Here is a 55,073-nt window from a genome sequence, read left to right as displayed (position 1 = left end):
CGTCCGGACCGAACGTCTGCCCGGGCGCCGGCTGCAGCATGCCCGCGTTGGGGTCCGGCTCGGCCAGCACGTCGTCGGCCATGGCGCAGCTGGTCGTCGACAACCCCGAACTGATCGCCGCGAAGTTCGCCTTGCCGATGGTGTAGAGCGGGTAGCGGAGCACCGCGCCCTTGGTCAGCGAGGCGACCTCGCCGACGACCATGATGGTCGCGACCACCAGCAGCGGCGTCGACGCCAGCACCCGGTTGCGCCGGTTGTCCTTGACCTCGGTGTGCCCGGCGTAGTCCATCCGGAAGTGCTGCCAGGCGGCCAGCAGGCCGGTCGCGATCGACAGCGCCAGGAACATCGACGTCACCGGGTGGCTCGCGATGACCGGCTGGATGTCGTACCACGGAACCCCGTAGTTGCCGACGTAGAACCAGCCGTTGACACCGGAGGTCGCCACCGCCAGGACGAACAGCAGCGCGGTCACGTACAGGGTCAGGTTGCGGCGGTTGTGCAGGCCGATGCGGGCCAGGGCGAACGCGGCCACCGCGCCCAGCGCGCCGGCCAGCCCGGCGAACGCACCGAACTGGACCGCCCACTTGGTAGGCGTGAACGTCAGCAGCAGCAGGCCGAAGGCGGTGGTGCCGATCAACCGCCAGGCCGGCCCGCTGGCCACGCCGGGGATCCGGCCGCGGCGCAGCAGGGTGACCAGCATCCCGAACATGCACAGCAGCAGCACCAGCACGGCGAATCGCCGGGCCATCGATCCGTCGGGGTTGGATTCCACCGTGAGGAAGTAGTAGCGCAGCCAATCCTGGTACCAGGCGATAGTCGGGCCGACCTTGTACTTGATGCGGGCCGACTCGCCGACCGTGGCCAGCGTCTGACTGCGGAAGACCACCACGAGGATCAGGGACGCCGAGGCGGCCAGCACGGCCAGCGGCGCGAGCAGGCCGTCGCTCGGCCGGCGGCGCCGGATCGTCTGGGCGACCGCGCGTGCCCCGGTCAGCAGCGCGGCGACCGCGATCAGGCCCTGCGGTGCCAGCGTCGCGCTGAGCAGCGCCACGATGATGGCCACCGCCGCCGGGGCCAACCGCCGCGGCGCGATCGCGCGTTCCACCAGCATCCAGGTGACCAGCACGCCGAGGGCGATCAGCGGTTCGGGCCGCAGTCCGTTGTTGAAGGGCAACCACGCCGCCACGAACACCGCGCCCGCGGTGAAGACCGCTACCCGGTTGGCCGCCAGGCCGCCGCGGCCCGGTCCGAGCCGGCGCAGCACCCAGTGGCTGATGATCAGCCAGCACCCGATCGCGGCCAGCGTGGCGGGCAGCCGCATCCACACGCCGGCCGTGCTCACCGAGGCCATCTTGGCCAGCAGGCTCAGATACCAGTCGAAGGGCGCGTCCGTGGCGCCGAAGTAGCGGTAGTAGTCGGCGATGTAACCGGCGCCGGGGGCGACGCGGGCGATGCTCAGGTTGTAGCCGTCGTCCGACGAGGTGGCGCCGATGACGTGCCACACCAGCAGCGTCGCGATGACGCCGGCGTCGGCGATCCACGTCGCGATGCCCACCCGGCGCCAGTTGGCTAGGTGCGTGCCCGGGCGATACCTGGAGAGCCAGGCGATCGGCGAGCGCCAGTTGAGCATCGTGCTGCCGCCCCGGCTGCGCCGGTCCAGCACCGCGAGCGCGACGATGGCCGTCAGCACGGCCAGCGCGCCCAGGACCATCACGATTTCCTTGAGGACCGTGGGCGCGGTGATGAATCGGGTGTCGATGTCGATGCGGGCCGACAACCCCGGTCCCGCGGGCACCTTCAAGTCGGTGAAGAGGCCGCCGACCTGCGGTTTCTTCTCGGGCGACAGGATGCCGGACGCACCCGGTATGCCGACGAAATCCGCGCCGGTCGCGCCGGCGTCGGCCCAGGCGTGCAGCACGCTGCAGCCCCCGGCCGCCACGGCCGAGCGTTGCGCGACCGCGGCCACGGTGTCGCGGAACGCGACGACGACGACGTCCGTGTTCGCCCGCACGAACAGCCCGTTCTTCCCGGCGTCCATGCCGCCGGGCGGCAGGGTGGAGACCACCAGCCCGCCGCTCGCGGGCAGGGTGGCGATGTCCGCGCAGGGAATGGAGATGTCCAGCGCGCGGGGCGCCCCCGACACCAGGGGCGCGGTGAGCTGGCTGACGTGCCCGTCCGTGCTGCCCTGCGGCCACAGAACCGTTGCGGTGGTCTGCCGGACCGGGAGCAGCGGAACGGACAGGCACAGCAGCAGGCCCACGATTCCCGCGATGGCGGCCACCGACCGGGGGATCCGCTGCGATCGCTCTTTACCGTCGTGGGGCACGAGGCTCGATCGTAAGCGACGCGGCTTTGTCCGATGAGGACGCGGGGCCGCGGGGGAGCAGACCTGGGGGATCGACGGCTATCCGCGGACCCGGGCCGCCAGCGTGGCGACCCCCGGACCGTCCAGGTCGGCCAGGGCGGCCGGACGCCCGGTCATGGCCAGCAGGAGTGCCTCGCCGGGGCCCGTCACTTCGGGCCCGTCGCCGTGCGTCCACTCGACGTCGGTGGCGCGCAGGCGCAATCCCCGGATCCTGCGTCCGGCGCCGAGTCGGGGATTGCCGGGCACCAGGGGAAGGATCCGCGCGAGCCGATCGGGCGGCACCTCGCGCGGCCGGTCGAGCGCGCGACGGATGTCCTGGTGATGGATGGTGCCGTCGACGAGCGCGATCATCCCGCCGAAACCCGCTGTCAATCCCCGTGGTTCGAGGTGGCTGCGCAGGAACTCCAGCAGCTGCTGCGGGGTCAGGTCCGCAAACTCGTCGACGCCCACCTGGTTCGCCCGCACGACCGCGCCTTTGGCGAACCGTTTCAGCAGGCCCAGCGCGCCCAGCTCTTCGTAGCTGATCACATGCGCGACAACGTCTTTCACGTTCCATCGGGTGCACAGGGTGGGGGCTTGCCAGTCTTGCGGTGTCAGGGTGGCCAAGAATTCCGCGAGGTCGGTCCGCTCGGCGCGGGCCATGGCCATCAGGTCGGAGCTCATCGCGCGTCACCACCGATGAACAGCTCGGCGTACCGACCGAGATACAACGGCCAACCCGCGTCGCCGTCGACGCCGTCGGCGACCGACTCCCAGCCCGGCCCGTGGCGGTCCAGATGGCGGTGTTCGAGTTCGACCCGGGTGCGCTGATCGGACTCGGCGGTGAAGCGGACGTCGACCTCACTCGTCCTGGCCGGGTCGGTTTCCAGCTGCCAGGTGGGACCGATGTCCCAGCTGAACACCACGCGGTGGGGCGGTTCGTAGACCAGGATTCGCGCCCACCGGCACACGCTGCCGTCGACGCCCCGGTCGTAAATGTGGCCGCCCACTTGGGGTTCGAACACCGTCTCGGCGATCGGGACCGCCAGCAGGTTGTGCTCGCGCGGCTTGAACGCGCCGAACCGCTCGGTGAAGACGGCGAACGCGCGCTCGATGGGGGCGTTGACGACGACGTGGTGGTTGACGTTCGGAATCCGCTGCGTCATGTTGTTCCTTCGTTCATCTCGTCGATGGTCTGCGCGTAGCCGGCCAGCGCCTGCGTCCAGAAGCGGTCGAGATCGGCGCGCAGCGCCTGCAGTCCGGCGGGATCGAGCTGATAGACCCGACGGGTTCCCGCGGCGCGGTCGCGCACCAGCCCGGCGCATTTGAGCACCTTGAGATGTTGGGACACGGCCGGTCTGCTGACCGGCAGGTCGCGGGCCAGCTCGCCGACCGCCGACGGGCCGTGGGCAAGGCGCTCCACGATGGCCCGCCGGGTCCCGTCCGCCAGCGCCAGCCACACGTCACCGCTTTGGTAAGTGACCACGAACCGTAAGTCTAGGCTTACGGATCTCGGCCTTCAAGGTCCGCGGCCGAGGGCGCCCGAAGCGCGCCTAGGTCTTGCGCAGCGGCGCCGGGTTCCACAGGCCGCTGCGCGTGGCCGTCCCCAGCAGCAGCTGGGCGGGCTGCGCGTCGGGATAGTAGGGCGTCAGTCGTTGCAGCGAGCCCCAGTCGCGCGACCAGTCGTCCTTGAGGTAGGTGGCCATCGTGGTCGCCTTCACCAGCAGCTCGGTCACCCCCAGCGGACCACCGCCGTTGTTGTCCATCACCGGCGAGTTGGCCTCGGCGCCGAAGCGGTCGGGCAGGATGCGCCAGCGCGGAGTCTCGTCGACTCCATTTTGATGGCCGAACGGTCGCTGGCAGGGGAAGGCCAGCCCGACGAGCCAATCCAGGAACACCGGGTCGGCGGAGCCCACCACGTCTTGCAGCGTGCGCAGTTGCGGAATCCTGGGCGGGGTCAGGGCGATCCAGTGCTGTGGGGCCAAGTCTTCGTCGTCGGCGACCAGCCGAATCTGGGTGGCCGAACTCGGAATCGCCGACATCGGCAGCCGCAGGTTGCGCCACGCCGGGGAGGCCCCCACGTCGGCGAATTGGAACGAACCGCCGGGGTGCCCGCCGGCCGCCTGGTCGTCGGTGGCCCACTGCACCTGGACCTCGCGGGGGTCGAAGCGCCCGGCGGCGCTCACCACCAGCAGCGGACCCGCCGCGTCGCGCGGCGGCAGTCGATACCAGCTCGACCGCAGGTGCGCGGGAATCTGGATGCCCGAGCGCCAGCTGCCGAGCACCGGTGTGCGGGCGGGGTCGAGGTTGAAGGGCAGCTGGGCCGACGAGCCGTTGATGCCCGGGGCGGGGGTGGTGCCGCCCTCGGTGCCGGCCTGGTTGCTGCCGGTCTTCTCCTCGTCGGTGACGAAGCTGCGGTCACCCGGCCGTTCCATCACCGGGTCGGCGCGCACGTCGGCGGGAATCCCGTTGGGCGTGAAGGCTTCCGACAGGCCGGCGCCAAGGGCGTCTCCCACTGAGGCGCCGACCGGCGCCAGCATTCCGGCGGCGGGGTCTTGCTCCACCAGCACGTCCTCGGCCAGCCCGCACGACTTCCCGGTCAGCGCTTGCAGATTGGAGCGACCGACCGACCACGCCGGATACTGGTCGGTCATCGCCAGCGTCAGCGAGGCCACCTCGAACACCACCAGCACCCACGTCGCAATTGCCAAGGGGGACTGGATGATTCCGGCTGCCCGCACCCCCAGCCGGGTTCTGGGCGGCCCGTTGTCCGGGGCGACGAAGTGGAACCAGGCGGCCAGCAGCAGCACCACCGCGGTCAACCCGAGCAGCGCCGTGGCGAAGGCGTAATGCCAGGCGGGGAACTCATTCGACCAGGGCACACCGAAATTCGAGACGTACCACCAGCCGTTGACGCTGGCGAACGACAAGGCCACCAGGAACAGCACCACCGCGGCGTACACGGTCCGGTTGCGCCGCGACCGCATCGCCACGGCGGTCACCGCGACGGCGGCCAGCGCGCCCAGCGGCCCGGCCAGTCCGGCGAACACCCCGAAGTGGTGGGTCCATTTGGTGGGAGTGAACATCATCGCCGCGAAGGAGATGATGGTGATGCCGACAATGCGCCGGCTCGGCCCGGCGGCGGTGCCCGGAATCTGGCCCTTGCGCAACGACATTGCGACCGTGACGCTGAGCGCGAGAACCAGCGCCAGCACGGCGAAGCGGCGGGCGACCGATCCGTCCGGGCTGGCCATGAACAGCCGCTCGTAGCGGATGTGCTCGTCGAACCAACTCAGGCTGGGCCCGACGGCCCGCTTGAGCATGCTGGCCTGGATCTCACCGGCCAGCGTCTGGTCACGGAAGATCAGGATGGCGGTGACGGTGACGGCGGCCAGCAGCGGCGCTATCAGCGGCAGCGCGCCGAACCGGGTGATCCTGCGATGCAGGATGGTCCGCAACGGCCCGATCGCGACCAGCAGCGCCCCGATCGAGGCGATGCCCGTCGGCCCGGAGAACAGGGTCAGGGCGCCGATGATGCAGGCGATCGCCACCGGCAGCAGCCGGCTGGTGGCCACGGCACGTTCCACGGAGCACCAGGTCAGAAGGATGCCCAGGGCGATGATCGGCTCGGGCCGCAGGCCGTTGTCCAGCGGAAGCCAGACGGCCAGGAACATCCCCGCGGCGGTCCAGGCCGCGGCCCGGTTCTGCTTGACGGCATGACCCAGCCGGGGCATGACCTCGCGGCTGATCACCCACCAGCACGTCAGCGCCATCACCAGGGTGGGCAGCCGCATCCAGATGCTGGTGGTGCTCACGTGGGCCCACAGCGCCAGCAGGTCGTAGTACCAGCCGAACGGCGCTTCGGGCGTGCCGAACCAGCGGTAGTAGTTGGCCATGTAGCCGGCGTGCTCGGAGACGCGGGCCATGGTCAGGATGTAACCGTCGTCGGACGTGTTGGCGCCGACGAAGTGCCACCACATCAGCACGCCGATGACCAGCGCGTCCAGCCCGCCGAGCGACCACCAGCGGGCGGGCAGGAAGCGGCGGTGCCGGGTGCCGTCGGCGGTGTCGAGTAGGTGCAGGGCCACCAGGGCGGCGGCGGTCAGCACCAGCCCCAGGACCATCGCGGCCATCTTCAGCGGGGTGGGGCTGCTGCTGTAGCGGGTGTCGATGGTCGCCGAGAAGTGCAGGCCCGACGGCGCCGGTCCGCTCAGATCGGTGAAGACGCCGACGATCTGCGGCCGGAAGTCGTAGCCGCTTTTCTCGCCGCGCAGCGGCGAGCCGGGGTGCTCGGCATTGGGTCCCTGCGTGAGTCCGACGAACTCGGCGGTGACCTTCTCGGCGTGCGCGGTGAAGGTCAACCGCTGGCAGGCCGGACTCAGCACCTCGCTCAGCGGGGCGGTCACCACCGGGACGTTGCGCACCACCAGCACCAGGTCGTTGTTGGCGCGCACGATCAGCAGTCCCCGGTCGACGGCCTTGGGTGCCTGCTTGGGCACGGTCGACAACAACACCGTCTTGCCGGCGTTGCCGGGTCCGGCCAGCCCGGCGGCGGCGTCGCACGGGACGGTGATGGTCAAATCGGTGGCGACGTAGCCGATCAGCGGGGCATCGACGCTGCCGAAGGTGCCGTTCTGTGGCCAGTTCAGTTGGGCGGTGGTCTGGTTGACCGGAAGCAGCGGGGTGGCGATCGCCAGCAGCACGCCGAGCAGTCCGGCGACGGACGCAACCAGCCGGGCGATCCGGTGATTGCCGTCCGTCTCTTTCACGGTGCTAGATGCTAGTTCTTTGGCGGTGCGGGGCCCCGTTTGAGGCGCGGTGTCGGTGCTCATCAGCGGTTACGTCCCCGGCTTGCGGATGGCCAGCACGAACGGTCCGACGCTCTGGACGGCGAAACGCGGGCTGTCGAACAGCGCCCCGCGCAGCTCGACGGTGTAGCGCCGCACGTTGGGCTGGTTGGGATAGACGTCCTCGGCCAGCCGCAGCGTGTAGTTGCCCCCGGTGCCGCGGCGCATCAGAAAAACCGTGGGCGGCGGCCAGGGGCAGGTGTCCAGGGCATGGATCAGTTCGTCGGCGGTTTTGAGGTTGGACCACTTGTTGATCTGCGCGGCCCGCAGGTCGAATTGCGCGAGCGGGTTGGCGTAGTGCGAGGTGAGCCCCTGGAAACCCCAGTACGGGTAGAAGGACAGGAAGCTGTAGTCGGCGGTCATCACGACCGTCTGATCGCGTGGCTTGCCGGTCACCTGGGTGATGGCGTGATCGATTGTGGCGTAGAACTTTTCGGCGCTGGGCGGCCGGCGGTCCCCGCGTTGCCCATGACCGTCGGTGTCGGTGTAGGCGATGGTGAGGTCAGGCCGCAGCACGTCGGGGATGTCCTGGCTGAAGGCGATGGCGGCGGCCAGGCCGACGGCCCCGGCCACCGGAAAGACCGCGCGGCCCCAACTGCGGTCTCGGCCCGCGGCGGCGAGCGCCTGCGCGAGTTCGACGAAGCCGAACGCCCCGGCGGCGACCAGCAACACGCTCAGGGTCGGCTGCAGCCGGAAGGACAACAGGGTGGTGCGCGCCAGCGTGGTGAGCATCGACAGCACCGACCACAGATAGATGGCCAGCACGCCGATGGCCAGGGCGCCCGCCCGCACCGACGAACGGGCCCGCACCACCAGCCACAGGGTGCCGAGCAGGCAGATCGCGCCCAGCAGCGAGAACTGCAGCATCGGGAACGTCAGCTCGGCGCCGTCGGCCGGCAGGTAGTGGAAGGCGCTGCCGGAGTTGCTGACCGGGCTGCGCACCGCGCGCAACGCGAACGGCAGCCAGGTGGTGCACGCGATCACGACGGCGATGCCGGCGATGACGGCCAGGCGCCGCAGCGGATCGAGGGCGGCTGCGCGGCCGCCGCCTTGGCGGTTGCGCCGCCAGCGCACGCCGGCCAGCCACAGGGCCATCAATGCCACCGCGAACGCGGTGAACCCGAACAGCAGCGTGTACCAGGTGGCCGCCCAGCCGAGGAATAGCCCGGCGCCGATCACCGCGCCCCAGCCGGCCCGAGAGGGCGCGTCCGGCCGGTCACCGGCGCGCAGACCCGACCAGGTCAGCACCAGCATCGGCGGCAACAGCACGGTGATCATCGCCGAGTAGGGCTCGGGCGAGCCGTAGGCCAGCGTCACGGCGGCCGTCGCGGTGGTGACGATCAGCGCGTACTCGAAGCGGACCATGCGCCACCACAGCACCAGCGCGACCGCGACGGCGATGGTGATCGAGGTGATGGCCCAGGGCTTGAAGATCTCCCAAGCGGGTGTGGCGCCGAGCGCGGCGGCGCGCCCGCCGATCCAGAACCAGCCCGGCGGGTAGAAGGTGGGCAGCCCGAGGTAGGTCATGTCGCGCAGCGCGGGGCTGTCGGCGAGCCGGGTCACGTACTCGGTGCGGAACTGCTGGTCGACGGAGATGCCGAACAGGTACAGCTTGGTCGCCCCCAGCGGCATGCCCAGGGTCACCACGGTGAACGCGGACACGAAAACCAGCCCACCCAATCGGGTCAACAGCCGGTCGCGGGGACGGGTGCAACGCCGCCACACCCAGCCGACGGCGACCAGCCCGGCCAGGCAGCCGACCTGGCCGACGGTGGTCAGCGCGTGGAGCTGATTGGAGGACGGAAACGCCGGCCACTGCACCCGGGAGATGGCGATCAGCGATACCACCGCGACGGCAACCGCGACGAGCGCCGCCAGGGCCATCTGGCCCAGGGTGGCCAGCGCGTTGCGCATGATCAGATGGGAAGCTTGCGGAAGATGGGACGCGGGACGTGTCGCAACACCATCATCACATAGCGGAATGCTGCTGGTGCCCAAACCAATTCCTTACCTTTGGCGGCCGCAGTCACCGCGAGGTTGGCGACGTATTCCTTGTCGACGGTGAGCGGGGCTTCCTTGACATGAGCGCTCATCCGGGTACGCACCTGACCGGGCCGGATCACCAGCACGCGAACCCCGTACTCGCGCAACGCCTCTCCGAGGCCGAGATAGAATCCGTCCAGCCCGGCCTTGGTGGAGCCGTAGACGAAGTTGGACCGCCGCACCCGCTCGCCGGCCGCCGAGCTCATCGCGATGATCTGGCCGAACCCCTGGGCGCGCATCTTCTCGCCCAGCAGCACGCCCACCGAAACCGCTGCGGTGTAGTTGATTTCGGCGGCCAGCACCGCCTTCTGCTGGTTCTGCCACAACTCTTCGGCGTCCCCGAGGATGCCGAATGCGACGATGGCCACGTCGACGTCGCCGTTGGCGAACGCCGCCTCGATCGTCTTCGGGTGGGTGTCCGGGTCGGTGGCCTCGAAGTCGATCAGCTCGACCGAGCGCGCGCCGGCGGCCTGCATCTGCGCCACCGCGGCGTCGCGGCCGGGGTCGCTGGGCATGGCGGCCAACACAATTCGTGCGTGCGCGTTCTGCAGGTAGCGTCCGCAGATGGCGAGGCCGATCTCGGAGGTACCGCCGAGCAGCAGGATGGTCTGCGGATTACCTACGGCATCGAGCACCATTTAGAGCAGCTCCAAACGTCGGGCCATGTCGGAGGCAAACACCCCCGTCGGATCCACCTTGCGGCGCACGGCGATCCATTCGTCGATGCGCGGATACATGGCGTGGAAGGTTTCGGCGGTCGTCCGGGAATCCTTGGCGGTGTAGACCCTGCCGCCGAACTCCAGCACGCGCCTGTCGAGTTCGTTGAGGAACTCGTTGATCCCCGGCTTGTTGGGGAAGTCCATGGCGACGTTCCAGCCGGCCATCGGGAAGCTCAGCGGCGCGCGGTTGCCCGGGCCGAAGAGCTTGAACACGTTGAGCGCCGAGTAGTGGCCACAGGTCTGGATCCACCGGATGATGGCCTTGAACTCGTCCATCGCATCCGGCGGAACCAGGAACTGATGCTGAGCGAAACCCCTTGGGCCGTAAGCGTTATTCCAGCCGCTGACCAGGTCGAGCATGTGATAGAACTGCGACAGGTTCTGGATCTTGCCGCTGTAGGTCCCGCCCAGCCGGTAATACACCTCGCCGATCGCCATGAACGACAGCTTGTTCATCGCGCTGACCGGAAACACGTCCGGCACCGTCAACAGCTGCGGCGCATCGAATTTCAGCGGGTTTTTGGCCAGCTTCTTCGGCAGTTGGTCCAGCTTGGCCAGGCTGCCCCGGCTGACCGCTGCGCGGCCCAGCTTCGGCGGCGGGCTGATCAGGTCGAACCACGCGCTGGAGTAGGTGTAGTTGGCCTCGCTGCCGTCGAGGTGGACGGCGACCGTCTCGTCGAGGTCCCTGGTGGCAACGCCGTCGGCGATGAAGTACGCCGTCTCCGTGGGTGTCATGGCGATGGTGGCGCGCAGCACGATCCCGGTCAGGCCGTTGCCTCCGACGGTGGCCCAGAACAGCTCGGCGTCCTCCCCGTCGGGGGTGATGGTGCGGACGGTGCCGTCGGCCATGAGCAGATCCATCGAGCGGACGTGGTTACCGAAGCTGCCCGCGCTGTGGTGGTTCTTGCCGTGGATGTCGCACGCGATCGCGCCGCCGACGGTTACCTGGCGCGTGCCCGGCAGCACCGGAACCCAGAGGCCGAAGGGCAGCGCCGCCTTCATCAACTGGTCCAGGCTGACGCCGGCCTCGACGTCGACCAGCCGGGTGTCGGCGCTGATCGAGTGGATGCGGTTGAGCCCGGTCATGTCGATCACCAGCCCGCCGCCGTTTTGGGCGTTGTCGCCATAGGAGCGGCCCAGCCCGCGGGCGATCACGCCGCGACCCTTGGCGTCGTCCGAGTCGGCCACCCGGGCGACCGCCTTGGCGATCGCTTCCGGATCGCGGGTGGACAGCACCTGAGCCACCGACGGCGCGGTGCGCCCGAAGCCCATCAACTGGGCGGGCTTGGTCACGGGATCGGTGCTCGACATCGTCAAAGAGGGTACCGCCTGCCGGTGGCGGCTCAGCGAATGCGGAAGATTACGGCCCGCTGCACGACGAAGTTGATCACCGTCGCGGTGCCCTGCGCGATCACGAACGCGATCAGCGGCGCCCACCCCCGGTAGTGCAGCAATGCCAGGCACAGGTGGTTGAGGCCGACCTGGACGGCGAACGTGATGGCGTAGAGAACCATGACCGCGACGAACCGGGCCGTACTGGGAGTCGCCTGGAAGGTCCAGCGGCGGTTGATCAGGTAGGCGGTGACGGTGCCGACGATGAAGCTGGTGGCCTTGGACAGATCGACCTGGACACCCAGGACCTTCCAGAGCAACAGGTAGAGCCCGAAGTCCACGATCCCCGCCAGGCCACCGGTGACGACGAATCGGATGACCTGCGTCGTGAGGGTCAAGTCCGGCCGCGCCGGGGAATCCTCGGACGCGGAATCGGGCAGCGGGGCAACCATCGAGGGGAGTCTAACGGGGCCGCCGGGCACTGCCCGGCAAGCGTCAGCGGGGCAGCTTGACCGAGATCAACTCGACCTGGTTCTCGCCCTGCGGCGTCGAATAGGTGACGGTGTCGCCGGGTTTGCGCCCGGCCAGGGCCTGGGCCAGCGGACTGCGCGCGGTCAACGTTTCGGCCTCCCGGCCGACCGGTGTCTCCTCAACGATCGAGATCACTTGCATCGTGACCACTTCGCCGTCGGAGAACCGCAGCGTCACCTCGGTGCCCCCGGGCAGCGTCTCCGACGCGTCGGCGTCGGACGGCCCGGCCCGCAGGCGTCGGTCCAATTCGGCGATCCGGTCGGTGAGTACCACCAATTCCTCCGCGCGCTGGATCGCCTCCGCCGCGTCACCGTGATCGCCCACCATCCCGCGGTCGTTCTTGACCTCGGCCTCCAGGCGCTCGCGCCGTTGCCGTAGCCGGTCCAGTTCCGCTTCGAGATTGTTGCGTGCGGCGTCCGCTGCCGAGGGGACCTTTTTGCTCACGTCGGTGGACCTTTCGACCGGTTGCTCAGGTGGCGTTCCAGTGTGACACCACGACGGGGCCCCCGCCACCATCTAGAACGGCGGCGGATCGTTGTTGTTGGGCGCCAAGCGCGCCGCGTCGGCGCCGATGCGCGCTTCGTTGATGCCGCGCTCCCGGCGCACCCGGTCGGCGTGATCTTGTCCCCGGGTGTGCCGCCGGACCGGCATCATGACGCCACGATCTCCGGCGGGCGGGGGCTGTGCGGCGGGTGGCGGAAGCGCACCGGTCGGGACCGACAGGGCGGGAAAGTAAAGCCCGCCAAAGGCTTTTGGTGACGTAGGTCTGCCCGGAAGGTGATGTCCATTCCACGGTGCCGTCCGGCAATTGCGTGTCGCGCCAGGCCGTCCAGAACGTCTTCAGCAGATGGTGGTATCGGCAGAGCAGCTTGAGGTCGGACGGATGCGTGGGGCCGAGCGGGAACGGGACCGTATGGTCGACATCGCAGACGTCGGCGGCAGCGTCGCAGCCGGGGAACCGGCAGGTCAGATCCCTGAACCGGATGAATTCAGCGAGCGCCGTCGAGGGTCGGTAGCCGGCTTCCGCCCGGTCCGGTGGCAGCGACAGGGGTTTGCGTTTGGCGGCACCCGCGAGGTCGCGCAGCGTCACCGCCGGCAACGGACCGAACCCGGGTAGATACCCGGGCGCGTGCGATTCGCCGTTGAGCGCGGACTGTTCGGCCACCACGTGGATCACCACGCTGGTGTTCGGCGGTCTTTGCGCCGCCGGGCAACCCGGCGCGCCGCAGCAGCAGCGCAGCACGTCGGATCCGGCGGCCAGCGCACCCAGGGCGTCGGCGCGGCGCTGGGCTTTGGTCCGGGGGTCGTCGCGGCACACCGTCGCGGCGAAGGGCTGGTGGCGGTGTGGGCGCAATTGCACGCCACCGACGGGGCGGCGTTGGACCGCAAACTCGACGCCCTTGGGCTGGTGGTGTCGATCTCGACATAACGATCCTGGGTCCGCTGGCCCGGCACACGCAGCCCGGCGGCGTCGACCCGCGCGACCCACATATCGATGCGCTCAATGAGTTTCGGGCCCGAGAGCCGCATCCATCCCGGCGCGTGCCGGGCAACCACGGCGTCCAGCCGGGCGATCAGCCCGGCGTCCTCGATGAGCTCGCTGCGAAAGACGAGTGCCGCCATCACCCGGAAGTCGATGTCGCCGCGTGCGAACACCTCGGCGTCGGGACGACCATCGAACATACATTCGACTGTAGCCGCCTTCCCGACAGCTGTCCGTCCGACGAATCCGGGCTGTGGATAACCGCCGGACTACACCCAGTACGGCACCCGGGCGCGATATTGGCGCATCGCGAAGGCGGCCAGCAGCCAGCCGACGGCCGTCAGCACCAGCACCACGGCCCAGTGCCGCAGTTCCTGATGCGAGCCCAGCAGCGGCGCGCGCACGATGTCGAGGTAGTGCAGCAGGGGGTTGAGTTCGACGATCTTCGACCAGCGCCCGGCGCCCTGCTGCCGCAGGGTGTCGTCGTTCCAGATGATCGGCGTCATGAAGAACAGCAGCTGCACGATCGAAAACAGCAGCGGCCCGATGTCGCGGTAGCGGGTGGCCAGGATGCCGAAGCACAGTGACACCCAGATGCAGTTGAGCACGATCAGCGCCAGGGCGGGAAGCACCGAAAGGTCGGCCCACGACCAGGGTTTCGGGAAGATCATCGCGATGACGACGTAGATGACGATGTTGTGCGCGAACAGGATCATCTGCCGCCACACCAGCCGGTAAACGTGCACGCTCAGCGGCGTCGGCAACTGCTTGATCAGGCCCTCGTTGGCGACGAAGACGTCGGCGCCCTCCAGGATGGCGGCGTTGATCAGGTTCCAGATGATCAGTCCCAGCGTCACATACGGCAGATGCACCGACAGTTCGAGATGAAACAGCTTGGAGTACAAGCCGCCCATCGCGACGGCGGTGGTGCCGGTCGCGATGGTGATCCAGAACGGCCCCAGCACCGAGCGCCGGTAGCGCTGCTTGATGTCCTGCCAGCCCAGGTGCAGCCAGAGCTCGTGACGGCGGAAGCCGTCGACCAGGTCGCCGCGGGCGCGGGTGAAGGTCCGCGACTGGGCGGCGGCGTCCAGAAACGTCATGACGGTCCTCCCGGCTTGCCGAATTGCTCACGACGTCCCAAGCGCCGCAACCGGATCCATTCGGCCAGACCGCGCGGGTCGCGGCGGCTCACCAGGAAGAACCAGCCGAACCGGACCCACTCCTGCACCAGCAGCTGGCGCAGGCCCGGCTGGGACAGCAGGTAGCCGCGGTTGCGGTAGGTGTAGAACCGCTTGGTGGGGTTGTCGGGATACTGGGTGTGCATCCGGCCGCCCAGGATCGGCCGGAACTCGTCGGATCCGCACGGATGCAGGTAGACGGTGTCCAGGCAGGTCCCGAACGGCAGGCCGGACCGCGCCAGCCGGCGGTGCAGTTCCACCTCGTCGCCGCGGATGAACAGCCGCATGTCCGGGACGCCGACCGCGTCCAGCGCGGTGGCCCGGAACAACGCGCCGTTGAACAGCGAGGCGATGCCGGGCAGCAGGTCCTGACCCGCCTCGGTGCGCAATTCGCTTGCGCGCCTTCGCCATACCAGCCCGCGCCGCAGCGGGAACGCCAGCCGTTCCGGGTCGTCGGAGTTGCACACCATCGGTGACACCTCGGCCAGACCGTGCTTCTCGGCGCAGGCCAGCAGCGTGGCCAGCACGCCCGAATCCTGCGGGCGCCCGTCGTCGTCGGCCAGCCACACCCAGTCGGCGCCCAGGGCCAGCGCGTGCAGCATGCCCAGCGCGAAACCCCCTGCGCCGCCGAGGTTTCGGCGCGAGGCGAGGTAGGTGGTGGGGACGGGCTGGCCGGCCACCAGGTCGCGGACGCGGCCGTCGCCGGAAAAGTCGTTGTCCACCACGATCAGGTGATCGGGCAGCCGGGTCTGGCTGCTCAGCACATCGAGCGACTTGGCCAGCTCGTCGGGGCGCCGGTGGGTGACGACGACGGCGAAGACGGTCTCGCTCATCCCGCGGCGGTCTCTTCCAGCACCTCGCGGACGTGCCGAGCCGCGTCCTCGCCCTCGTACGCGCGCACCACGTCCTCGATGCCGCCCGACATGCGGATGACGCCGTGGTCGATCCACATCGCCGTCTTGCACAACCGGGCCAGGAATTCGTTGGAATGGCTGGCGAACACCAGGATTCCGGAGCGCTCCACCAGACTCTGCAGCCGCGACTGTGCCTTCTTCAAGAAGTCGGCGTCCACCGCGCCGATGCCCTCGTCGAGCAGCAGGATCTCGGGGTCGATGCTGGTGACCACGCCCATCGCCAGCCGCACCCGCATGCCGGTGGAATAGGTACGCAGCGGCATCGACAGATAGTCGCCCAATTCGGTGAACTCGGCGATCTCATCGACCTTGGACAGCATCTGCTTTCGCGTCTGCCCCAGGAACAGGCCGCGAATGATGATGTTCTCGTAACCCGAGATCTCGGGGTCCATGCCGACCCCGAGATCGAACACCGGCGCGACCCGGCCGGTGACCGTCGCCCAACCCCGGGTGGGTTCGTAGATGCCCGAAAGTAGGCGCAGCAGAGTCGATTTGCCCGCACCGTTGTGGCCCACCAGCCCCACCCGGTCGCCCAGCTCGAGGGACATGGTGATGTCGCGCAACGCTTCCACCACCACGACGTTGGAGCTGTTGCGGCCGATGGTGCCGCCCGCCTTGCCCAGGAAGGCTTTCTTCAGGGAGCGCGACTTGGCATCGAAGATGGGAAATTCCACCCATGCGTTGTGCGTCTCGATGTGAGGACCCGACACCGTCAACTACTCGAGTTCGCTACAGGTACTGACCGTGTCCGGGCGCACCGCCCGGCTTACCCATGCCCGGGGGCAGCGCCCCCTGGCGCATCTTCTCCAGCTGCGCGCGGGCCGCCATCTGCTGAGCGAACAACGCCGTCTGGATGCCGTGGAACAGCCCTTCCAGCCAGCCGACCAACTGCGCCTGCGCGATGCGCAATTCCGCGTCGGACGGCGCGGCGTCCTCGTTGAAGGGCAGGGTGAGGCGGTCCAGTTCCTCCCGCAGTTCCGGCGCCAGGCCCTCCTCCAATTCCCGGATGCTGGTCGCGTGGATCTCGCGCAGCCGGTTACGGCTGGCGTCGTCCAGCGGTGCGGCCCGGACCTCCTCGAGCAGTTGCTTGATCATGGTCCCGATGCGCATCACCTTGGCCGGCTGCTCGACCAGGTCGGTCAGGGAACGCTCGTCGGCGTCGTCGTCGTCGGCCAGTGCCATCATCCGCGGGTCGACGCCGCCGATGATTTCGACGCCGTCGTCATCGTTGCGGGTACTCAACTCTTCACCATCCTTTGTGGACTATGAGTGGGGCGCCGGGCCGTTTCCGCGCCATTCATAAATTCGGGCACCGCCGTTGTCGTAGATCAACGCCCACGACTTCGACTTATCCAGTGACACTAGTCCTTCGGGTACGGCGAACCCGCGGACAGTCGGCGAGCTGGTGTAGATGTAGCGAATGTTCAGCGCTTTGATCGCCTCGAGCACCCGCGGATCGGAATCACCTTTGCGGGCCGACGTCCAGAAGATGTAGCGGTTGGGACCCGGACCCATCTGTTGTGGGTAGTCGTAGTGCGTCCACAACGGATGCAGGTCGGCGACGGCGTACATCCAGGCGGTGCCGTCGGTGTTGGCGTTGCCGATCAGCGTCTGGTGGGCGCCGGGCAGCTTGGCCAGGTAGGCCATCGCCATCAGATCGCGCTGGTCGATCATCACCGAGTCGTATTTGTCGCCGAACAACACGATGTGCCGGTAGAGGTAGTGACGCCCGGTGAACACCGTGGCGATCACCAGCAGCACCGCGGTGGTGGCGATCCACAGCGGGACGGGCCCGACGCGCGGATCGCTTGCCAGGGACGGCCTGAACCGGGCGGCCACCCGTGTGGCGAGGCCCACCACGCCCACGACGATCGCGAACAGCGCGACGCCTGCCATCGGCGCCAGCAGCAGCGTGACGGCGGCCGAGATCCGGCGCGGGTCTTTGTAGAAGAATTCGCCGAACATCCCGGCCACCGCGCCGACCGGACCCCCCAGCGGCGTTCCCGCGTCGACCTCGACCACCACGAGCAACAGCCACAACGCCAGCGGCCACCAGATTCTCTTGTAGGCGAAGAGCAGTCCGCCGAGGATCGCGACCGCCATCAGTCCGTACTGGTACGGGAAGTCGTTGAGGTGCCGGGAGTGCTGGAAGACCGCGTCGAAAACCCCCCGCTTCTTGCTCAGGTGGGTCAGAAAGGAGTGCCCCGCGATGATGTCCTCCTGGCCCTGGACGCTGATGAACTGCGGCAGCAGGATCAGCCCGGTGACCACCGCAACGCAGGCCAGGGCGGCGAAATCGGCCAGCCTGCCGCGCACCGGGTGCCACAGCACGTCCAGCACCCACCAGGCCACCAGGAACAACAACACGATCACCCCGCCGGTGATGTGCACGGACATGACGCCCACCCAGGCCAGCACGGCCGCCGGGATGCGGTCGCGGTGTCGCAGCGTGGAGGCGATCAGGACGAACGCGGGCACCGCCACCCCGTAGGCCGCCAGGTTGGGCATCGCGGCGACGCCGAACTCGACGTAGGGGATCGCGGTGAACGACGCCGACAGCGCGGCCGCGGTGGCAGCCGCCCCGGCGCAGCGCCATTCGGTGGTGCGCGGCCGCAGCAGATGCCAGGTCAGCATCGCCGTGCTGGTGGGGAACAGCCACACCGATGCGGCAACCGAACTCAGCGTGTAGCCGGTGGTGGGCGCCGCTCCCGTCAGCTGGCAGAACACCGCGATCAACGCGTGGAACACCGACGGGTAGTACAGCGTCTTATGGGTCTCGACGTTGCGCAGCTCGCCCATGTGGGTCGACGACGCCTGGCCGGTGTCCAGGATGAACCGCACCTCGTTGGCGTGCCAGACGGCGTCCCAGGTGCTCGGGATGGTCTGCCAATGGGCGGCCAGCCCGCGGTAGGCGGCCCACATGACGAGCAGGGCCCCCAGCGCCACTCCGGCGCCCACCGTGATGGCCGGCCAGCGGCTGACCCCGCGGGCTTCGGCGTCGCGGTCGCGGTAGCGGGCGAGCAGCAGCTGTAAACCGGTCATCAGCAGGCACACCACGACCAGCGACGCCAGCGCCGTCCACCCGTTCCACGGAATCCCGATGGCACCGAACGGAATAATGGCGAGCGCGACCACGCCGTAGGTCAGCGCCGGGCCGACCGCGACAGCGACCGGCCATGACAACTGACTGATACGTGCGATGATCGCCCCGGGCGCTATCAGCAAAAACAATGCAATGAGCGTTCCGAACCAGAGCCCCACTCGACTAGTATGGCTGGCCGGGTGCCCTGGCTCGGGAGGCCACCAACTGGCAGGAACGTCTGTGGCACCCGCTACCGTCACAGTTTCGCAAAAAAGCGGAAGCTTTAAGGTGGCCCACATGGCATACGACGTCGCCCGGGTGCGCGGACTACATCCGTCGCTGGGTGACGGGTGGGTACACTTCGACGCCCCCAGCGGCATGCTGGTTCCCGATTCGGTCGCGACCACCGTGTCGACGGCCTTTCGCCGGTCCGGTCCCACCACCGTGGGCGCGCACCCGTCGGCGCAGCGCAGTGCCGCCGTTCTCGAGGCGGCGCGGGCGGCGGTGGCCGATCTGTTCAACGTCGAGCCCGCCGGCGTCGTGCTGGGCGCCGATCGGGCGATCCTGCTGTCGGCGCTGGCCGAGGCGTCGTCGTCGCGGGCCGGCCTGGGCTACGAGGTCATCGTCAGCCGCCTGGACGACGAAGCCAACATCGCCCCGTGGCTGCGCGCGGCGCACCGCTACGGCGCCAAGGTCAAGTGGGCCGAGATCGACATCGAGACGGGTGAGCTGCCGACGTGGCAGTGGGAGGGCCTGATCGGCAAGTCGACCCGGCTGGTCGCCGTCGCCTCGGCCTCCGCGACGCTGGGCACGGTCACCGACCTGCGGGCGATGACCAAGCTGGTGCACGACGTCGGTGGCCTGGTGGTGGTCGACCATTCCGCCGCGGCGCCCTACCGGCTGCTCGACATGAAGGAGACCGACGCCGACGTGGTGGCGGTGAACGCCGCGGCGTGGGGCGGCCCGCCGATCGGGGCCGTCGTGTTCCGCGATCCCGCGCTGCTGAACTCGTTCAGTTCCATCTCGCCGGATCCCAAGGCGACCGGGCCGGCGCGCCTCGAGATCGGTGCGCACCAGTTCGGTCTGCTGGCCGGGGTGGTGGCCAGCATCGAGTACCTTGCCTCGCTCGACGAATCCGCCCGCGGCAGCCGGCGTGAACGTCTGGCGGTGTCGATGCAATCCGCCACGTCGTATCTGAACCGGATCTACGACTACTTGATGGTGTCGTTGCGGTCGCTGCCGTTGGTGATGGTGATCGGGCGCCCGGAGGTGCGGATCCCGGTGGTCAGTTTCGCGTTGAACGGCGTGCCCGCCGAGCGCGTCGTGCAGCGGTTGGCGGACAACGGGATTCTGGCCGTCACCAACGAAAGTTCCCGCGCGCTCGACGTATTGGGCGTCAACGACGTTGGCGGCGCGGTGACCGTCGGCCTGGCGCACTACTCGACGACGGCCGAAGTCGATCAGTTGGTCCGCGCGCTGGCTTCCCTGGGCTAGACCGTCAGGACGATCTTTCCGGTCACCTTGCTCGACGTGAGCTGTTGATGGGCCTCCCCGGCCTGCTGAATGGGCAGGCGGGCGCCGATGATCGGGCGGACGCGGCCCTCGGCGATCATCGGCCACACCTCGGCCGTGACTGCCTGGACGATCTCGGTCTTGCTGTTGGGCCCGGTGACCGGGCGGGCGCGCAGTGTGGTGCCGATGACCCGCGCCCGCTTGCCCAGCAGCTTGCCGATGTTGAGCTCGCCCTTGATCCCGCCCTGCATCCCGATGATGACGAGTTGCCCGTCGGTGGCCAGGGCGTCGATGTTGCGGTCCAGGTAGGAGGCGCCCATGATGTCGAAGATCACGTCGGCGCCGCCGAACTCCTGCAGGCGCGCGACGAAGTCCTCGTCGCGGTAGTTGATGGTGATCTCCGCGCCCAGATCGCGGCAGAACTCCAGCTTCTCCGCCGATCCGGCGGTGACGGCCACGCGCGCTCCCAGGGCGCGGGCGACCTGGACGGCGTGGCTGCCGATGCCGCTCGCCCCGCCGTGCATCAACAGCAGCTGCCCCTTGCCGAGGTGCGCCGTCAGCACCAGGTTCGACCACACGGTGCAGGCCACTTCCGGCAACCCGGCCGCGTCGACCAGATCGACGCCGTCGGGAATCGGCAGCAGCTGGCCGGCGGGAACCGCGACGTACTCGGCGTAGCCGCCCCCGGCGAGCAGGGCGCAAACCTCTTGTCCGACAGACCATTCCGCCACATCGGGCCCGACTTCGCTGATGACGCCGGACACTTCCATGCCGATGATGTCGCTCGCTCCCGGCGGCGGCGGGTACTTCCCGGCCGCCTGCAGCAGGTCGGCGCGGTTCACTCCGGCGGCGGTGACCTTGACCACCGCCTCGCCGGGCCCGGCGGACACATCCGGCACGTCCTGCCAGGAGAGTTGATCGGAAGATTCGGCGACGATGGCGCGCATGGAGGCCACGCTACCGACTCCCGCTACCCTGATCAGCGGTGGCGTGGCAGAGCGGCCTAATGCACTCGCCTTGAAAGCGAGAGACGGCTAACACCGTCCGGGGGTTCAAATCCCTCCGCCACCGCTCGTGATCACTCCACGCTCTGGTGCAGCGTCGGCGCGTAGCGCAGCACCGCGCCCACCCCGTCGGCCGGGGAGATCCGCTCGTCGGTGCGCACCAGCGCGGCGCCCACCGCGATCGCCGACATCGGCAGCGCCTCGTCGGCCCGCAGCGTCTTGGCGGGAGCGGCGCCCTGCTCGGACAGCACGTTCTCGTTGGGGGCGAGCGTCGTCAGGCCTTCGTCGGCGACGACGGTCGCGTCGCCGATGTCACCGATGATCAGCGTCTCCACGGCACCCTGACGCAGCGCCGAACAGACCGCGCCCAACCCCTCGGCCGCCAGCCCCGACTGCCGCCCGATTTCGGCGGTAAAGCGCTGCGCGGCATCGTCGATGGTGCGCAGCTGGCGCTTGACGAACTCGGCTTCGATGGCCTGCTCGATCTCGCCGAAGTCGTGTCCGCTGTGCCGCGCCCCGACCTCGAGCGCCACCGTGCGCTCCCGCAGCCGTTCGGGCAGCGCGGCCAGCAGATCGGATCGCGAGCGCACCTCGCCCACCACGAAGATCACCTCGATCGCCTTGTCGTCGGCCAGTTCGGCGACGCGGTCGGCGACGGCGCGCAGGTTCTTGCGCGCGGCCTCTTCGGTGCGCAACTGGGGGTCGCCGTAGCCCGCGGTCTCGGCGCCGGCCGCCTTGTGCACGGGATAGCCACCGCCGTCCACGGTCTCGGCGCGCAGCGTTCCACCGATGTGGGTGGTGATGTCCGCTCCGCTGTGGTCGACGACCGCCAGCACATAATCGGGATGATCGAAGCTCTGCTCGAGAATCGGTACCAGATAAGGCAATTCGGACACCCGGACGACGTCGGTGGCGGCGGGGCGGGCCAGGTGTTCGTTGATCACCACGCCGTCGGCGCTGGCGATCACCGCCCGTCCGCTGCGGCCGATCGGCGGACGCAGGTTCTTGATCGCGTCCTCGATCTGGTCGACCACCGTCGCGCCGGCGTGCGAGCGTTCCAGCTCCTCTTTGACGGCCCGCCACTTGAGCTCGAGTTGAGCCTCGGCGTCGTGGGTGTCGTGTGAATCGTCGAAGTACACCGAAGCGAACGGCCCCGGTGCGTCCAGCAGCTTGCGGAAGCGTTGCGAGTCCATGCCTTGTTGGTTGCCCCGCGTGCCGGGGGACAAACACCTAGCTTCGGTCGCCCTCGCTGTCGTCGAAGAAATGCCACTCGCCGTCGTGTTCGACTTCCATGCGCCAGCCGAGCTCGCTGTTGTCGGCCTTCTGGTCGACGAACCACGCGTGTGCGTCGTCGGCGCTGTCGATGTCTTTGGTCGCGACGACCTCGCCCTTCGGGTCGAGCACTCGATAGGTAGCCATGAGGGCAGTGTTCCCACTGCCGTCGTCGTCAACCGGATGGGATTTCGGCGGCGATCGTGTCCATCAGGGCGGTGTAGCGCTTGGCTTCCGGATCGCGCCCGGGTTTGCCGCTGCTGATCACGCCGGCGGCCATGCCGCGCGCCGGGTCGGCCCAGATCGCGATGTTGACCAGGCCCAGGTTGCCGAACGCATGGGGCGCGTTACGGCCGAACGGCCCCCAACGGTCGGTGCCGAGGATGTAGCCGGTACCCCACCGGGCCGGCTGCAGCCCGACCGCGAAATCCGGTCGCAGCCTTCGGCATTCGGTCACCGCGCGGTACATGGTCTCCGGGCTGATCACCCGCACGCCGTCGAGTTCGCCTCCGCGCCGCCATATCTCGGCGAACCGCGACATCTCCTGCGCGGTCGACACGGTGTTGGACGACGGGATGATGGTGGTCAGGAACATCGGCGAATTCGTGTACGGGATCATCTCGTGCACCGTTCCGCCGATCGCCTTGCGGAAGATCTGGGCGACCACCGGCGGGAGCGTCCGCCCGGTGGCGTGGCTCGGCGCGACCAACGGGACGTCCTGTTTCGCGACGCCGAAGTTGGTCCAGCGGAAGCCGAGTGGGTCGAGGATCTCGGTGGCCAGGATCTCGCGGATCTCCTTGCCGGTGGCCGCGTAGACGATCTCACGCACCAGCGGACCCCAGGTCAGCGCGTGGTACATGTGGAACAGTCCCGGACGGTAGAGGGGCCGCAGCTCGCCCAGCTTCTGTTGCGCGTACTCGTGGTCGTCGGCACGGGTGACGTCCGGCCGCGGTCCGGTGGGGAAGGGCAGTCCCGCGCTGTGCGTCATGACGTGCCGGATGGTGATGCGGTGCTTGCCGTGACTGGTGAACGTGGGGATGTAGTCGCACACCCGGTCGTCGAGCGAGAAGACGCCGCGCTCGACGAGCATGTGCACCACCGTCGCCGCGATGCCCTTGGCCGCCGAGTACACACAAAACGGTGTGTCGGGGGTGACGGCGATCTTCTCGGCGTCGGGCGAATCGCTCGGGGCGTTGCCCCAACCGTGGCCGATCGCCCGGTTCAGCACGACGCGGCCGTTGCGGCGGATGCACAGCTGGATCGCCGGGTGAAAGCCGGCGCGGTACCAGTGCCGGGCGGCCTGCCAGATCCGGTCGACGGCGGCGCCGTCGATCTCGGAATGGTCCTCGGCGCCGATCGCCGTCACGGCGTCCAGGTCGGCCGGGACGCGGATCTTGCCGTCTGGCTGGGTCACTGGCGCCGCTCCTCCTCATCGCTGCGCTCTGCATCGTCGCCGGCGCGGGTCACCCCAGCGAGGGTACGTGGCGCGGGTCTACTCGCCGGTGAACTGCGGAGGGCGCTTCTCGAACGTCGCCGCGATGCCCTCGGTCAGGTCCTTGGACGGCAGGAAGGCCGCGTTCCAGGCGGCCACGTACCGCAGGCTCTCCGAGACCGCCGCGATGCGCTGCTGGTCGAGAACGTCCTTGATGCCGTGCACGGTCAGCGGGGGATTGGCGGCGATCTCCGCGGCGGTGGCGTGCGCGGCGGCCAGGGCGGCATCGGCGTCGGCGTACACGTCGTTGACCAGACCGATCTTCTCGGCGCGGGCCGCATCGATGTCCTTGCCGGTCAGCGCCAGCTCGCGCAGGTGCCCGTCGTTCAGGATCATGGGCAGGCGGGCCAGGCTGCCGACGTCGGCGACGATGGCGAGCTTGACCTCACGCACCGAGAACTTGGCGTCGGCGCTGGCATAGCGGATGTCGACTGCGGAGATCAGGTCGACGCCGCCGCCGATGCACCAGCCGTGCACCGCGGCGATGGTCGGGGTCCGGCAATCGGCGACCGCACTGATCGCACCCTGCATGCGCTTGACCTCGCGGTGGAAGACCGCGCGCGGTCCGGCCAGCGCGTCGCCGGACAGCAGCGGGGTGAAAGAACCGCCCATCGCCGGCACGTCCAGCCCGTAGCTGAAGTTGCGGCCCGAGCCGGTCAGCACGATGGCCCGCACCTCGGGGTCGGCGTCCAGCGCGGCGAACAGCTCCGGCATCTCCGACCAGAACGCCGGTCCCATCGCGTTGCCCTTGCCCGGTCCGATCAGCGTCACCTGGGCGACGTGGTCTTTCGTCTCGACGGTGACGGATTCGTATGCTTGCGCCATATCGAGACCGTAGCGTGGCGAATATGGCTCCTGACTTGCGACCCGGACCGCATTCCCCGCCCACCGACGAGCTGCACAGCGCCGAGGACACGCTGGGGGTACTGCAGCGGGTGCTGCACACCATCGCCGACGACGACCTGTCGCGACGGACGCCGTGCCGGGAATTCGACGTGTCCGCGCTGACCGAGCATCTGCTGAACTCGATCTCGGCGCTCGGGGGCATGGTCGGCGCGCAGATCCCCGAGCGCGACGAGGGCGATTCGGTGGAGCGCCAGGTGATCGCCGCGGCCCGGCCCGCGCTGGATGCCTGGCACCGCCGCGGCCTGGACGGGTCGGTGCCGTTCGGCAAGGGCGAGATGCCCGCCAAAAGCGCGTGCGGCGTCCTGTCGATCGAATTCCTGGTGCACGCTTGGGATTACGCCGCCGCGGTGGGCCGCAACGTCAAAGCGCCCGAGCCGTTGTCCGAATATGTGCTGGGCCTGGCGCGCCAGATCATCAGGCCGCAGTTACGCGGTCAGGCCGGATTCGACGACCCGGTCGATGTCCCGGAGGACGCCGGCGCGCTCGAGCAGCTGGTCGCGTTCACCGGCCGCAACCCGGCGGGATAGCTCGGCTGCTCGCGGGGTGAGTGTGAAACCTCGGCGTTGGGTGTGCAGCCACGGCGGTCGCGCCCGGCGCGTCGCCGCCCTGGACGCACAGTCGAAGCCGTCAGTTCACACTCGACGGCAACACGACAGAGCTACCGCTCCCGCTCAAGGTAGAAGTAGTAGTACTTGCCGTTGTCCCGCACGCCCTTGCCGTTCATGATGCCCATCACGGCGTCGTCGTCGATCTTCTTGAAGTGGTCGTGCACCGGCTGGCCGTCGTAAACCATGGTGGCGGTGACCTCGCCGCGGAACTCCTCCAGCCACAGGCTGGCCTCGCCCTTGCCCATCCGGACGTTTGAGAACTTGTTCCCGTCGGCGTCCAGGCAGACCAGCGGCTGCACATCGCGGGCGGACTTGAAGGTCTTGCCGTACCACCCGGCCTTTTCCAGTTGGCCGTTCATCTTGTGGCCGGTCTGGAATTCGCCGCCCTTCCACTCGCCGAGCATCCCCTCGATCGTCGCGGGCGCCAGTTCGGCCCAGAAGTCGTCGAGCTCGGAATCCGCGATGTCGCCGCTGCGCTCTTTGAACTCGGTGAACTTCTTCCTCGCGAGGTCCACGGCGGCTCCTTACGATTCGGTGCGGGCAATCCAATCGCGGGCAAAATGCAGCAGGGCGTCATTTTCCTCCGGCGCACCAATGGTGACACGCACGCCCTCGGCCGCGAATGGCCGCACCACCAGGTGCGCCTCGGCGGCCTGCTCGGTGAAGTCCATGGTGCGTTCGCCCAGCGGCAACCAGACGAAATTGGCCTGCGACGGGGGCAGCTCGAATCCGGCGTCGCGCAGCCCGGCGCTGACCCGGTCGCGCTCGCGGACCAGCGCGTCGGTGCGGGCCATCAGCTCGTCGGAGGCCTCCAGCGACGCGATGGCGGCCGCCTGCGCGACGTTCGTCACCGCGAACGGCATCACCACCTTGTCCAGCGCGGTGATCAGGTCCGGGTGGCCCACCGCGTAACCGCAACGCAGACCGGCCAACCCGTAGGCCTTCGAAAAGGTCCGCAGCACAACGACATTGCTGTGAGTCAGGGCCAGCTCCAGGCTGTTGGGCAGCAGGCCGTCGCGGATGTATTCGGCGTAGGCCTCGTCGATGGCGATCAGGACGTGCGGCGGCACGGCCTCCACGAACCGCGTCAGCGCGTCCGGGTCGACGACGGTGGACGTCGGGTTGTTGGGGTTGCACACGAAGATCAGCCGGGTGCGGTCGGTGACCGCGGCGAGCATCGCGTCGAGGTCGTGCGTGTGGTCGGTCAGCGGCACCTTGACGGTGGCCGCCCCTGACACCTGGATGATGGGCAGGTAGCACTCGAAGCTGCGCCAGCCGATCATCACCTCGTCGCCGGCGGCGGCGGTGATCTGAACCAGCTGCTGGCACAGCGTGACCGAACCGCTGCCCACCGCGATGTGCTCGGCCGCGACGTCGGAACCCAGGTGCATGGCAAGCGCGGCCTTGAGGTCCACGCTGGCGTTGTCGGGGTAGCGATTGACGACGGCAACCGCGCGCTCGATCGCCGCGCGCACGCTGGGCAGCGGGCCGTGCACGGTTTCGTTGCTGGCCAGTTTGATCGAGCCCGGCACGTTCTTGCCGGGCACATACACCGGCAGTCCGGCCAGTTCGTTGCGCAGGCGGGCAGTCACTTCGACAGTTTACGTGTCAACTGTGTACAGTATGGCCGGTTCCGCGAGACCGGAAAGGGGTCGGTACCCTCAGAAAGTCCAAGGGAGGCGTGCCAGAGCGGCCGAATGGGGCTCACTGCTAATGAGTTGTCCCCCTCAAAGGGGACCGGAGGTTCAAATCCTCTCGCCTCCGCTAGATCCCTTAGCGGGAACACGGAACACGGAACGACAACTGAAGAACAGGCGCCCGTAGCTCAACGGATAGAGCATCTGACTACGGATCAGAAGGTTAGGGGTTCGAATCCCTTCGGGCGCGCTCATTAGCTCAGGGTTGGGCAACCCAAAATGATTCGAATCGTTCAGACCCAGTTTCTTGTGGGCGCGGTTTTCCGTCGATACCTTCCGCCCATGACAATCAGCAGTGAGCAAATCGGTGGTGGCGCGGGCGGCGGTTTCCTGGGTGGCGGCGCCGGTGGCGGCTTCGTCGGCGGTGGCGCCGGCGGGGGCTTTTTGGGTGGCGGCGGCGCCGGCGGCTAAGCCCCCGACTCGCGCACCCGGCCCGGCGCGACGATCGGGCCGGGTGGCTCATCCGGCGCGGCGCCGGCCGTCAGGTCCAGTTGCATCCACGCGACGTCGTGCCAGGCGCCGTGTTTCCATTCGACGCGGCGGTACAGCCCTGCGTCGGTGAACCCGAAGGCGCGGTGGAATCCGGTGCTGGCTTCGTTGGGTTGGGTGATACCGGCGAACGCCTGCCGGTAGCCGCGCTCGGTGAGCCTGCGCAACAGCTCCGTGTAGAGCGCACGGCCCCCGCCGGTTCGGCGGTGGCCGGCCTCGAGGTAGATCCCGGTCTCGGTTGACCACCGGTACGTGGCAAGGCGATTGAACGCGTGCCCGTAGGCGAAGCCGACCACCAGGCGATCGCGTTCCAGGACAAGCCATTCGTGGCTCGCCTGCGCGGCGGCGATCCGCGCGGCCATCTCGTTTTCGGTCGGGACGTCGATCTCCCAACTGATAACCGTGCGCTCGACGTACGGCCGGTAAACGGCAAGGCACGCAGCCGCATCCGCCGCGCATGCCGGGCGGACCAGGCCGCCGCTCGCGTGCACGCCGCCGCGCTAGGGACGCTGCTGGAAGGGTCCGCCGAACGGCCCCCGACGGGGCGGTTCGGTCACGGTCTGCGTGACGGTGCTGGTTTCGGTGCTCGGCGAAACCGTGACGGTGCTCGGCGGCTCCGTCGTCGTGGGGGTGTCGGTGCTCGGCGGCGGGGCGGTTTCGGTCACCGTCTCGGTGGGCGCGCCACCACCGCCACCGCCGCCACCACCGCCGCCGCCGCCGTGGTGCCGCGGCGGGTGGGTCGTGGTGGTCACCGGCGTGGTGGTGGACGGGACGGTCGTCGTCGTGGTCGCCGGGCTGGGCGCCGGCGAACCGCTGGTGAGCTTGACCACCGCGAACACCAGCGCGGCCAGCAGGATCACCCCGAGGGCGCCGGCCGCGACCAGCGCCGCCGGACGGCGATACCACGGCGTCGGGGGCTCGGGCGGCGGTGGCTCGGACTCGTAGTATCCGCCGTACCGCGCGGCCGCGGTGGGCTCGGAGTAGAAATCCGGTTCCTCGGGATAAGGCGGCACGAGAGGAGATGTTAGTAGGTCAGCGCTCGCTGGAGATCAGACCCAGCGCCCGCTCGAACAGATGCACCGTGGCGGCGTGCAACTGGTCACCGACCTCCTTCTCCGCCTTTCCGGCGCAGGCCCGGGCCAGCGTCCCCTCGATCACGATCCCGAGCTTGAAGCAGGCCAGCACGGTGTACCAGGTGATGTTCGACAGGTCGCGGGTGGTGTTGGCGGCGTAGCGCTCGAAAAGTTCGTCGGTGCTGGCCAGCCCCTCCTGCCCGCCCAGGGCGTGGCTGAACACGCTGGTCCCGTCGGGCTGACGCCAGGTGGCCAGCAGCCAGCCCAGGTCCAGCAGCGGATCCCCGATCGTGCACATCTCCCAGTCGACGATCGCGACCACCTCGGGTCCGGTGCGCGAGAACATCACGTTGGCCGCGTGGTAGTCGCCGTGCATGATGCCCGGCGTCCAGTTGGCCGGCCGGTGCCGTTCCAGCCAGGTGGACACTTCCTCGATGCCCGGGATGTCGGGCCCTGGGTACCCCACGTACTCGTTGTAGGACTCCAGCTCCGAAAGCCAGCGTGGCACCTGGCGTTCCAGGAAACCCTGCGGCTTGCCGAAGTCGGCGAGCCCCACCGCAACGTGGTCGACGGCGCCCAGCTTGGCCAGCGCGTCGGCCATCGACAGGCCCATGCCGTGGCGCACCGTGGCGTCGCCGGCGTGCAGCGGCGGCAGGCCCTCGCCGGCGTTGAAGCCATCGACCGGGTCCATCAGGTAGAAGACGGCGTCGCCCAGCACACCCGGGTCCTCGCAGGCGGCGATCAGATGCGGATGGGGGACGTCTGAACCGGCAAGTGCGGCAAGGACTTTCGTCTCCCGCAGGATCACGCTGTTGCTGCGTGGCCGCAAGTGTCGCGGCCCGCGCCGCAGCACGTAGGGCCGGCCGGCCCTGGTGAACCGCAGCATGACGTTCTGGGTTCCACCGGTGACGCTCGAAACGTCCTGCAGCGGCCCCTCGCCGAGCCCCTGCCCGGACATCCACTCCGCGACGGCTTCCAGGTTCACGTATTCCACTGGTCAGCCCTTCGGGTGCGGCGTGTATCGGATCGTTTGCGCTCGGATCATGCCGTCACGAAACACGAAGGTGTCAACGCCGTCGTCGACCCGGTTGCGGGCCGAATCGGCAGTCCACACCAGGAACAGCACGTCCTCGTCGAAGAGCTGAGTTTTCAAGTCCCACTGGGCATCCGGCAGATCGGCCAGCAACGCCTCGAACACCCCGCGGATGGCCCGCTTGCCACGGGCGATGCCGGAGGGGCTGATCACCACGGACTCTTCGGCGTAGTCGGCGACGATCTCGTCGAGGTCACCCGCGGCCAGTGCGGTGCCGTGGTGGGCGAATACCTCCTGCGGCGTGCGCGACGGGTTGGGCGTCATGGCACTCCCTTGCAACCTGTGGACCGTCTGGGAAAAAGACTAGGACAGGGGCGACGGGCGGCCCCGGGCGGCGGTGGCTGGAAGAATAGTGTGCATAACTTACTTTCTGGGGAAGGGAACTGGCCATGCCGCGGACCGACGATGATTCCTGGGAGATCACTCAGAGCGTGGGCGCCACCGCGCTGGGGGTCGCCGCGGCTCGTGCGGCCGAGACCGAGAGCGAGAACCCGCTGATCAACGATCCGTTCGCGCGGGTGTTCGTCGACGCCGCGGGCGAGGGCATGTGGAGCATCTATGCCGATCCGGCGCTGCTGGCCAAGGCCGGCGACATCGAGCCGGATCTGCGGGATCGGCTTCAGCTGATGGTCGACTTCATGGCCACCCGGACGGCGTTCTTCGACGAGTTCTTCCTCGACGCCGCCGACGCCGGCGTTCGGCAGGTGGTGATCCTGGCGGCCGGTCTGGACGCGCGCAGTTGGCGGCTCCCATGGCCCGACGGCACGGTCGTCTACGAGCTCGACCAGCCCAAGGTGCTGGAATTCAAATCGAAGACCCTGCGCGAGCACGGCGCGCAACCGAAGGCGCAACTGGTCAACGTTGCGATAGACCTGCGCCAGGACTGGCCGAAAGCGCTGCAGGAGGCGGGATTTGACGCTTCGAAGCCCGCCGTCTGGTCGGCCGAAGGCCTGGTGCGTTACCTGCCAGCGCAGGCCCAGGACCTGCTGTTCGAGCGAATCGACTCGCTGAGCGTCGCGGGCAGCCGGCTCGCATCCAACGTGCCCGATTCGGGTTTCACCGATCCCGGCCGGGTGCAGCGCCAGCGCGACGACATGCGACGCATGCGGGCGGCGGCCGCCGAACTCGTCAACGCCGAGATCACCGACTTCGACGACCTCTGGTACCCGGAGGAGCGCACGCCGGTCGACGGCTGGCTGCGTGAGCGTGGTTGGGATGTCACGACGGCGTCGTTCGCGGAATTGATGGCGCGCTATAACCGCAGCGTCCCGCAGGGCGCGGAGGACTCGATGCCGCCCACCCTCTACGTGTCCGCGCAACGGCGAGCGGACTGATCAAACCCTCTTAGACGCAACGTCTCTCATCGACGTCACGAGCAGTAGGTACGCTCGCCGTCATGGCTGCCCGACGTGCCCGGCTCAGCGACGTGCACGAGTTCGCCGCCGCGATGCCGCACGTTCAGCGCGCGGAAGGCCCCAAGGGCAACGCCATTTACCAAGTGGGCGGGAAGTCGTTCGTGTTTTTCCGCACGCCGCGGCCCGACGCGACCGATCCGGACACCGGTGAACGCTATGCGGACGTGATCATGCTCTGGGTGGAATCGGAGAGCGACAAGTTGGCGTTGGTCTCCGATCCCGAATCGCCGTTTTTCACCACGGACCACTTCGACGGGCACCCGTCGGTCCTGGTGCGCGCCAGTCGGCTGGGTGAAATCAGCAGAACCGAATTAGCTGAGCTGATCCAGGACGCCTGGTTGTCCCGTGCCTCGAAGAAGCGGGCCGCCACCTGGCTCGCCGACCACCTCTGACGTCGCGAGCTGTGCCGACAAGCACTGCCGCATAACCCATTGCATGTTTAGACATGAGTCGAATGGGTAACTTCACGTCCACGAGAAACTTCTTCTCGTCCACATTGGAGGTCACGATGCGTGGCAGCGGGATCATCGGAACGGTTGCGTTGGTGTGGTTGCTGATCGGAGTCTTCGCGGCGTGGCAGCGCGACTACTTCAAAAACGACAACACATCATGCGCGTCGGCGGGCACGGTTGCGGTGACCGTGATCGCCGGACCCTTAAATTATTTCGGTGTCAATCCGAAAGTCACGGATTGTCATCTGCCGCAACCAAGTTCAATGCAATCGATCAACCTCTAACCCTCACTCGAAGGAAGTTGAAATGGTTATCTTAGGGATTGTCCTGCTTATTCTCGGATATTTCTTCCACGTACCGATCCTGACCACGCTGGGCATCGTGCTCTTGGTCATCGGCGCGATCCTGTGGATCCTGGGTTCGGTGGGCCGCCCGGTGGCCGGCCGGCGCTATTGGTATTAACGGCTTGACCGAAGAACGGATCGCGCGACTGCTCAGCAGTCGCGCGATTTGTTTCACAGGACACGCATAGGTTCGGCATAGCCGCGCCTCAGCCGCCGGCGGATACTGGAACTTGTGACGCAGCCCCGGGCCTCGGTAGAGCGGGTTGTCATGTGCCGTGCGGACGGCAACCCCATCAACGTTTTGGTCGTCGACGACGAATCGGTCCTGGCCGACATGGTGTCAATGGCACTGCGGTACGAGGGCTGGAACATCTCCACCGCCGGCGACGGCGCCTCGGCCATCGCGTCGGCCCGCTCCCAGCGGCCCGACGTGGTGGTTCTCGACGTGATGCTGCCCGACATGAGCGGTCTCGACGTCTTACACAAACTGCGCGAGGAGAACCCGCAGCTGCCGGTGCTGCTGCTCACCGCCAAGGACGCCGTCGAAGACCGCATCGCCGGCCTGACGGCGGGTGGCGACGACTACGTCACCAAACCGTTCAGCATCGAAGAGGTCGTGCTGCGTCTGCGTGCGCTGTTGCGCCGCACCGGGGTGACCACGGTGGACAGCGGCGCGCAGCTGGTGGTCGGTGACCTGGTGCTCGACGAGGACAGCCACGAGGTCACCCGCGCCGGCGAGCCAATCTCGTTGACCTCCACGGAGTTTGAGCTCTTGCGATTCATGATGCGCAACTCCAAGCGGGTGCTGAGCAAGGCCCAAATCCTGGACCGGGTGTGGAGTTACGACTTTGGCGGCCGATCCAACATCGTCGAGCTCTACATTTCCTACCTGCGCAAGAAGATCGACAACGGCCGAGAACCGATGATCCACACGCTGCGCGGCGCGGGTTATGTCCTCAAGCCGGCCCGCTGACACGCGAAGGGTCTGGTCGCTGCGGCTGCGGCTGCTGGTCGGACAGATCGTCGTTCTGGCCCTCGTCTGCGTCGGCATCACCGCGGCGACCGAACTGGCGCTGCTGCACCACCTGGTGGCCCAGCTCGACGGGCAGCTGGCCGGCACCTCCTATCGCTCGGCGCTCATGTATCCCGAGCCGCCGCATTCGGGCTGGCGGCATCAGCACGTCTATCCACGGCCGGGCCCCGGTCCGCGGTTCCTGGATGCCCCGGGCCAGCCGGCGGGCATGGTGGCTGCGGTGGTCAGCCACGGAAATACCGTGGATGCCGGTTACACCACGAGCAGCGGCGACCGGGCCGAGCTGAGCCCCACCGCGCAGCAGCAGCTGGCCGGGATCGCGACCAGCCGCAAGCCGGTGACGCTGAACCTGGACGGCCTGGGCCGCTACCGGGTGATCGCGGCCCCGAGCCGAAGTGGCGGCGACGTCATCGTCACCGGGCTGTCGATGGCCAACATCGACACCACGCTGATGCGGATGCTGGTGATCTTCGGCATCGTCACGGTCATCGCGCTGGTCGCCGCCACCACGGCCGGCGTGATCATCATCCGGCGGGCGCTGGCGCCGTTGCGTCGCGTCGCGCAGACGGCGAGCAAGGTAGCCGGCCTGCCGCTGGCCCGAGGCGAGGTCGAACTGCCGGTGCGCGTACGCGAATCCGACGCGAATCCCTCCACCGAGGTGGGACAGCTCGGCGCCGCGCTCAACCAGATGCTGGACCACATCGCCGCCGCGCTGTCGGCGCGGCAGGCCAGCGAGACGCGGGTCCGCCAGTTCGTCGCCGACGCCAGTCATGAACTGCGCACACCGCTCGCGGCGATCCGCGGCTACACCGAACTGACCCAGCGGATGGGCGACGATCGTGAGGCGGTGGCGCAGGCGATGAGCCGGGTGGCGTCCGAAACCGAACGGATGACGCGCCTGGTCGAGGACCTGCTGCTGCTGGCCCGGCTGGACTCGGGCCGACCGCTGGAACGCGAACCGGTGGATCTGTCGCGGCTGGCGGTGGATGCGGTCAGCGACGCACACGTCGCCGGGCCCGACCATCAGTGGGAACTCGACCTGCCCGAGGAGCCGGTGGTCGTCACCGGCGACGCCGCGCGGCTACACCAGGTGCTGACGAATCTGCTTGCCAACGCCCGCGTCCACACCGGGGCGGGCACCATCGTCACCACGCGGCTGAGCACCGAGCCGTCGCACACCGTGCTGCAGGTCATCGACAACGGACCCGGCATCCCGGCGGCGCTGCAATCCGAGGTTTTCGAACGGTTCGCGCGCGCCGACTCTTCGCGTTCGCGCAAGGGCGGCAGCACCGGACTGGGGTTGGCGATCGTCTCCGCGGTTGTCAAGGCGCACAACGGAACCATCGCGGTGGACAGCGCGCCGGGGCGGACCGAGTTCACGGTGCGGTTGCCACCCAACGGATGGCAACCGCCCGCAGGGGATTAGGTCAGGAGCAAGTCGCGTCGATTTCGAACGGCTTGTTCACCGGCTGCATCGGGTTCGCCATGTCGACGCCCGTGGCAGTGCCGGTGATCTTGTACGTGTTGCCGTCCTTGGCCGCCGAGGCGTTGCCCTGGCCCCCTTGCGCGTACTGAAGCGTCACGCCGTTGACGTTGCCGAGCTGGACCGCCTTCACCGCGAGCGGATCGGCGTCGGCGAGCACGACGCTGATCCCGGTGGTGTTCCCGCCGACCGCGATTGAGATGTTGCCGCCAGCCTTGGTGCAAATCGTGGTGCCCTGGACGTTCTGGTCCTTGCCGTCGATGATGACCTTCGACGAGTTGTTGCCATCGGCCGACACGGAACCTCCCGGCACCGAGGTCGAAACGCCATTCGACTTGTTGTTACTCGAACAGCCGGAAATACCAGCGGCCAGAATGGCCGCACCGGCAACCGCGACCGTCAGTTGACGCTTCACCTGTTCTCCTTTGCCCGATAGTTGCGGTCCTCGGCATTGAGGGCCGTCTGGGCAGTATGCGGGTTAACTGGGCCGCGATCCAGAACCCGAAGAAATTGTTGCTGTGTTCATTAATTGGACGGCGAAAAGCCGCCCGAATCACCGTGGTTGACGCCGCGTTGATGGCAAGGTGTGACGGTGGACCACAAGCCTCCCAGCGCAGTCGTCGAGTCGGCCCATCGCGACCACGATCTGCCATTGCATGACGCGGCGGATTTCGCCGACGCCGACCGCGGCTTCATCGCCGCCCTGTCTCCGTGCGTGGTGAAAGCGGCCGACGGGCGGGTGGTGTGGGACAACGACGTTTACTCGTTTTTGAGCGGTCCCGCCCCGGCGTCGGTCCATCCCAGCCTCTGGCGGCAGTCGACGCTGACCGCCAAGCAAGGCCTCTACGAAGTGGTGCCCGGCATCTATCAGGTTCGCGGGCTGGACATCTCGAACATCACCTTCGTGGAGTCCGACAGCGGCATCATCGTCATCGACCCCTTGGTGTCCACCGAAGTGGCGGCGGCGGCGCTGGCGCTGTACCGCACCCACCGAGGCGGCGAGCGCCGCGTGGTCGCGGTGATCTACACCCACAGCCACGTCGACCATTTCGGCGGCGTACTGGGCGTCACCTCGCAGGCGGAGGTGGACGCCGGAGCGGTGACGGTCTTGGCGCCGCAAGGCTTCATCGAGCACGCGGTGTCCGAAAACGTCTATGCCGGACCGGCAATGACACGGCGGGCGACCTACATGTACGGCGCCCTGCTGGCGCGCGGCCCGCTGGATCAGGTCGGCTGTGGCCTCGGTCAGGCGCCCTCCACCGGCGAGGTCGCCGTCATCGTGCCCACCGTCGACATCCGCGCTACCGGCGAAACGCACACCATCGACGGGGTTCAGATTGAGTTCCAGATGGCGCCGGGCACCGAGGCGCCCGCCGAAATGCACTTCTATTTCCCGCGTTTCCGCGCGCTGTGCATGGCCGAGAACGCGACGCACAACCTGCACAACCTGCTGACCCTGCGCGGCGCGCTGGTGCGCGATCCGCACGCCTGGTCCGGTTATCTCACCGAAGCGATCGACACGTTCGCCGATCGCGCCGACGTGGTCTTCGCTTCCCACCATTGGCCGACCTGGGGACGCGAGAACATTGTCGAGTTCCTGTCGCTGCAGCGCGACATGTACGCGTATCTGCACGATCAGACCCTGCGCCTGCTGAACCAGGGCCACACCGGCGTCGAGATCGCCGAAATGTTCCAGATGCCACCGGCTCTCGATCGGGCCTGGCATACACACGGGTACTACGGATCGGTGAGCCACAACGTCAAGGCGATCTACCAGCGCTACATGGGTTGGTTCGACGGCAATCCCGGCCGGCTGTGGCCTCATCCGCCCGAAGCGCTGGGGCCCCGATATGTCGACGCGATGGGCGGAATCGACCGGGTCGTCGACCTGGCCCGGGCCGCGCTCGAGTCCGGGGACTTCCGTTGGGCCGCCACGCTGTTGGACCATGCGATGTTCACCGACTCCGAGCACGCCGGTGCACGAGATCTCTACGCCGACACCCTCGAGCAGCTGGCCTACGGAGCCGAAAACGCGACCTGGCGCAACTTCTTTCTCAGCGGGGCAACGGAATTGCGCGACGGCAACTTCGGCACCGCGGGGCAGGTCGCTTCGCCCACCCTGCTGTCCCAACTGACCCCGGAGCAGATCTTCGACGGCCTGGCCATCCGCGTCAACGGACCGCGCAGCTGGGATCTGGACATCGCCATCGACATCGCCTTCGCCGACACCGCGGTCAACTATCGGCTCACCCTGCGCAATGGGGTACTGGTTCGGCGCAAGGCGGCGCCCGATCCCGCCACGGCGACCGTTACGATCAAACTGGCCAACAAGATTCGGCTCCTCTCGGTGGCCATGGGCGATTTCGGCTCACCGGGCCTGGAGCTCTCCGGTGATCAGGGCGCGCTGCAGGCACTGCTCGGTGTGCTCGACGCGCCGGACCCGAATTTCAACATCGTCACGCCGTGACGCCGCGTCACGCGACGTCGATCACCACCTTGCCCAGCACCTTGCGGTCGGCCACATGCCGTAACGCCGCCGCGGTCTCCGAGAGCGGGAATCGCGCCCCGATATACGGCCGCACCGTGCCGGCGGCGAACATCTGCGCCAACTCCGCCAGGTCGCGCACGGCGTCGTCGGGCCGATCGGTCATGAAGGTCCGGATCTCCATGCCGCGCACGCAGATATCTTTCAACAGAATGAGATTCAGCGGAATGGCCGGGATGGTGCCCGCCGCGTAGCCCAGCGTGACGAAGGTGCCGCCACGCGCGAGCCCGCGCAGTGCCGGCTCCGAATACGCTCCCCCCACCGGGTCCAGCACCACACGGGCGTGGTCCCCGGTGAGTTCACGGATGCGCATCTTGAGGTCCTCGCGGTCGTAGTCCACGGTTGCCTCGGCCCCGCGCAGGCGGCACAGCTCGAGCTTCTCCGGGCTCGACGCCGCGGCCAGCACCCGGGCCTCCATCGCGACCGCCAGGTCCACCGCGGCCAGCCCGACGCCGCCCGCGGCCCCGAGCACGACCACCCAATCGCCTTGTGTGACAGCGGCCGTCGAGCGCAGCGCGTGATAGGCGGTGCGGTAGGTGACGCCGAAGGCGGCGGCCGAGGCGAAGTCGGCGTTGTCGGGCATGAGCTCGGCCTGGCTCGCGTCGAGCAGCGCCTGTTCGGCGAACGCACCGAAGGTGGTTCCGGAAACACGCTGCCCGGGACGGAACGGCGCGCCGTCCCCGACGGCGATGACCTCGCCGGCGATCTCGTTGCCGGGTATGAACGGAGGCGGGATTTTGACCTGGTACTTGCCGGCGATGAACAGCACGTCGGGAAAGTTGACCGCGGCGGCACGGACCCGCACCAGCAGCTGGCCCGGAGCCGCGACGGGTTCGGGCACGTCGTCGATCACCAGGTCCTCGGGTGTGCCGTAGGAGCGACAAATCACCGCGCGCATCAACTGACCCCCAATCCGTGTAAACAGAACCGCACCAGGTGGGCGATGTCGTCGGCGCCGGGCTGCTGGGCCGAACCCACGTAGCGACGCATGGTGGCGGCGGTGCAGCTGAACACCGCCTCGACGTCGCGCTCGACGTCGGTACTGCCGAGGGCCGCAACGGGTTCCACGAGGAGATCGCGAAGCGGCCGCATCATCTCCTGGTCGGCCGCGCGCCACGTGGTACCCGCCGACATCTGGCCGGCCGCCGCGCGGGTCATGCTGATCAGGTGGGGGTCGGCCACCTGGGCCAGCGTGCCCTCGATCCACCGCATGACCTTGTCGCGCGGGCGGGGTTCCTTGGCCATCTGGTGCTCGAGGTAGGACACCACGATCGCCACGCCGCGTTCCATCACGGCCAGGATCAGGTCGTCCTTGCCGGCGAAATATCGGTAGAACGCCTTGTTCGACGAGCCCGCCTCGGCGACGATGTCGCTGACCCTGGGCGCTTCGGGCGCGACGCGTTCCATGACGCGCACCGCGGCGGCCAGGATGCGTTCAACCTCCTCGGTGGCCCCCCGGTGGCGGTCGTCGAGCGCCCGCTCGACCGCCGCGGTCACCCGGTCAGAGGTCAACGAGCTCACCATATTTGGCGCGTGCGGCCGCGCGCCGCACATCGAGCATCTCGCTGGGCCAGTCACCTTCTTCGGCCTCGTAGCCCTTGAGCAGCATCCGGGCCAGGTTCACCTTGTGCGCCTCGGTGGGCCCGTCCGCCAGACCCAGCGCGATGCCACCCAGCAGGACGTTGACCAGTGGTAGTTGGTCGGTGAGGCCCAGCGCGCCGTGCACCTGAATCGCTCGCAGGGCAATCGATTTGAGCACTTGCGAAGCCAGGATCTTGCACGCGGCGATCTCCGCCCGGGCGGCGCGCTCGTCGCCGTTGTCGATCAACCACGCCGCGTGCAGCACGGTCAGACGGAACGGTATCAACTCGGTGTAGGAGTCGGCGACGAATTCCTGGATCAGTTGCTTGTCGGCCAGCAGGCTGCCCTGGGTGAAGCGGCTTTTCGCCCGGCGAGACATGATCTCGACGGCGCGTTGCGCCATCCCGATGGAGCGCATCGCGTGGTGCAGCCGCCCGCCGGCCAGCCGGGTCTGCAATATCAGGAAGCCCTGGCCGGGCTCTCCGAGCAACGCGTCCGACGGCACTCGCACGTCGTTGTAGTGCACCAGGGAATGGCCCGGCTCGTGCGGGTCAGCCCCGACCAAATGGTGATTGGCCTCGAGCACCAGCCCCTCGGTGCCGGCCGGAATCAGGAACGTCGACGCACCGGTATGCACCGGCACGTCCGGATCGGTGATCGCGACGACGATGAAGAAGGAGGCGACGGAGGCGTTGGAGGAGAAGTACTTTCGTCCGGTGATGATCCAGTCGTCGCCATCTCGCACCGCGCGGGTGGTGAAGACCCGCGGATCGGCGCCGCCTTGCGGCTCGGTCATCGAGAAACACGAGAAGATTTCACCGGACAGCAGCCCCGCCAGGTAGCGGTCCTTCTGCTCCTGGGTCCCGAAGCGGGCGATGATCTCGGCGTTGCCCGTGTCGGGCGCCTGCGTCCCGAACACGATCGGCGCCCACGGGCTGCGGCCCAGAATCTCGTTGATCAGCGTCAGCTTGACCGCGCCGAAGCCCTGCCCGCCCAGCTCCGGCCCCAGATGCGGTGCCCACAAACCCCTGTCGCGGACCTGCTGCTTGAGCGGGTCGACGATGCGACGCCGCTCGTCGTTCAGTGGCAGAAACTCGCAGCCGCCGAACAGCACCTCGAGCGGTTCCACCTCGTCGCGAACGAACCCACGGATCCATTCGAGCTTCTCCTCGAACTCCGGCTCGGTGGAAAAGTCCCAGGACATCGCGCAACCTCCTGCTCGTTAAGGAATCCCGCCGTCGGCCCGCACAATCGAGCCGGTGGTGAAACTGGACGCATCGGACGCCAAAAACAATGCCGCGCCGACGATTTCACGCGGGTCTCCCGCACGCTCCAACGCAAGATGCTTGAACGGATTCTGGTGTGCCGCCTCGAGATTCCAGGCCTTGCTGACATCGGTGAGAAACGGCCCCGCCATCAGCGTGTTGACCCGCACCGCCGGGCCGAACGCCTTCGCCAGCGCCTCGGTCATGGCGTTGAGCCCGGCCTTGGACGCGGCGTAGGGGATGATGTCCGGTGTCGGCCGCAACGATCCTGCCGTACTGACATTGATGATCGAGCCCCGCCCAGCCGAGACCATGCGCTCGCCCACCACCGCCGACAACCGGAATGGGCCCTTGAGGTTGAGATTGACCACGGCGTCGAACAACTTCTCCGTCACATCGGTCAGCTTGTCGTACAACGGCGACATGCCCGCGTTGTTGATCAGCGTGTCGACCTTGCCGAACCGCTCGTAGGTTGCCTCGACCAAGCCGTCCAACTGGTCCCAGCGCCCGACGTGCACCTGATACGGCATGGCCGAACGGCCGGTTTCGGCCTCGATCTGTTCGGCGGTGGAGACGCAGTTGTCCAGGTTGCGGCTGGCGATCACCACGTCCGCGCCGCAGCGGGCCGCGCCGAACGCCATCTCACGCCCCAATCCGCGGCTGCCGCCGGTGATCAGGACCACCCGGTCGGTGAGGTCGAAAAGCGTTTCGGCGTAACCCATTCAGGCCCCCTCATTGGATCGGGCCAGCTCGGCCGCCGTGGCGATGAGCTGCAGGATCATCGGGCCGAACGCGTCGGTGATCTTCGGGTCTACCTTGCCGGTCCTTACCCCTGCCGCATACGTCTTCTCCAACACGATGCCCAGCTTCCAGTTGGCCAGCACCAGGTAGTAGTCGATGTTTTCGGTGGACAACCCGCTGACGGTTTCGTAGTGCTCCAGCAGCTCGCTGCGCGTGGGCATGCCGCGCATGTCGAGATAAAACCCGTCCTCGCGCGGTTTCTCGCCGTCGTAGCCCAGCAGGCACCACGCGAGGTCGAGCAGTGGGTCGCCGACCGTTGTCATCTCCCAGTCCACGATCGCGGCCAACCGCGCCGGTGCGCCGTGCGCGAACATCACGTTGGCGAACTGATAGTCACCGTGCATGATGCCCGCCCGGTAATGCGCCGGACGGTTGCGGCGCAGCCAGTCGGAGGCCTCGTTCAGACCCGGCAGCTCGCGGACCTTGTAGGCGTCCAGAAACGCCAGCCAGCGATCGACCTGCCGCTCGTGGAATCCGTCCGGGCGGCCAAAGCCTTCGAGTCCTTGTTTGCGCCAATCCACCCGGCCCAGCTTGGCCGCGCCGTCGACCAATTGGAAGGCCAGGCCGCGCCGGGCCGCTAAGTCGGTGTCGAACGGCGATTGCCACCCGCCGTCCATCGGGCTCCACCCGTCGATCGCCTCCATGACGTAGAACGGCATGCCGAGCACGGCGCCCGTGTCGTCGGCCGCGATCAGCGCCGCGTGCGGGACGTCGGTGCCGGACAGCGCGCGCACCAGGCGGATCTCCCGCAGCAGTCCGTCGATGCGGGCGGCGTCGGCCCGCTCGCCGGGCATCCGCAGCACCATGCGCTGGCCGGCACGCTCGATCAGATACAGGGTGTTCTGCGAGCCGCCCTTCAGCTGGGTCAGCTGGGGCTCCTCACCCCCACCCGGGGCGTCGTTGGCATCCAGCCAGCGGGCCAGGACGCCCGCGTCGAGTCCCGATCCACCCACGTCAGTCACCGTCCCACCGTTGCTGCGCACCGCAATCTCGATGCGGAGAATAGCATTCTCCGAGATGATCGGGTCATGCGCGGCTCAGTGCGGTTTGTGCGCGCTCAGCAGAAACCCGGGGGCCATGAAGTGGCCGTTGTCGTCGTGCTCCAGGTGGGCCAGCGGACCGTCCGGCGACCCGCCGGTGTCGTCGTTGCCGTACACCTTCGCCGCGCGCAGGTCATCGACGCGCCACAGCGTCGCGACCGCATCGTGCAATTCCGATTCGGTGAAGCCCGGCGGGCCCGGCCGGCCCGAATGGGCGTCATCGAGCGCCCCGGCCGCGAAGGCCAGGATGTACAGCCCGGCCCCGGGCGCGGCGGCCCGAAAGATCGACCGGACGTAGTCCTGACGCCGGTCCGGTGGCAGCGCGTGGAACAGGCCGCTGTCCAGAATCGTGGAGAAGCGGCCTTCGGAACCAGGCGGATAGCCGCCGAAGTCGGTGACGTCGGTCTGGGCGAAGGTTGCCGTGGTGAGACCCTGCTCGGCGGCCGCGGCGGTGGCCGCCCGAATTGCGGTCGCGCTGGCGTCCAGGCCGACAACGGTGTAGCCGAGCGCGGCCAGGGTCAGCGAGAGGGCGGCATGACCGCAGCCGGAGTCGAGCACCTCGCTGCGCACCTTGCCCTCGTCGATGAGACGGGCCAGCTCCGGTTGGGGCCGCCCGATGCTCCACGGCGGCGGTGTGGCCTGTCGGTAGGTGGCGTCCCAATCCCTGTCCGGTTCGGTCATTGGGTGCCTCCTCGGGATCGACCTCACCGACGCGATGAGAAACTGGCGCTGCCAACCATCGAACGACAGGAAGAAATATGCAAGTGCTTCTGGTCCGGCACGCGCTGCCGCTGCGCAGCGAACACGGACAAGGCTCCGATCCGGACCTGTCGGAGCAAGGGTTGGCCCAGATCGAGCGACTCCCCAAGGCGCTCGCCAGGTTTCCCATCGCGCGGGTGGTGAGCAGCCCGCAGCGCCGGGCCATCCAGACCGCCGAACCGGTCGCGGCGGATCGCGGGCTGCGCGTCGAGATCGACAATCGGTTCGCCGAGTACGACCGCGACCTTCCTGTGTACATCCCCGTCGAGCAGATTCGCGCGGAGATGCCCGAAGAATGGGCGCGCCTGGCTCAGGGGCATCTCCCGAGCGCGGTCGACGAGGACGCGTTTCGCGCCCGGGTGCGCGCCGCGATCGACGACCTCGTCGCCGCCGCCGAACCCGACGACACGGTCGCGGTGTTCAGCCATGGTGGGGTGATCAACGTGCTCCTGCACGAAATTCTGGGTACCGCCCGCCTGCTGTCCTTCCCCGTCGACTACGCGTCGGTGACTCGGCTGTTGTTCTCCCGGTCCGGTCAGGCGACGGTGGCCGCGGTCAACACCACCGAACACGTCTGGGACCTGTTGCCGCGAAACCAAAGGCTGCTCGACGACGAGGCGGGCCGCGGCACGGCCTGAGGGGGAGGCCCGCAAATCGCAGGTGGTGCTCCGGGTCGAGGCCGGCGATGGTAGACAAGTTCGGTGACTTCGGCTGACCAACTCGAGGGGCTCGACCTGGCCTCGCTGGACTCCTACCTGCGTTCGCTGGGAATCGGGCGCGACGGCGAGTTGCGCGCGGACTTCATCTCCGGTGGTCGCTCGAATCTGACGTTCCGCGTGTACGACGACACCACCAGTTGGCTGGTGCGCCGGCCGCCCCTGCACGGTCTGACCCCGTCCGCGCACGACATGGCCCGCGAGTACCGCGTCGTGGCGGCGCTGCAGGACACACCGGTTCCGGTGGCGCGCACGATCGGGCTGTGCGAGGACGATTCGGTGCTGGGCGCCCCCTTCCAGATCGTCGAGTTCGTCGCCGGGCAGGTGGTGCGCCGCCGTGCCCAACTCGAATCGTTCAGTCACACCGTCATTGGGGGCTGCGTCGACTCGCTGATCCGGGTGCTTGTCGACCTCCACAACGTCGATCCCGACGCGGTCGGCCTGGCCGACTTCGGCAAGCCCAGCGGTTATCTCGAGCGTCAGGTGCGGCGGTGGGGCTCGCAGTGGTCGCTGGTGCGATTGCCCGAGGATCGGCGCGACGCCGACGTGGAACGACTGCATTCCGGTCTGGGCGAAGCGATTCCGCAGCAGAGCCGGACGTCGATCGTGCACGGCGACTACCGGATCGATAACACGATCCTGGACGCCGACGACCCGACGAAGGTCCGTGCCGTCGTCGACTGGGAGCTCTCCACGTTGGGGGATCCGCTGTCCGACGCGGCCTTGATGTGCGTGTATCGCGATCCCGCCCTGGATTTGATCGTCAATGCGCAGGCAGCGTGGACGTCACCGCTGTTGCCGACGGCCGACGAGCTGGCCGACAGGTATTCGCTGGTGGCCGGTACACCGCTGGCGCATTGGGAGTTCTACATGGCGCTGGCCTACTTCAAGCTCGCCATCATCGCCGCGGGCATCGACTTCCGCCGACGCATGTCGGATCAGGCCCGCGGCACCGACTCCGATCACTCGCCGGAAGTCGTGGCCCCGCTGATTTCGCGCGGTCTGGCCGAACTGGCGAAGCTGCCCGGCTAGCGGGCGGCGGCCGCCGCGTGCTGCCGTTTGGCCGCGCGGCGCAGCTGCAGGATCCGTGCGGTGCCGACCGCGACGGTGATCAGCCCGCCGACCACGGCTGCCAGCAAGATCGCCACGCCCTTGGGCTGACTCCAGTGCCAGCCCAAGAACTGAAAGTCTGTCGGTGTCGTGTTCTGCGTGATGAAGATCAGCAAGAGAATCAGGATCACAAAGCCGGCGATCAGCGAGGACCACAGTGCGCCGGCGCGGGTGAACCCGATGGCCGGTTCTTTGGCCGGCGCACCGGTCTTGGCCGCAGGATCGGGCTTGGGGGGCGGCTGCCCGGGCGAGGCAGGGGTGTGGCTGCTCATACTGCCATCTTTGCCCTATCCGACGCAGAATGAAACCGATTCACCGCCACCAATTCCGCAGGCCAGCGTCCGCGCGGCTCGGGCATTAGGGTCTGCGGTATGACAACGCTGCCGCGCCTGCAAGCCAGGATCATGGACGCGGCAGCCCTGCTGATGACGATGTGCGTTGTTGCGGCGTGCAGCAATTCCGATCCGCTGGGGGCGCAGGCTCGAAGCCCCAACTCCATCGTCATCGGCTCCGGCGACTTTCCGGAGTCACAGATCATTGCCGAGATCTACGCACAAGCGTTGCAGGCCAACGGGTTCGAAGTGGGAACCCGGATGGGCATCGGCAGCCGGGAAACGTATATCCCTGCGCTCAAAGACCATTCCATCGATCTGGTGCCCGAATACATCGGCAATCTGCTGCAGTATTTTTCCCCGCGGTCCGACGCCACCACCCTGGATGCGGTCGAGAGGGAACTGCACCAGCGCTTGCCGGCCGACCTGTCAATTCTGGCGCCCGCGCCGGCCACCGACACCGATACGGTCACCGTGACCGGCCAGACGGCGAACTCCTGGAGTCTGAAGACCATCGCCGATTTGGCCGTTCACTCGCCCGCGGTGCGATTCGGGGCGCCCTCGGCGTTCGCGACCCGCCCGGCCGGGCTGCCGGGGCTGCGGCAGAAGTATGGGCTCGACATCAAGCCGGGCAATTTCGTCGCCATCGACGACGGTGGCGGAGCGGTTACCGTGCGTGCGCTGGTGGAGGGAAGGGTGAATGCCGCCAACGTTTTCACCACCTCCCCGGCCATACCGCAGAATCACCTGGTGGCCCTCGAGGACCCCGAGCACAACTTTGTGGCCGGAAACATTGTGCCGCTGGTCAATTCGCAGAAGAAATCCGACCGTCTCAGGGACGTGCTGGACGGTGTGTCGGCGAAGCTGACCACCGCGGGTGTCGCCGGACTCAACGCGGCGGTGTCGGGGAACTCGGGCATCGATCCGGACCAGGCCGCGCGAAACTGGATACGGGACAACGGCTTCAACCATCCGATCGGAGGATGACTTGATCGTCTTCGACAAAGTCAGCAAGGCCTTCGCCGACGGAACCACCGCCGTCAACCAGCTCAGCCTGAGCGTCCCCACCGGGGAGCTGACCGTGTTCGTCGGGTCGTCGGGCAGCGGCAAGACCACCGCGCTGCGCATGATCAATCGGATGATCGAGCCCACTTCGGGCATCATCACGATCGACGGGGTCGACGTGTCCACCCGCGATCCGGTGAAGCTGCGCCTCGGGATCGGGTATGTCATCCAGCACGCCGGGTTGATGCCGCACCAGCGGGTAATCGACAATGTGGCAACGGTTCCCGTTTTACGGGGCCAGCCTCGCCGGGCCGCCCGCAAAGCCGCCTACGAGGTGCTCGAGAGGGTCGGACTGGACGCCAAACTCGCGACCCGCTACCCCGCGCAGCTCTCCGGCGGCGAGCAACAACGGGTCGGCGTGGCGCGCGCGCTGGCCGCCGATCCGCCCATCTTGTTGATGGATGAGCCGTTCTCCGCCGTGGATCCGGTGGTTCGCCACGAGCTGCAGAACGAAATGCTGCGTCTGCAAGGCGAATTGCATAAAACGATCGTCTTCGTCACCCACGACATCGACGAGGCGCTGCGGCTCGGCGACCGGGTGGCGGTGTTCAAGGGTGGTTCGTTGCAGCAATACGACGAGCCCGCCGAGCTGTTGTCGCGGCCGGCCAACGATTTCGTGTCGAGGTTCATCGGGCTGGGCCGCGGCTATCGATGGCTGCAGCTCCTCGACGCGGCCGGACTGCCACTGCACGAAGTCGAGCGAGTGGTGGCCGAAAAGATCTCGCAGACGGAGCTTTCCGGCGGGTGGGCCGTCGTGGTCGATTCGGCCGGCATGCCCCTCGGCTGGATCGACGGCCAGGGGGCGCGCCGGCACCGCGACGGCGTGCCGTTGACGGACAGCATGAGCGGGGTCGGGTCGCTGTTTCGGCCCCGGGGCAATCTGAGCCAGGCGCTGGACGCGGCGCTGTCGTCGCCGTCGGGCATGGGCGTGGCCGTCGATGACGACGGGAAGGTCATCGGCGGGGTGCTGGCCGACGACGTGTTGGCCGCGGTCGAGGCCCAACGCCTGGGCTCGGCGGAACCTCGAGGGACATAGCCGATGCATTATCTGCTTGGTCATCTCGACGACGCCTGGGGGCTGATCGTCGTGCACCTGCGGCTGTCGTTGGTGCCGGTGCTGATCGGGCTGGCGATTGCCTTGCCGCTGGGAATGTTGGTGCAGCGCACCCGAATCGCACGCCGGCTGACGACGGCGGTGGCCAGCGTCGTATTCACCATCCCGTCGCTGGCGCTGTTCGTGGTGTTGCCGATGCTCATCGGGACCCGCATCCTCGACGAGGCCAACGTCATGGTGGCGTTGACGGCTTACACCGCCGCGCTGCTGGTGCGCGCGGTCCTCGAGGCGCTGGACGCGGTGCCCGCCCAGGTGCGCGACGCCGCCACGGCGGTGGGTTATCCGCCGGTGACACGGATGCTGAAAGTGGAACTGCCGCTTTCGATTCCGGTGCTCGTCGCCGGGCTGCGGGTGGTAGTGGTCACCAACATCGCGATGGTCTCGGTCGGGTCGGTCATCGGCATCGGCGGGCTGGGTAGCTGGTTCACCCAGGGTTACCAGACCGACAAGAGCGATCAGATCCTGGCCGGCATCATCGCGCTGTTCGTGTTGGCGGTGGTCATCGATGTGCTCATCGTCGTGGCGGGCCGGCTGGCCACACCGTGGGCGCACGCCACGCGGAGCTCCGGTCGCCGCGCGGTCGTCGCGCCCGTAGTGGGAGGTGCGCGGTGAACTTCGTCGCGCGGGCGATCTCCTATTTGTTCACGGCCGACAACTGGACGGGTCCGGTCGGGCTCGCCGCCCGCATCCTGGAACACCTCGAGTACACCGCGCTGGCGGTGGCGGCCTCTGCGCTGATCGCGGTTCCCGTCGGCCTGATCATCGGGCATACCGGCCGCGGCACGCTGCTGGTGGTCGGTGCCGTCAACGGGTTGCGCTCGCTGCCGACGCTGGGTGTGCTGCTGTTCGGGACGCTGGTGTTCGGGTTGGGTCTGGGTCCGTCGCTGGTGGCTCTGATGTTGCTGGGTGTGCCGGCGCTGCTCGCCGGCACCTATGCCGGGGTCGCCAATGTCGAGCCGACGGTCGTCGACGCCGCCCGGGCGATGGGCATGACCGAGGCTCAGGTGCTGCTGCGCGTCGAGGTACCGAACGCGTTGCCGTTGATCCTGGGTGGGCTGCGCAACGCGACGCTGCAGGTGGTCGCGACTGCGACCGTGGCCGCCTACGCCAGCCTGGGCGGTCTGGGCAGGTACCTGATCGACGGGATCAAGGAACGTGAGTTTCATCTCGCCCTTGTCGGGGCGCTGATGGTCGCCGCGTTGGCGCTGGTGCTCGACGGACTGCTGGCGTTGGCGGTGTGGATTTCGGTGCCGGGCACCGGGCGGCTGCGGCGAACATACCGGGCACTTCCGCACCGCTTGGCGGGCACGTCTTACGGTAGATGAGTGAACGCAGCCCCCTCTGATCCGTCTCGCCGCGTGTGGCAGGCGATGCTCACCTGGCGCGCACAGGATGCTGCCCGCATGGAATCGGTACGAGTCCAGGTGTCCGGCAACAGAATCAAGGCCAATGGCCGCATCATTGCCGCCGCCACCGAGACCACTCCGGCGTTCGGCGCCTATTACGACCTGCTGACCGATGAGACCGGTGCCACCAAGCGGCTCGGCATGACCGTGACCCTTGCCGAGCGGGAGCGGGTCTTCTCGTTCGCCCGCGACGAAGAGAACATGTGGCTGGTCACCGACCACCAGGGCGAGCATCGCGCCGCCTACAACGGCGCGCTCGACGTCGACGTGGAGTTCAGCCCGTTCTTCAACGCGCTGCCCATCCGGCGGCTCGGGCTATACGAGCGGCCGGCGTCGGTCACGCTGCCGGTGGTCTACGTGAACATGCCGGAGATGTCCATCACCGCGGACACCGTGAGCTACAGCAGCACCGGCTCCCTGCAGGAGATCAAGTTGCGCTCGCCCATCTCGGACACGACGGTGAGCGTCGACGAAGAAGGATTCATCGCCGACTATCCAGGCTTGGCAGAGCGGATCTGATCACCTGGCCCGCCCGGCCCGCTGCGGCCAATTCGGCACGCCAGTTCTCCGCTCCGATCACGACGTGAAAGACGTCGCTGCGCGGGAAGTTGTCGTAGCGGATTCGCGCGGCGTGGCCGGCCTCGGTGAGGTCGGCGACCGAATTGTGGGCAGCCAGCGATTCGCGAGCACGGCCCAACAGCTCGATCAGGCGGTCGACCGCGGGCACGAGCTGGTCGGAGTTGCCCTCGCACATCGCCCGGACCAGGTCCGGTGCGGTGGCCGCGACCCGGGTCCCGTCGCGGAATGACCCGGCCGCCAACGCGAAGGCCAGCGGGACGTCTCCGGCCACGACGGCCAGTGCCTCGGCGAGAAGGTGGGGCAGGTGCGAGATCGCCGCGGCCGCGGCATCGTGTTCGTCGGACCTGGCCGGCACCACGACCGCGCCGCAGTCCAGTGCCAACGTCATCACCGTCGACCAGATCGCCGGGTCCACATGGTCGTCGACGCTGATGACCCAGGGGGCCCCAGTGAACAACCCGGCGTAGCCGGCCGTCCACCCCGAATGGGCGGTGCCCGCCATCGGATGGCCCCCCACGAAGCGTTCCTGCAGCCCCGCCGCGATGACCTGATCGAGTACCGCCTGCTTGACGCTGGTGACGTCGGTCAGCGGGCAGTTCGGGGCGGCCTCCTTGACGTGGGCGAGCATGCCGGCCATCGCCGGCATCGGCACGGCCAGCACGATCAGCGCCCTGGTGTCGGCGGCGCGAGACAGGGTCGCGGTCAGGTCGGTGGTGGCATCAAAGCCGTCGGCCGTCGCGGCGTGTGCTCCCTCGACCGAGCGGTTATAGCCGAACACGTCGCGGCCGGCCGCCGTGGCGGCCCGCATTATCGAGCCGCCGATCAGCCCCAGCCCGAGCACACACACCGGTGTCTTAGAAGGAGGGCGCGCCACATTTCAAGGTTGGCACATCCGGTCGGGAGCGGTGCCGTCAGATGTCGTGGCCACCTGCGCCGTCTGGTCATGGGCCTGGTCAGGGACTACCGTAAGCGGCCATGGGAGCACAACGGGCCTCTGCCCCGGGCCTGGCCGCGGACACGCCGGACGGTTTCGGCGTCGCGGTAGTGCGCGAAGAGGGCCAGTGGCGCTGCGCCCCGATGGCCCGCAAGTCGCTCACCAGCCTGTCGGCCGCCGAGACGGAATTGCGTGAATTGCGCAGTTCCGGGGCGGTCTTCGGCCTGCTGGACGTGGATGACGAATTCTTCGTCATCGTGCGGCCCGCGCCCTCGGGGACACGGTTGTTGCTTTCGGATGCCACCGCCGCGCTCGATTACGACATCGCCGCTGAAGTGCTCGACAAGCTGGATGCCGACCTCGATCCGGAGGATTTGGAGGACTCGGATCCGTTCGAGGAGGGCGACTTAGGGCTGTTGTCCGACATCGGCCTGCCCGAGGCGGTCCTTGGGGTCATCGTCGACGAGACCGATCTGTACGCCGACGAGCAGCTGGGCCGCATCGCCCGGGAGATGGGCTTCGCCGATCAACTGTCGGCGGTGATCGACCGCCTCGGTCGGTGATCGCAAGCGCGGCGGAGCCGGGCGCCGGGGGCACCTCCCGCTCGCGGGGGACGGGTCGCCGCTATCAGGATCGGTCGGTGAGATCTGACGACGACCTGATCCGGTCCGCGCTGTCGGTCGCCGCGACGGCGGGTCCCCGTGATGTGCCCATCGGTGCGGTGGTGATCGGTGCCGACGGCACCGAGCTGGCCCGCGCGGTCAATGCTCGCGAGGCCCTGGGCGATCCGACGGCCCACGCCGAGATCCTGGCGCTGCGTGCGGCCGCCGCGGTCCTCGGCGACGGGTGGCGGCTGGAGGGCGCCACGCTGGCGGTCACCGTCGAACCGTGCACCATGTGCGCCGGCGCGTTGGTGCTGTCGCGGGTCGCGCGCCTGGTGTTCGGGGCCTGGGAACCCAAGACGGGCGCGGTCGGATCGTTGTGGGACGTGGTGCGCGATCGGCGGCTCAATCACCGGCCCGAGGTGCGCGGTGGTGTGCTGGCGCAGGAGTGCGCCGCGCCACTGGAGGCCTTCTTCGCCCGCCAGCGATTGGGGTGACGGGCCTGCCGTTGGGTAAGCTGCTCGGCGGTGGCGTGTCCGAGCGGCCTAAGGAGCACGCCTCGAAAGCGTGTGACGGCTAAAACCGTCCGAGGGTTCAAATCCCTCCGCCACCGCCAAACTTGATCGACGCAACTGGTTTCCAGTTTGCTGGAAATCCGGCTGCGAGGTCGGTCCGCCGCCGAAGGCCGCGGTTTGAAAATCGCATTTTTGGGCGCACAGCGGCATGACCGCACGTCACGCCCCTCGCCTCCTTGCTTCTGCGGTTGCCGCGGTGTCGGGCTGCGCCGCTTCGCTGTTTGCAGCCGCCGTCCCCGCTGCCACCGCCGGTCCATGCCCGGACGTGCAGGTCGTGTTCGCTCGCGGCACCGACGATCCACCCGGCCTCGGCCCGACCGGGCAGGCGTTCGTCGACTCGCTGCGCCCACGCGTCGGCGCACAATCCTTCGACGTCTATCCGGTCGATTACCCCGCCACTCACGACTGGACGAACGCGGGGGAGGCCGGCGTGAGAGACGCTGGCGCACACGTCGTGTCGATGGCGCGCGACTGTCCCAACACTAAGATGGTGCTCGGCGGTTACTCCCGAGGCGCGGCCGTGATGGGATTCGTCACCTCGCCAGTGGTACCGAATGGGATCGATCCTGCGAGCGTGCCCAAACCGCTGGATCCGGAAGTCGCCAACCACGTCTCCTCTGTCGTGCTCTTCGCCTTGCCCAAAAAGGCGATGAACTTCTTCGGCGAGCCACCGGTGGTCATCGGCCCGCTGTATCAGGCCAAGACCCTCCAGGTGTGCGCCACCGCGGACCCGATCTGCTCCGGCGGGATGAATTACGCCGCGCATGACACGTATGCGACCAACGCTGAGGTGATCGACAAGGGCGCGGCTTTCGCCGCGGGCCTGCTCGGCTCGGGTGGCGGCGCGCGGGGCGCGATGTAAGCGGGATGGCCATCGCTCGGGCCGATTGGCGCTCGGCACTTCCGAGCCACTAATTTTCCTCAGGTGAACTTCTCAGCTGCGGTTGCAGCAGCGCGGTGGATCGTCCCCATTCTCACGGCTGCGGCGGCCGTGGCCGGCATGGGCCTTCTCGCCGGCCCGGTACAGGTCCGTCCCGCGCCGGCGGTGCGCCTGGTCGCCGACGGCGACCCGTTGGCCGGTGCGCCGTTCTACGTCAACCCCATGTCGGCGGCCATGCGCGCCGCGCAGAGCGCCGATCCGCCGAGTCCCGAGCTGACCGCCATCGCCAACACACCCCAGGCGTACTGGATCGTGCCGGGCGGGTCGGCAGGCACGGTCGGGAAGTACGTCGGCGACGCCAATGCCGCCGGCGCCATCCCGGTGCTCGCGATCTATGGCATCCCGCACCGCGACTGCGGCAGCTTCGCCGCCGGCGGCATGGGCTCGGCCGACGCCTACCGCTCGTGGATCGACGGCATCGCCTCCGGGGTGGGCGCCTCGCGGGTGGCGATCGTCGTCGAACCCGATGCGCTTGCCATGGCCGACTGCTTATCGGGTGATGCGCGCCAGGAACGCTTCGACCTGATCCGCTACGCCGTCGACACTTTGACCCGCGATCCGAACGCGGCCGTGTACGTCGACGCGGGTCACCTACGTTGGCACAGCGCCGACGACATGGCCGCCCGGCTCAACCAGGCCGGCGTCGGCCATGCGCGGGGTTTCAGCATCAACACCGCGAACTTCTTCACCACCGAGGACGAAATCGGCTACGGCGAAGCCATTTCCGGCCTCACGAATGGTTCGCACTACGTGATCGACACGTCGCGCAACGGTGCCGGACCGGCCCCCGACTCCGACCTGAACTGGTGCAATCCCAGCGGCCGAGCTCTGGGCACGCCGCCGACCGCCAGCACCGCGGGGGCGCACGCCGATGCGTATCTGTGGATCAAACGTCCGGGCGAGTCCGACGGAACATGCGGCAAGGGTGATCCGCCGGCCGGCGACTTTGTGAATCAATACGCAATCGAATTGGCCCGCAACGCCGGTCACTGACTGCCGCGAATCGATTTGCGATTCGGGATCGTTCTTGGTTGAAAATGGGTAACATTTAGATACCAAAAACAGCAAAGCGAGCGCGCGACAAGAGGCACCATGGCCAGGAAAGTCGAGATCATCGCCGTCTTGGCGATCTGTACTGCCCTCATCACGGCTCCCGGCGCACTGTCCGGTTTCGTCGCGCACGCCGATGATTCGGGGTCCGCGCTGTATAGCGGCATCAATCAGCTTCGCCCGGGATGCGGGCCGATCAGCGAGGACCCGCGCCTGACCGAAGCGGCCCAGTGGCACGCCGACGACATGCTGCGCAACGGGGTCAGCGGACACATCGGATCGGACGGCTCGTCGCCGCAGGCGCGCATCACCGCCGCGGGCTATAGGAGCAGGTATTCGGGCGAGATCGTCTTCTGGGGCACCGGATCCGCTGCGACCGCCAAAGAAGCCCTCGACATGTGGATGCAGAGTCCGCCACACCGGGACATCATTTTGAACTGCGCATACAACGCCGGTGGCTTCGCCACCGCTTGGGATGGCAACAAGATGACCGCCGTCGGGGATTTCGCGGCGTCGTAAACCTCGCTAGAACAAGCCGTTTCGTATTGCAAGCCCCGCCGCGGCAGGCGATGGTGATCGCGCGGCTGCCGTCATACGTGGGGCAACCACCCAGATCCCTTAGGTGACAGAACGAAACCGCGGCCTTGCGGGTCCTTGCACGCGGTCGTGCCCGCATTGTCGACCCCGCAGAGGATGCCATTGACGGTAAGGGAGTGGGACGGCGGAAGTGTTTTGATGGACTGTCCGTTAACCACACGAGACGGGGCGCCCCCGCTGGTCTGATTGAGACCGCTGGTGGTTCCTATCCAGTTGACCCCGTTTATTCCAGCCTCAGGATTTGATGCTGCAGGAGGTATCGACGGCAAGTTATTTCCTGTGCACGATGCTTGGTCAATGGTGAATCTGCAAACGATGTTGTCGGGCGTGAGGAAATAAACCGTAGGACCAGGCTGCCGCCCAGGATTGGGCACCAGGATTTCATAGTCTTTGACATCGGCGGGAGCGTATGCGCTCAGATCGGGGAAACTTAGCGGGTCGGCATGCGCCGCGCACGAACCTATTAACGCAGCGCCGACAAGTACGCCGACGTTGGTGAACGTCTTTACGACCATATCGTTCCCATCGGTTCAAGCGCCGTGTTGCCGAACGGCAGACGATTTCGTCCAGTGTTATTTCACTGCATGGCAACATGTTTCGGGCATTCGATGCTAATCAGGACCGTTGTGAGATTCCCATCCCAACGAGGGCTGCCTTCTCCGGCATGGTTGAACCTCAAAACGCAACGCTGCCTGATGATTTGAGCACAAATCCATGCTGGCTGCTGGTGTCCAGGCATGCAACGAGCCGGTCGTCGCCAACGGCGCATGTCACGTTCTGATAAGTGATCTTCTGGCCGGGTTGTAATACTGGGTGCCCGCCAAACTGCGATCCTGGATCGCGTCCGCTCTCGCAGCCGCCGTAGCCTTGACGCTGCAATCGGTAGGCCGCTCCGTCCAAGTGCACCGCACCTAAGACGCAAGTGCTCGGTGGGGCGGTATTACCGCCACCATTGAAGGGAACATTGTCCATGCCTGGCATGTCGCCGGTGCAACTGATTGGCTGCGGCGGTCCTGGCTGGGCCGGAGCGGGAAAGCTGCACTGCATGTTGTAGGGCGGAGAAAATGTAATAGTACGGATTTCCGAGGATCCTTTCGGATACACCAGCAAGAAGGGGTCTACCGGCACGGCATTGAAGCTGTCCAGATTGGGGAAGCCAGCTGGTTGCGCGGCAGCATGATGCGCAACGGCTGTGCAAGATATGCACACGGCGACATACGTAACCGCCAGCGACCACTTCGCGACGGTGGCGATGGCATACACGCATGTCCTCCTCGACCACTCAGCCTTTGACACTGGCCACTCGCCACCTGCATGACAATCACACGTGAGGCAGCCAACTTGAGCCATGTGGCGATAGAACAAAGCCACGGCCTTGCGGGTCTTTGCAAGCTGTTGTGCCTGAGTTATCGACCCCGCAGACGATGCCGTTCACTGTGATGGAGCGCGACGGAGCAAGCGTTTTGACTGGCTTTCCGTCAATCACGCGTGACTGTTCACCTTCATTCGTCTGCCTTATTCCCGTCGTGGTCCCAATCCAATTGACCGCCGAGGAACTGGCGTTGGGACTCGCGGTCGCTTGAGGTATTGCGGGCAAGTTGTTCCCCCTGCAAGTCGCCTCGTCAGAAATGAAGCTGCAGATTATGAACCGCCCCGGCATGTCCGGAGACTCCACTTGTTGGGAAAGTTGGAGTCATGTCAGGGAGTACGTCGAAG

The 55,073-nt window shown here is 67.8% G+C and carries 61 protein-coding genes, 4 tRNA genes and 1 pseudogene (1 of these 66 running past the window's edge); 26 read left to right on the top strand and 40 right to left on the bottom strand.

Annotated elements, in window-relative coordinates; genetic code table 11:
* The 18 genes and pseudogenes from DQP57_RS08675 to DQP57_RS08600 all read right to left on the bottom strand — a co-directional run.
* Positions 1-2,326, bottom strand: partial view of an arabinosyltransferase domain-containing protein gene (locus DQP57_RS08675; protein WP_112632583.1) — the 5' portion only. 1,001 nt of this gene lie to the left of the window's left edge; the window shows 2,326 of its 3,327 coding nt (coding positions 1-2,326); the start codon lies at positions 2,324-2,326; the stop codon falls past the left edge of the window.
* Positions 2,327-2,404: 78 nt separating this feature from the next.
* Positions 2,405-3,028, bottom strand: coding sequence for a maleylpyruvate isomerase family mycothiol-dependent enzyme (locus DQP57_RS08670; protein ID WP_112632582.1), 624 nt, complete (start codon positions 3,026-3,028; stop codon positions 2,405-2,407).
* Positions 3,025-3,510, bottom strand: coding sequence for an SRPBCC family protein (locus tag DQP57_RS08665; protein ID WP_112632581.1), 486 nt, complete (start codon positions 3,508-3,510; stop codon positions 3,025-3,027). Before DQP57_RS08665 ends, DQP57_RS08670 begins: the two co-directional genes overlap by 4 nt.
* Positions 3,507-3,830 carry an ArsR/SmtB family transcription factor gene (locus DQP57_RS08660; RefSeq protein WP_112632580.1) on the bottom strand — a complete coding sequence of 108 codons (324 nt, stop codon included), beginning with the start codon at positions 3,828-3,830 and terminating at the stop codon, positions 3,507-3,509. The genes DQP57_RS08665 and DQP57_RS08660 overlap by 4 nt, the downstream gene beginning before the upstream one ends.
* Positions 3,831-3,897: 67 nt before the next feature.
* A complete protein-coding gene (locus DQP57_RS08655) occupies positions 3,898-7,176 on the bottom strand; it encodes an arabinosyltransferase domain-containing protein (RefSeq protein WP_112632579.1) in 3,279 nt (1,092 codons plus the stop codon).
* A gap of 6 nt (positions 7,177-7,182) precedes the next feature.
* Positions 7,183-9,105, bottom strand: coding sequence for a galactan 5-O-arabinofuranosyltransferase (locus tag DQP57_RS08650; RefSeq protein ID WP_112632578.1), 1,923 nt, complete (start codon positions 9,103-9,105; stop codon positions 7,183-7,185).
* A gap of 2 nt (positions 9,106-9,107) precedes the next feature.
* A complete protein-coding gene (locus tag DQP57_RS08645; protein WP_112632577.1) occupies positions 9,108-9,872 on the bottom strand; it encodes a decaprenylphospho-beta-D-erythro-pentofuranosid-2-ulose 2-reductase in 765 nt (254 codons plus the stop codon).
* Positions 9,873-11,264 (bottom strand): FAD-binding oxidoreductase, encoded by a 1,392-nt coding sequence (locus DQP57_RS08640; protein ID WP_112632576.1) that lies wholly within the window; start codon positions 11,262-11,264, stop codon positions 9,873-9,875.
* Between the two features lie 32 nt (positions 11,265-11,296).
* Positions 11,297-11,662: a GtrA family protein gene (locus DQP57_RS08635; RefSeq protein ID WP_112632622.1), complete on the bottom strand. Its 366-nt coding sequence runs from the start codon at positions 11,660-11,662 to the stop codon at positions 11,297-11,299.
* Positions 11,663-11,780: 118 nt separating this feature from the next.
* Entirely contained in the window at positions 11,781-12,260 is a 480-nt protein-coding gene (locus DQP57_RS08630; protein WP_112632575.1) for a GreA/GreB family elongation factor, read from the bottom strand.
* A 72-nt stretch (positions 12,261-12,332) separates the two neighbouring features.
* Positions 12,333-12,470, bottom strand: a complete 138-nt coding sequence (locus DQP57_RS27125) for a hypothetical protein (protein ID WP_240631716.1) — start codon at positions 12,468-12,470, stop codon at positions 12,333-12,335.
* A 376-nt stretch (positions 12,471-12,846) separates the two neighbouring features.
* Positions 12,847-13,092, bottom strand: a pseudogene (locus DQP57_RS27530) (DUF222 domain-containing protein); the annotation flags it as partial.
* A complete protein-coding gene (locus DQP57_RS27525) occupies positions 12,990-13,439 on the bottom strand; it encodes a hypothetical protein (protein ID WP_430918555.1) in 450 nt (149 codons plus the stop codon). The pseudogene DQP57_RS27530 and the gene DQP57_RS27525, both read right to left, overlap by 103 nt.
* 129 nt (positions 13,440-13,568) lie before the next feature.
* Positions 13,569-14,399, bottom strand: coding sequence for a galactan export ABC transporter permease subunit Wzm/RfbD (gene wzm, locus DQP57_RS08620; RefSeq protein WP_112632574.1), 831 nt, complete (start codon positions 14,397-14,399; stop codon positions 13,569-13,571).
* The gene (gene glfT1 / locus DQP57_RS08615) at positions 14,396-15,310 is read right to left on the bottom strand and encodes a galactofuranosyltransferase GlfT1 (RefSeq protein ID WP_112632573.1); all 915 of its coding nucleotides are present in this window, start codon (positions 15,308-15,310) and stop codon (positions 14,396-14,398) included. Before glfT1 ends, wzm begins: the two co-directional genes overlap by 4 nt.
* Positions 15,307-16,101 (bottom strand): galactan export ABC transporter ATP-binding subunit Wzt/RfbE, encoded by a 795-nt coding sequence (gene wzt, locus DQP57_RS08610; RefSeq protein ID WP_112632572.1) that lies wholly within the window; start codon positions 16,099-16,101, stop codon positions 15,307-15,309. The genes glfT1 and wzt overlap by 4 nt, the downstream gene beginning before the upstream one ends.
* Before the next feature lie 19 nt (positions 16,102-16,120).
* The gene (locus DQP57_RS08605) at positions 16,121-16,576 is read right to left on the bottom strand and encodes a bacterial proteasome activator family protein (protein WP_240631715.1); all 456 of its coding nucleotides are present in this window, start codon (positions 16,574-16,576) and stop codon (positions 16,121-16,123) included.
* Positions 16,577-16,654: 78 nt separating this feature from the next.
* Entirely contained in the window at positions 16,655-18,652 is a 1,998-nt protein-coding gene (locus DQP57_RS08600; RefSeq protein WP_205869071.1) for a DUF6541 family protein, read from the bottom strand.
* A gap of 118 nt (positions 18,653-18,770) precedes the next feature.
* Here DQP57_RS08600 and DQP57_RS08595 point away from each other — a divergent pair, with 118 nt between their 5' ends.
* Entirely contained in the window at positions 18,771-19,967 is a 1,197-nt protein-coding gene (locus DQP57_RS08595) for a cysteine desulfurase-like protein (RefSeq protein ID WP_112632570.1), read from the top strand.
* Here DQP57_RS08595 and DQP57_RS08590 read toward each other — a convergent pair.
* A complete protein-coding gene (locus DQP57_RS08590; RefSeq protein WP_205869070.1) occupies positions 19,964-20,932 on the bottom strand; it encodes an NAD(P)H-quinone oxidoreductase in 969 nt (322 codons plus the stop codon). The two genes, DQP57_RS08595 and DQP57_RS08590, sit on opposite strands and share 4 nt — an antisense overlap.
* Positions 20,933-20,969: 37 nt before the next feature.
* Between DQP57_RS08590 and DQP57_RS08585 the strand changes: the two genes are divergently transcribed.
* Positions 20,970-21,056, top strand: a tRNA-Ser gene (locus tag DQP57_RS08585).
* 7 nt (positions 21,057-21,063) lie between these two features.
* Here DQP57_RS08585 and DQP57_RS08580 read toward each other — a convergent pair.
* The 4 genes from DQP57_RS08580 to DQP57_RS08565 form a co-directional block, all read right to left on the bottom strand.
* On the bottom strand, positions 21,064-22,182 hold the full coding sequence (locus tag DQP57_RS08580; RefSeq protein ID WP_112632568.1) for a hypothetical protein: 1,119 nt from the start codon (positions 22,180-22,182) through the stop codon (positions 21,064-21,066).
* A gap of 37 nt (positions 22,183-22,219) precedes the next feature.
* Positions 22,220-22,408, bottom strand: a complete 189-nt coding sequence (locus DQP57_RS08575; RefSeq protein WP_112632567.1) for a hypothetical protein — start codon at positions 22,406-22,408, stop codon at positions 22,220-22,222.
* 28 nt (positions 22,409-22,436) lie between these two features.
* Positions 22,437-23,675 carry a lipase LipE gene (gene lipE, locus DQP57_RS08570; RefSeq protein ID WP_112632566.1) on the bottom strand — a complete coding sequence of 413 codons (1,239 nt, stop codon included), beginning with the start codon at positions 23,673-23,675 and terminating at the stop codon, positions 22,437-22,439.
* 78 nt (positions 23,676-23,753) lie between these two features.
* Positions 23,754-24,578 carry a crotonase/enoyl-CoA hydratase family protein gene (locus DQP57_RS08565; protein ID WP_112632565.1) on the bottom strand — a complete coding sequence of 275 codons (825 nt, stop codon included), beginning with the start codon at positions 24,576-24,578 and terminating at the stop codon, positions 23,754-23,756.
* A gap of 23 nt (positions 24,579-24,601) precedes the next feature.
* On the opposite strand from DQP57_RS08565, the gene DQP57_RS08560 reads away from it, so the two are divergent.
* Complete coding sequence (locus tag DQP57_RS08560) at positions 24,602-25,186, top strand: TIGR03086 family metal-binding protein (RefSeq protein ID WP_205869069.1); 585 nt, start codon at positions 24,602-24,604, stop codon at positions 25,184-25,186.
* A 131-nt stretch (positions 25,187-25,317) separates the two neighbouring features.
* On the opposite strand, the gene DQP57_RS08555 is transcribed toward DQP57_RS08560, so the two are convergent.
* Both DQP57_RS08555 and hisC read right to left on the bottom strand, forming a co-directional pair.
* Positions 25,318-25,782, bottom strand: coding sequence for a DUF4334 domain-containing protein (locus tag DQP57_RS08555; protein ID WP_112632563.1), 465 nt, complete (start codon positions 25,780-25,782; stop codon positions 25,318-25,320).
* 9 nt (positions 25,783-25,791) lie between these two features.
* Positions 25,792-26,859, bottom strand: a complete 1,068-nt coding sequence (gene hisC, locus DQP57_RS08550) for a histidinol-phosphate transaminase (RefSeq protein ID WP_112632562.1) — start codon at positions 26,857-26,859, stop codon at positions 25,792-25,794.
* Between the two features lie 83 nt (positions 26,860-26,942).
* Between hisC and DQP57_RS08545 the strand changes: the two genes are divergently transcribed.
* From DQP57_RS08545 to DQP57_RS27425, 3 genes are all read left to right on the top strand, one after another.
* Positions 26,943-27,031: transfer RNA gene (locus tag DQP57_RS08545), tRNA-Ser, on the top strand.
* Positions 27,032-27,081: 50 nt separating this feature from the next.
* A tRNA-Arg gene (locus DQP57_RS08540) sits at positions 27,082-27,154 on the top strand.
* Between the two features lie 92 nt (positions 27,155-27,246).
* A complete protein-coding gene (locus DQP57_RS27425) occupies positions 27,247-27,375 on the top strand; it encodes a hypothetical protein (RefSeq protein ID WP_276310816.1) in 129 nt (42 codons plus the stop codon).
* Here the strand turns inward: DQP57_RS27425 and DQP57_RS08530 are convergent.
* The 4 genes from DQP57_RS08530 to DQP57_RS08515 are packed head-to-tail and all read right to left on the bottom strand — an operon-like array spanning position 27,372 to position 29,883.
* Positions 27,372-27,944 (bottom strand): GNAT family N-acetyltransferase, encoded by a 573-nt coding sequence (locus DQP57_RS08530; protein WP_240631713.1) that lies wholly within the window; start codon positions 27,942-27,944, stop codon positions 27,372-27,374. The genes DQP57_RS27425 and DQP57_RS08530 overlap by 4 nt on opposite strands.
* A gap of 9 nt (positions 27,945-27,953) precedes the next feature.
* Complete coding sequence (locus DQP57_RS08525) at positions 27,954-28,466, bottom strand: hypothetical protein (protein WP_112632561.1); 513 nt, start codon at positions 28,464-28,466, stop codon at positions 27,954-27,956.
* 19 nt (positions 28,467-28,485) lie between these two features.
* Positions 28,486-29,484, bottom strand: a complete 999-nt coding sequence (locus tag DQP57_RS08520) for a phosphotransferase family protein (RefSeq protein WP_430918552.1) — start codon at positions 29,482-29,484, stop codon at positions 28,486-28,488.
* 39 nt (positions 29,485-29,523) lie between these two features.
* Positions 29,524-29,883 carry a nuclear transport factor 2 family protein gene (locus DQP57_RS08515; RefSeq protein ID WP_112632559.1) on the bottom strand — a complete coding sequence of 120 codons (360 nt, stop codon included), beginning with the start codon at positions 29,881-29,883 and terminating at the stop codon, positions 29,524-29,526.
* A 125-nt stretch (positions 29,884-30,008) separates the two neighbouring features.
* Between DQP57_RS08515 and DQP57_RS08510 the strand changes: the two genes are divergently transcribed.
* From DQP57_RS08510 to DQP57_RS08485, 6 genes are all read left to right on the top strand, one after another.
* A complete protein-coding gene (locus DQP57_RS08510) occupies positions 30,009-30,953 on the top strand; it encodes a class I SAM-dependent methyltransferase (RefSeq protein WP_112632558.1) in 945 nt (314 codons plus the stop codon).
* A gap of 62 nt (positions 30,954-31,015) precedes the next feature.
* Positions 31,016-31,426, top strand: a complete 411-nt coding sequence (locus DQP57_RS08505) for an MmcQ/YjbR family DNA-binding protein (protein WP_112632557.1) — start codon at positions 31,016-31,018, stop codon at positions 31,424-31,426.
* Positions 31,427-31,530: 104 nt separating this feature from the next.
* Positions 31,531-31,770, top strand: coding sequence for a hypothetical protein (locus tag DQP57_RS08500; protein WP_064880197.1), 240 nt, complete (start codon positions 31,531-31,533; stop codon positions 31,768-31,770).
* 22 nt (positions 31,771-31,792) lie between these two features.
* Complete coding sequence (locus tag DQP57_RS08495; RefSeq protein ID WP_007771976.1) at positions 31,793-31,948, top strand: DUF6131 family protein; 156 nt, start codon at positions 31,793-31,795, stop codon at positions 31,946-31,948.
* A 150-nt stretch (positions 31,949-32,098) separates the two neighbouring features.
* Positions 32,099-32,803, top strand: coding sequence for a response regulator transcription factor (locus DQP57_RS08490; RefSeq protein WP_064880192.1), 705 nt, complete (start codon positions 32,099-32,101; stop codon positions 32,801-32,803).
* Positions 32,781-34,289 (top strand): sensor histidine kinase, encoded by a 1,509-nt coding sequence (locus DQP57_RS08485; protein ID WP_112632556.1) that lies wholly within the window; start codon positions 32,781-32,783, stop codon positions 34,287-34,289. The genes DQP57_RS08490 and DQP57_RS08485 overlap by 23 nt, the downstream gene beginning before the upstream one ends.
* A 1-nt stretch (position 34,290) precedes the next feature.
* Here the strand turns inward: DQP57_RS08485 and DQP57_RS08480 are convergent, their stop codons facing one another.
* Entirely contained in the window at positions 34,291-34,761 is a 471-nt protein-coding gene (locus DQP57_RS08480) for a lipoprotein LpqH (protein ID WP_112632555.1), read from the bottom strand.
* Between the two features lie 171 nt (positions 34,762-34,932).
* Here DQP57_RS08480 and DQP57_RS08475 point away from each other — a divergent pair, with 171 nt between their 5' ends.
* A complete protein-coding gene (locus DQP57_RS08475) occupies positions 34,933-36,813 on the top strand; it encodes an alkyl/aryl-sulfatase (RefSeq protein WP_165821778.1) in 1,881 nt (626 codons plus the stop codon).
* A gap of 7 nt (positions 36,814-36,820) precedes the next feature.
* On the opposite strand, the gene DQP57_RS08470 is transcribed toward DQP57_RS08475, so the two are convergent.
* The 6 genes from DQP57_RS08470 to DQP57_RS08445 all read right to left on the bottom strand — a co-directional run bounded on the left by DQP57_RS08470 (position 36,821) and on the right by DQP57_RS08445 (position 42,259).
* A complete protein-coding gene (locus tag DQP57_RS08470; RefSeq protein WP_112632554.1) occupies positions 36,821-37,789 on the bottom strand; it encodes an NADPH:quinone oxidoreductase family protein in 969 nt (322 codons plus the stop codon).
* Complete coding sequence (locus tag DQP57_RS08465) at positions 37,789-38,412, bottom strand: TetR/AcrR family transcriptional regulator (protein ID WP_112632618.1); 624 nt, start codon at positions 38,410-38,412, stop codon at positions 37,789-37,791. The genes DQP57_RS08470 and DQP57_RS08465 overlap by 1 nt, the downstream gene beginning before the upstream one ends.
* Entirely contained in the window at positions 38,393-39,676 is a 1,284-nt protein-coding gene (locus DQP57_RS08460) for an acyl-CoA dehydrogenase family protein (RefSeq protein ID WP_112632553.1), read from the bottom strand. Before DQP57_RS08460 ends, DQP57_RS08465 begins: the two co-directional genes overlap by 20 nt.
* Before the next feature lie 18 nt (positions 39,677-39,694).
* On the bottom strand, positions 39,695-40,459 hold the full coding sequence (locus DQP57_RS08455; RefSeq protein ID WP_112632552.1) for an SDR family NAD(P)-dependent oxidoreductase: 765 nt from the start codon (positions 40,457-40,459) through the stop codon (positions 39,695-39,697).
* Positions 40,460-41,500, bottom strand: a complete 1,041-nt coding sequence (locus DQP57_RS08450) for a phosphotransferase family protein (RefSeq protein ID WP_112632617.1) — start codon at positions 41,498-41,500, stop codon at positions 40,460-40,462.
* 75 nt (positions 41,501-41,575) lie between these two features.
* The gene (locus DQP57_RS08445; RefSeq protein ID WP_112632551.1) at positions 41,576-42,259 is read right to left on the bottom strand and encodes a class I SAM-dependent methyltransferase; all 684 of its coding nucleotides are present in this window, start codon (positions 42,257-42,259) and stop codon (positions 41,576-41,578) included.
* A 77-nt stretch (positions 42,260-42,336) separates the two neighbouring features.
* Here DQP57_RS08445 and DQP57_RS08440 point away from each other — a divergent pair, with 77 nt between their 5' ends.
* Positions 42,337-42,975: a histidine phosphatase family protein gene (locus DQP57_RS08440; RefSeq protein WP_112632550.1), complete on the top strand. Its 639-nt coding sequence runs from the start codon at positions 42,337-42,339 to the stop codon at positions 42,973-42,975.
* A 63-nt stretch (positions 42,976-43,038) separates the two neighbouring features.
* Entirely contained in the window at positions 43,039-44,085 is a 1,047-nt protein-coding gene (locus DQP57_RS08435) for a phosphotransferase family protein (RefSeq protein WP_112632549.1), read from the top strand.
* Here the strand turns inward: DQP57_RS08435 and DQP57_RS08430 are convergent.
* A complete protein-coding gene (locus DQP57_RS08430; protein ID WP_112632548.1) occupies positions 44,082-44,435 on the bottom strand; it encodes a LapA family protein in 354 nt (117 codons plus the stop codon). The genes DQP57_RS08435 and DQP57_RS08430 overlap by 4 nt on opposite strands.
* 99 nt (positions 44,436-44,534) lie before the next feature.
* Here DQP57_RS08430 and DQP57_RS08425 point away from each other — a divergent pair, with 99 nt between their 5' ends.
* Genes DQP57_RS08425 through DQP57_RS08405 form a run of 5 tightly spaced genes read left to right on the top strand, consistent with a single transcriptional unit; the run spans position 44,535 to position 48,599 of the window.
* Complete coding sequence (locus DQP57_RS08425) at positions 44,535-45,482, top strand: ABC transporter substrate-binding protein (RefSeq protein ID WP_112632547.1); 948 nt, start codon at positions 44,535-44,537, stop codon at positions 45,480-45,482.
* 1 nt (position 45,483) lies between these two features.
* Entirely contained in the window at positions 45,484-46,596 is a 1,113-nt protein-coding gene (locus tag DQP57_RS08420; RefSeq protein WP_112632546.1) for an ABC transporter ATP-binding protein, read from the top strand.
* 3 nt (positions 46,597-46,599) lie between these two features.
* Positions 46,600-47,286: an ABC transporter permease gene (locus DQP57_RS08415; RefSeq protein WP_112632545.1), complete on the top strand. Its 687-nt coding sequence runs from the start codon at positions 46,600-46,602 to the stop codon at positions 47,284-47,286.
* Positions 47,283-47,999: an ABC transporter permease gene (locus DQP57_RS08410; protein ID WP_112632544.1), complete on the top strand. Its 717-nt coding sequence runs from the start codon at positions 47,283-47,285 to the stop codon at positions 47,997-47,999. The genes DQP57_RS08415 and DQP57_RS08410 overlap by 4 nt, the downstream gene beginning before the upstream one ends.
* A complete protein-coding gene (locus DQP57_RS08405) occupies positions 48,000-48,599 on the top strand; it encodes a putative glycolipid-binding domain-containing protein (protein ID WP_112632543.1) in 600 nt (199 codons plus the stop codon).
* Here DQP57_RS08405 and DQP57_RS08400 read toward each other — a convergent pair.
* Positions 48,562-49,506 (bottom strand): prephenate dehydrogenase, encoded by a 945-nt coding sequence (locus tag DQP57_RS08400; RefSeq protein WP_112632542.1) that lies wholly within the window; start codon positions 49,504-49,506, stop codon positions 48,562-48,564. The genes DQP57_RS08405 and DQP57_RS08400 overlap by 38 nt on opposite strands.
* 128 nt (positions 49,507-49,634) lie before the next feature.
* Here DQP57_RS08400 and DQP57_RS08395 point away from each other — a divergent pair, with 128 nt between their 5' ends.
* From DQP57_RS08395 to DQP57_RS08370, 6 genes are all read left to right on the top strand, one after another.
* Complete coding sequence (locus DQP57_RS08395; protein WP_112632541.1) at positions 49,635-50,156, top strand: tRNA adenosine deaminase-associated protein; 522 nt, start codon at positions 49,635-49,637, stop codon at positions 50,154-50,156.
* Positions 50,157-50,233: 77 nt separating this feature from the next.
* Positions 50,234-50,692, top strand: coding sequence for a nucleoside deaminase (locus DQP57_RS08390; RefSeq protein ID WP_112632616.1), 459 nt, complete (start codon positions 50,234-50,236; stop codon positions 50,690-50,692).
* Between the two features lie 29 nt (positions 50,693-50,721).
* Positions 50,722-50,811 (top strand) — tRNA-Ser (locus DQP57_RS08385).
* Between the two features lie 107 nt (positions 50,812-50,918).
* The gene (locus DQP57_RS08380) at positions 50,919-51,632 is read left to right on the top strand and encodes a cutinase family protein (protein WP_112632540.1); all 714 of its coding nucleotides are present in this window, start codon (positions 50,919-50,921) and stop codon (positions 51,630-51,632) included.
* Between the two features lie 63 nt (positions 51,633-51,695).
* Positions 51,696-52,703 carry a glycoside hydrolase family 6 protein gene (locus DQP57_RS08375; RefSeq protein WP_112632539.1) on the top strand — a complete coding sequence of 336 codons (1,008 nt, stop codon included), beginning with the start codon at positions 51,696-51,698 and terminating at the stop codon, positions 52,701-52,703.
* 99 nt (positions 52,704-52,802) lie between these two features.
* Entirely contained in the window at positions 52,803-53,279 is a 477-nt protein-coding gene (locus DQP57_RS08370; protein WP_205869068.1) for a CAP domain-containing protein, read from the top strand.
* Positions 53,280-53,350: 71 nt separating this feature from the next.
* Here DQP57_RS08370 and DQP57_RS27520 read toward each other — a convergent pair whose 3' ends face one another.
* Positions 53,351-53,872 carry a hypothetical protein gene (locus tag DQP57_RS27520; RefSeq protein WP_133259228.1) on the bottom strand — a complete coding sequence of 174 codons (522 nt, stop codon included), beginning with the start codon at positions 53,870-53,872 and terminating at the stop codon, positions 53,351-53,353.
* A 160-nt stretch (positions 53,873-54,032) separates the two neighbouring features.
* Positions 54,033-54,620 (bottom strand): hypothetical protein, encoded by a 588-nt coding sequence (locus DQP57_RS08365; RefSeq protein WP_240631712.1) that lies wholly within the window; start codon positions 54,618-54,620, stop codon positions 54,033-54,035.
* Between the last annotated feature and the right edge of the window lie 453 nt (positions 54,621-55,073).

This window comes from Mycobacterium colombiense, from assembly GCF_003284935.1.
In the GTDB taxonomy this organism is placed as follows: Bacteria; Actinomycetota; Actinomycetes; order Mycobacteriales; family Mycobacteriaceae; genus Mycobacterium; species Mycobacterium arosiense_A.
Note: the sequence above shows the minus strand (reverse complement) of the source record. Positions and strands in the feature narration are given on the sequence as shown.

Excerpts from the sequence above, each read along its gene's own strand:
- DQP57_RS08670 (WP_112632582.1), bottom strand. The coding sequence starts at position 3,028 with ATGAGCTCCGACCTGATGGCCATGGCCCGCGCCGAGCGGACCGACCTC.
- DQP57_RS08665 (WP_112632581.1), bottom strand. The coding sequence starts at position 3,510 with ATGACGCAGCGGATTCCGAACGTCAACCACCACGTCGTCGTCAACGCC.
- DQP57_RS08655 (WP_112632579.1), bottom strand. The coding sequence starts at position 7,176 with ATGAGCACCGACACCGCGCCTCAAACGGGGCCCCGCACCGCCAAAGAA.
- DQP57_RS08650 (WP_112632578.1), bottom strand. The coding sequence starts at position 9,105 with ATGCGCAACGCGCTGGCCACCCTGGGCCAGATGGCCCTGGCGGCGCTC.
- DQP57_RS08645 (WP_112632577.1), bottom strand. The coding sequence starts at position 9,872 with ATGGTGCTCGATGCCGTAGGTAATCCGCAGACCATCCTGCTGCTCGGC.
- DQP57_RS08640 (WP_112632576.1), bottom strand. The coding sequence starts at position 11,264 with ATGTCGAGCACCGATCCCGTGACCAAGCCCGCCCAGTTGATGGGCTTC.
- DQP57_RS27125 (WP_240631716.1), bottom strand. The coding sequence starts at position 12,470 with ATGATGCCGGTCCGGCGGCACACCCGGGGACAAGATCACGCCGACCGG.
- DQP57_RS27525 (WP_430918555.1), bottom strand. The coding sequence starts at position 13,439 with ATGGCGGCACTCGTCTTTCGCAGCGAGCTCATCGAGGACGCCGGGCTG.
- wzm (WP_112632574.1), bottom strand. The coding sequence starts at position 14,399 with ATGACGTTTCTGGACGCCGCCGCCCAGTCGCGGACCTTCACCCGCGCC.
- glfT1 (WP_112632573.1), bottom strand. The coding sequence starts at position 15,310 with ATGAGCGAGACCGTCTTCGCCGTCGTCGTCACCCACCGGCGCCCCGAC.
- DQP57_RS08605 (WP_240631715.1), bottom strand. The coding sequence starts at position 16,576 with ATGATGGCACTGGCCGACGACGACGACGCCGACGAGCGTTCCCTGACC.
- DQP57_RS08595 (WP_112632570.1), top strand. The coding sequence starts at position 18,771 with ATGGCATACGACGTCGCCCGGGTGCGCGGACTACATCCGTCGCTGGGT.
- DQP57_RS08590 (WP_205869070.1), bottom strand. The coding sequence starts at position 20,932 with ATGCGCGCCATCGTCGCCGAATCTTCCGATCAACTCTCCTGGCAGGAC.
- DQP57_RS08580 (WP_112632568.1), bottom strand. The coding sequence starts at position 22,182 with ATGGACTCGCAACGCTTCCGCAAGCTGCTGGACGCACCGGGGCCGTTC.
- DQP57_RS08575 (WP_112632567.1), bottom strand. The coding sequence starts at position 22,408 with ATGGCTACCTATCGAGTGCTCGACCCGAAGGGCGAGGTCGTCGCGACC.
- DQP57_RS08565 (WP_112632565.1), bottom strand. The coding sequence starts at position 24,578 with ATGGCGCAAGCATACGAATCCGTCACCGTCGAGACGAAAGACCACGTC.
- DQP57_RS08560 (WP_205869069.1), top strand. The coding sequence starts at position 24,602 with ATGGCTCCTGACTTGCGACCCGGACCGCATTCCCCGCCCACCGACGAG.
- DQP57_RS27425 (WP_276310816.1), top strand. The coding sequence starts at position 27,247 with ATGACAATCAGCAGTGAGCAAATCGGTGGTGGCGCGGGCGGCGGTTTC.
- DQP57_RS08520 (WP_430918552.1), bottom strand. The coding sequence starts at position 29,484 with ATGTCCGGGCAGGGGCTCGGCGAGGGGCCGCTGCAGGACGTTTCGAGC.
- DQP57_RS08515 (WP_112632559.1), bottom strand. The coding sequence starts at position 29,883 with ATGACGCCCAACCCGTCGCGCACGCCGCAGGAGGTATTCGCCCACCAC.
- DQP57_RS08510 (WP_112632558.1), top strand. The coding sequence starts at position 30,009 with ATGCCGCGGACCGACGATGATTCCTGGGAGATCACTCAGAGCGTGGGC.
- DQP57_RS08505 (WP_112632557.1), top strand. The coding sequence starts at position 31,016 with ATGGCTGCCCGACGTGCCCGGCTCAGCGACGTGCACGAGTTCGCCGCC.
- DQP57_RS08495 (WP_007771976.1), top strand. The coding sequence starts at position 31,793 with ATGGTTATCTTAGGGATTGTCCTGCTTATTCTCGGATATTTCTTCCAC.
- DQP57_RS08490 (WP_064880192.1), top strand. The coding sequence starts at position 32,099 with ATGTGCCGTGCGGACGGCAACCCCATCAACGTTTTGGTCGTCGACGAC.
- DQP57_RS08485 (WP_112632556.1), top strand. The coding sequence starts at position 32,781 with ATGTCCTCAAGCCGGCCCGCTGACACGCGAAGGGTCTGGTCGCTGCGG.
- DQP57_RS08470 (WP_112632554.1), bottom strand. The coding sequence starts at position 37,789 with ATGCGCGCGGTGATTTGTCGCTCCTACGGCACACCCGAGGACCTGGTG.
- DQP57_RS08460 (WP_112632553.1), bottom strand. The coding sequence starts at position 39,676 with ATGTCCTGGGACTTTTCCACCGAGCCGGAGTTCGAGGAGAAGCTCGAA.
- DQP57_RS08455 (WP_112632552.1), bottom strand. The coding sequence starts at position 40,459 with ATGGGTTACGCCGAAACGCTTTTCGACCTCACCGACCGGGTGGTCCTG.
- DQP57_RS08445 (WP_112632551.1), bottom strand. The coding sequence starts at position 42,259 with ATGACCGAACCGGACAGGGATTGGGACGCCACCTACCGACAGGCCACA.
- DQP57_RS08440 (WP_112632550.1), top strand. The coding sequence starts at position 42,337 with ATGCAAGTGCTTCTGGTCCGGCACGCGCTGCCGCTGCGCAGCGAACAC.
- DQP57_RS08430 (WP_112632548.1), bottom strand. The coding sequence starts at position 44,435 with ATGAGCAGCCACACCCCTGCCTCGCCCGGGCAGCCGCCCCCCAAGCCC.
- DQP57_RS08425 (WP_112632547.1), top strand. The coding sequence starts at position 44,535 with ATGACAACGCTGCCGCGCCTGCAAGCCAGGATCATGGACGCGGCAGCC.
- DQP57_RS08415 (WP_112632545.1), top strand. The coding sequence starts at position 46,600 with ATGCATTATCTGCTTGGTCATCTCGACGACGCCTGGGGGCTGATCGTC.
- DQP57_RS08395 (WP_112632541.1), top strand. The coding sequence starts at position 49,635 with ATGGGAGCACAACGGGCCTCTGCCCCGGGCCTGGCCGCGGACACGCCG.
- DQP57_RS08380 (WP_112632540.1), top strand. The coding sequence starts at position 50,919 with ATGACCGCACGTCACGCCCCTCGCCTCCTTGCTTCTGCGGTTGCCGCG.
- DQP57_RS08370 (WP_205869068.1), top strand. The coding sequence starts at position 52,803 with ATGGCCAGGAAAGTCGAGATCATCGCCGTCTTGGCGATCTGTACTGCC.
- DQP57_RS27520 (WP_133259228.1), bottom strand. The coding sequence starts at position 53,872 with ATGGTCGTAAAGACGTTCACCAACGTCGGCGTACTTGTCGGCGCTGCG.